A 57,016-nucleotide genomic window follows, 5' to 3' on the forward strand; every position below is an offset into this window, starting at 1 on the left:
AGCTCGCCGAGCTGCTCCATGGAGTACGGCTTGACGAGGATCGCCCAGCGGGTGGGGGAGGCGACGACCGGGCCGAGCCGCATGCCCATCCGGTCGAGCGCCTTGAGCGCGCGGGCGGCCGGCAGGGCCGGCAGGGAGACCGCGCAGGGAGCGTGACCGCCGGTGGCCAGGACGATCGGCGCCGTCGGCCGGTTGCCCCACCACCAGCGCACCATGCGTCCGTCGGTGGTGGCCGCGAGGAGGCCGGGGTCGAAGGGGTGCGCGCCGGGCACCGTGCACTCGGGGTCGGGGCAGCTGCAGCGGGAGTGCCCCTGCGGGTCCGCCGCCACGCCCGGGAGTACGGGCCACTGCCATTCCGTCGCGTAGGTCAGGGCCGCGCCGATCAGCTCAGGCTGCCCGTCGCTGCGCTGGGACAGGAGCCTGCGTCGCCTTCCGAGGATCTCGCGCATGAGCGCTCGTTCCTTTCCGTTGCACGCCTGGCAACACCGTGGTCCACATCACATCATGTGTCGATCACTTCACTGTGCGTACCTGTTGGCGCATCACACCCCTGCTTGAAGCAAGGGGAACCCCTATGGGTCGAGCTTTGGGCTGCCTCCGCGGCCGTCCCGCCCATACTGCGTCTGTCGAGTGCACGGGCGTGGCGTAGGGGTGGCGAAGTATGGCGTTTGCCGTCGCGCGTATTTCTCTCCGCCTCCGCCACGGGAGGATGGGGCACGGTCGTCGGTGGATAGGACGCCCGGTTCCGTCACCAGGTTCCGGGTGGTTCCCAACCACCCCTGGCCTTCACCGAGTACGTACCCATCACGACCGTTGTGACGCTCCGTCGAGCAAGCCCAGTCGACCGCAATAAGCCGTCCCCTGAGGCAGTTTTAAGCCAACTTTGCATTTCCGCAAGAGGAAGGGGAGTTGTTCTCTCCGACCTCACGGACACCAGGAATCCCAGCAGGACAATGCTGGACATCTCCTCACGAGTGCGTGTACATGTGGAGACACTGCTAGCGGCGCAGAATGACATGGGGGTTTGCGATGCTTTTGAGCAGTACGTACCGGCTGGAAGGCCGGACGCCATGAACGCTCCGCACCCTCCGAAAGTGGCTGGAATCGATTCAACGGTTCCGGCGCCCGCACACACTGTCGCGCCCGTCGCGGCGGGTTCACCCCCGGCCGCCCCCGCACAGCCCCCGGCTCCTGCCGGCGCGGTGCTCCAGGACCGTCTCGCCGGCTGGGTCTCCGACCTCACCACCCTGCACGAACTCACCGAACGTCTGGCCCGCACGGCCACGCTCGACGAGGCGCTCCTGGAACTGCTCGGGGCCGGTGCCGCCCTGGTGGGCGCCCGGCGCGGCCTCGTCGTCCTGGAACCCGGTGACGGACTCGGCCCGGACACCACCATCGGCCTGGGCCTCGCCCGCGCCGACCTCGGCCACATCGAGACCGTCCCGCGCAGCGCCCTGTCCTACGGCCGGATCCTCGACGGGCTGCCGGGTGGCGAGGGCGGCATCGCCGAACCCGACCTGTTCGCCGAGGAGGGGCTCGATCCGCGCCACCGCGCGGTCGCGGCCCGCCTCGGCTACGCCGCCAGCTACACCCTCCCCCTGACCACCGACCCGGCCGGCCGTCTCGGCGCCGCCGTGTGGCTCTACGACGAGCCCGCCGAACCGGGCGAGCGGCAGCGCCACCTCGCCGGCCTCTACGCGCGGTACGCCGCCGAGCACCTGGCCCGGCTCCTCGAACTGGAGCGCACCCGCGCGTCCATGGCCACGATGTCGGACGAGCTGCTGCCCGCACGGCTGCCCCGGGTCGCCGGTGTCCAGCTCGCCGCCCGGCACCGCACCGGCCCGCGGGGCGGCGGCGACTGGTACGACGCGCTGCCGCTGCCGGACGCCGCCCTCGGTCTCGCCGTCGGATCCGTCACCGGGTCGGGCCCCAGCGCGGTCGCCGCGATGGGGCGGTTGCGGGCGTCGCTGCGCGCGTACGCCGTGATGGAGGGGGAGGACCCGGTCGCCGTCCTGTCCGACCTGGAGCTGCTGCTGCGGCTGACCGAACCGGCCCGCTCGGCCACCGCCCTGTTCGGCTACTGCGAACCGGCCGCGCGCAAGATCACGCTGGCCGGCGCCGGGCACAGCCCGCCCCTGCTGATCGGACAGCGCCGCACGGAGTTCGTCGAGACCTCCGTCTCCGCCCCGCTGGGCATGCTCGCCTGCTGGGAGGCACCGAGCGTGGAGATCCTCGCCGAGCCGGGAGAGACGGTTCTGCTCTACACCGACGGGCTGCTGCACCGCACCGGCGAGGCCACGGACCGCGCCTTCGCCCGGCTGCACGCGGCAGCGGCCGGCGTGCCGCGGGCCCTGCGCGGGGACCCCGGCACGATCGCCGACCACGTCCTGCGCAGCGTGCTGCCGGACGGGCTGGACGCGGCGGACGGTGCGGAGGACGTCGTCCTGCTGGCGGTCCGGTTCGAGTAACGCTCCTCGTCATCGCCCTGGGGCCCCTTCCGCGCCGCCGTACAGTGGACGGTGGTCCAGTGGCGTATCGAGGAGGATGACCGTGGCCGAGGAGCTCACACCGGCGACCCCGGACGAGAGCGAAGAGCCGATCAAGCAGCGGAAGAACGGACTGTACCCGGGCGTGTCCGACGAGCTGGCCGAGAACATGAAGAGCGGCTGGGCCGACACCGAGCTGCGTGACCTCGAGCCCATCCCCCAGGCCGCGGAGACCGCCGCCCGCCGGGCCGCGCTCTCCGCGCGCTTCCCTGGTGAGCGTCTGGTGATCCCCGCGGGCAACCTGAAGACCCGCTCGAACGACACCGAGTACGCCTTCCGGGCCTCCGTCGAGTACGCCTACCTCACCGGCAACCAGACCGAGGACGGCGTCCTCGTCCTGGAGCCCAAGGACGAGGGCCACGAGGCGACCATCTACCTCCTGCCGCGTTCCGACCGGGAGAACGGCGAGTTCTGGCTGGACGGCCAGGGCGAGCTGTGGGTCGGCCGCCGGCACTCCCTCACCGAGGCCGGGCAGCTGTACGGCATCCCCGCCTCCGACGTGCGCGAGCTGGCCGGCGCCCTGCGCGAGGCCACCGGTCCGGTGCGGGTCGTGCGCGGTTACGACGCCGGCATCGAGGCGGCCCTGACCGACAAGGTCACCGCCGAGCGCGACGAGGAGCTGCGTGTCTTCCTCTCCGAGGCGCGCCTGGTCAAGGACGAGTTCGAGATCGGCGAGCTGCAGAAGGCGGTCGACTCGACCGTGCGCGGCTTCGAGGACGTCGTGAAGGTCCTCGACAAGGCCGAGGCGACCTCCGAGCGGTACATCGAGGGCACCTTCTTCCTCCGCGCGCGCGTCGAGGGCAACGACGTCGGCTACGGCACGATCGCCGCGGCCGGGCCGCACGCCTGCACGCTGCACTGGGTGCGCAACGACGGCGCTGTGCGCTCGGGCGAGCTGCTGCTGCTCGACGCGGGTGTGGAGACGCACACGTACTACACGGCCGACGTGACGCGCACGCTGCCGATCAACGGCCGGTTCAGTGAGATCCAGCGCAAGATCTACGACGCCGTGTACGAGGCCCAGGAGGCCGGGATCGCGGCGGTGAAGCCCGGGGCGAAGTACCGCGACTTCCACGACGCCGCGCAGCGGGTCCTGGCCGAGCGGCTCGTCGAGTGGGGCCTGGTCGAGGGGCCCGTGGAGCGGGTGCTGGAACTCGGGCTTCAGCGGCGCTGGACGCTGCACGGGACCGGGCACATGCTGGGCATGGACGTGCACGACTGTGCGGCGGCGCGGGTCGAGACGTACGTCGACGGCACGCTGGAGCCGGGGATGTGCCTCACCGTCGAGCCCGGTCTGTATTTCCAGGCCGACGACCTGACCGTGCCGGAGGAGTACCGGGGCATCGGCGTGCGCATCGAGGACGACATTCTCGTCACCGAGGACGGCAACCGGAATCTCAGTGCGGCGCTGCCTCGGCGTTCTGACGAGGTCGAGGCGTGGATGGCCGCCCTCAAGGGCTGAGTTCCGGATGCGGGTGGGTGGGGGCTGGTCGCGCCCTCGCGGCGGAGCCGCACAGTGACTCAGCCCCGCGCCCCTGAGCGGGCGTCCAGCACCCCGCGCCCGCCCGCCTGGACGTGGCGCAGCCCCGTGTGTTCGGTGGACCGGCCGATCGCGCCGAGTTCCCTACGGAGCCGGGCGGTGGGTTCGCCGGTGCGGCGAGCCGTGGCGGCCATCGCCGTGAGGCCGGGCAGCTGGGCCCGGGCCGACCAGCTGGCCGACCAGGGCGTCGACGGCGGCCCGGGCGAGCGCCTCGTCCTCGGGGTCGTTGCCGTGCTGCGTTCCCGTCATGGCACCGGGACTGTAGGGACGCCCCCCGTCAGGGACATGAGGCCCGGCTGTGTGCCCGCTGTGAAGGAGCCGGGAGCGTCCGACCGGTCGGTCAAGAAACAGCAGGTCAGCGGTAGTTGACGTATGAGATCATGGCCGACCTTGCCGGGCCGACTCGGGGAACGGGCGCGATCACCATGAAGAACGTTCAGACGGCGCTGACCATGCAGGACGCCATCCTCACCCTGCAGAAGTACTGGAGCGACAACGGCTGCATGATCACGCAGCCACTGAACACCGAGGTCGGAGCCGGTACGGCCAACCCGGCCACGGCACTGCGGGTGCTCGGTCCCGAGCCGTGGAGCGTCGCCTACGTGGAGCCGAGCGTGCGGCCGGACGACTCGCGCTACGGCGAGAACCCCAACCGGCTCCAGACCCACACGCAGTTCCAGGTGATCCTCAAGCCCGACCCGGGCAACCCGCAGGAGCTGTACCTGGGCAGCCTGCGCGCCCTGGGTGTCGACCTGAACGCGCATGACGTGCGGTTCGTCGAGGACAACTGGGCCTCGCCCGCGCTCGGCGCCTGGGGGCTGGGCTGGGAGGTCTGGCTGGACGGCATGGAGATCACCCAGTTCACCTACTTCCAGCAGGTCGGCGGTGTCGCCCTGGACCCGGTGTCGGTGGAGATCACGTACGGCCTCGAACGCATCCTGATGAACCTCCAGGGCGTGTCCCACTTCAAGGACATCGCCTACGCACCGGGCATCACCTACGGCGAGGTGTTCGGGCAGAACGAGTACGAGATGAGCCGCTACTACCTCGACGACGCCGACATCGACACCAACCACCGGCTGTTCGACTCGTATGCGGCCGAGGCCCGGCGCCTGCTGGACCTGGAGCTGCCGGTCCCGGCGTACACGTACGTGCTGAAGTGCAGCCACACCTTCAACGTGCTCGACGCCCGCGGTGCGATCAGCACCACCGAGCGGGCCAAGGCGTTCTCACTGATGCGCGGGCTGACGCACGAGACGGCCAAGCTGTGGGAGCGGCGGCGCGCCGCGCTGGAGCACCCGCTCGGGCTGGCACCGGCGCCGGCTCCGGCCGAGCGGGCCATGCTGCCCAAGGTGCCCGGCGTCGAGACGCTGCTCTTCGAGATCGGCGTGGAGGAACTGCCCTACGCCGACGTCCCCGCCACCACCGAGGCGGTGCGCGAGTCGGTCACCGCCAAGCTCGCCGCGACCCGGCTGGGGCACGGCGCGATCAACGTCATGGCCACGCCGCGCCGCATCGTGATCACGGTCGACGGTGTGCAGCCCCGCGAACGGGACACCATGCGGACCGTGCGCGGACCCAAGGTCGCCGCCGCCTACAAGGACGGCGCCCCCACTCCCGCGCTGCTCGGCTTCGCCCGCAGTCAGGGGGCAGAGGCGTCGGACGTACGGGTCGTCGAGGCCAACGGGGTCGAGTACGTGGCGCTCACCCGCCACGAGGAGGGGCGCCCTGCCGTCGAGGTGCTCTGCGAGCTGCTGGCCGAGGTCGTCTCAGGGCTGCGGGCCGGGCGCAACATGCGCTGGAGCGACCCGGGGTTGTCGTTCTCACGTCCTGTGCGCTGGTTGCTCGCGCTGCTGGGCCGTACTCCCCTGCCCGTGGTGGTCTCCTCGCTCTCCGCGGGCGACACCACGCGGGTGCAGCGGCAGGCTCCCTACCCGGAGGTCCGGGTGACCTCGGCCGAGGGCTACCCGCACTTCCTGCACATGCACGGCATCCTGCTCGACCGCGAGGCCCGGCGGGGAGCCGTCGTGCGTGGCGCCCTGGAGGCGGCGGCCGAGGTGGGCGGGCGCGTCGACGTGGAGGGCCAGGCCGGGCTGATCGACGAGATCACCGACATCCTGGAGTTCCCGTACGCCGTGCGGGGATCGTTCGACGAGCGCTACCTCGAACTGCCCGCGAGCGTGCTGACCACCGTGATGCGCAAGCACCAGCGCTATCTGCCGGTGCTGGACGGCGAGCGGCTCATGCCGCACTTCGTGACCTTCGCCAACGCCCTGTGTGACGACGACGTGGTGCGGGCGGGCAACGAGGCGGTCCTGCGGGCCCGTTACGAGGACGCCGCCTTCTTCTGGCGGGCGGACCTGAAGGTGGCGCCGGAGGAGTTCCGGCGGCGGCTGGACAAGCTGACCTTCGAGGACCGGCTCGGCACGGTCGCCGACCGCGCCGTCCGGCTCGCCTCCCTCGCCCAGGACCTGGCCGGACGCGCCGGGCTCCCGGAGGAGTCGGTGGAGGTCGTACGGCGGGCCGGTGCGCTGGCCAAGTTCGACCTGGCGTCGCAGATGGTGATCGAGTTCTCCGGGCTGGCCGGGGTCATGGCGGAGGAGTACGCCCGCCGGGCCGGCGAGTCGCCGGAGGTCGCCCGGGCGCTGGCCGAGATGGAGCTGCCGCGCTCCGCCGGTGGCGCCCTGCCGACCGGGGACGCGGGTGCCGTGCTGTCGCTGGCCGACCGGTTCGACCTGGTCACGGGCATGTTCCTGATCGGTGCGGCACCGACCGGGAGTTCCGACCCGTACGGGGTGCGCCGGGCCGCGATCGGGCTGCTCAACGTGCTGCGGAACCTGCCCGCCGTGGCCGGGGTCCGGGTGAGCGAGGGGCTGCGCGCGGCGGCCGTGCGGTACGCCGCGCAGGGCGTCGAGGTGCCGGCCGAGCGGGTCGCCGAGGCTGCCGAGCTCATCACCCGGCGCTATGAGCAGCAGCTCACGGACGCCGGGCACGAGCACCGGCTCGTACAGGCGGTACTGGTGTGGGCCGACCGTCCCGCCCATGGCGATCGGACGCTGGCCACACTGGAGCGGCATGTGGGCAGCGAGGCGTTCGAGGCGCTCGCCGCCGCGTTCCAGCGGGTGGTGCGCATCCTGCCCGAGGGCGGTGTCGAGGCAGCGGATGTGTCCCTGCTGACCGCGCCCGCCGAACTCCGTCTCGCCGAGAGCGCGCAGGCCGTACGCGAGGCCCTGCGGGGGCGGGAGGACGATCTCGGCGCTCTGATCGAGGTATCCGCCCCACTGGTCGAGGCGATCGGCACCTTCTTCGACGAGGTGCTGGTGATGGACCCCGACCCGGCGATCCGGGCGGCGCGGCTGGCACTGCTGACGGACGTGGCGGGGCTGCGGCTGGCACTGCTGACGGACGTGGCGGGGCTGGCCCGTACGACGGTGGACTGGGGCGCGCTGTAGGGGATCGGACGACGGGTCACGGGCGGTGTTTCACGTGAAACACCGCCCCGCCGGGGTGGTCAGTGTCAGACCGCCATCAGCGGGGCGCCGGAACGCCACTTCAGGACCTTGTCGAAGCTCACCACGGCTCCGCCCCGGCCCGGCTTGTTGCCGATGTGGACGTGGTCGGCGAGTTCCTCGATGAGGCACAGCCCCCTGCCGTTCTCCGCGTCGGAGTGCGCGGGACGGATCGCCGGACGGGACCGGCCGGCGGAGGCAGCGGGGAATCCCGGGCCCGCGTCGGCGACCTCGATCCGGCACTTCTCGCCGTCGAGGTACGCGGTGACCCGGTACGCCTCCGAGCCGGGACCGCGCCCGGTGTCCCCACCGTGCTCCACGGCGTTCGCGCACGCCTCGCTGAGGGCGACGGAGAGGTCGTAGGAGATGTCCGGGTCGACGCCCGCGGTCTCCATCGTGCCGAGCAGCAGGCGGCGGGCGAGCGGCACGCTCGCAGCTTCGCGCCGCAGATGGAGTGACCACCAAATGCTCATGCTCCAGCCTCCTGGCTGCGGCTCGACATACCGTTACGTATTGCCCTCAGTGGCCGTGTGTAAGCGTGAAGTCGACGTGAGGCCGCCCATACGGCGGATGCGCGCTGGTCCTGATCGGTGTATGCGGGGGCAGCATCGGCGCATCCGGGGGCGCGCGGGGCAGAGCGTGACGTTCCGGTCGTACGGCATCTTGTGGACCTGCCGCACGCGGCCTTCGGAGCCAGTGCGATGATGAGCCCGCCATGACTGCCCCCCACGTGCGCGCGACGCGCTCCGGACACACGCTCCGGATTCTGCGGGCCGCGGTGTTCGCCGCGGTCTGCGTCGTGCTGGCCGGGGCAGGTCACGCGCTCGCCTCCTGCGACGGCATTCCGCTGTGGACGCTGGGCGCCGGGTTCCTCGGGGTGGTCGCGGTGGCGGCTCCGCTCGCGGGGCGTGTGCGCTCGCTGGCGGGGATCACGGCGCTGCTGGCGGTCGGCCAGACGGTGTTGCACACGCTGTTCGGCCTCGGCCAGCACGGTCCGGCCGCCGTCGCGGCCTCGGCACCGGCGGGCGGAAGCGACGCCGCGCTGGTCCAGCAGGCCGCACGGTTCGTGTGCGGCACGACGGCGGCGGCGATCAGCCCGGCGCAGGCTCACAGGATCCTCACCGAAGCCCGGATCCAGCCGTCCACGGGGACGCACACGCATCTGGCCGCGGACGCCATGTCCGGCTCATCGGCCTCGCTGTGGCCGTCCCTGCCCATGCTGCTCGGTCACGTCCTCGCGGCGCTCGCCGCCGGCTGGCTGCTGCGGCACGGCGACCTGGCCCTGCTGCGGCTCACCGAACTGTCGGCGCAGGGTGTCACCGAGGGGGCGCTCGTGCGTTCCCTGCGAGCCGCCCTCGCGCTGGTACGCGCCTTGCGCGCCGGGCTCCCGGGAGCCCCGGAGGCACGTCCGCGCCCGGCGCGCGCCGCACGGCCCGCGCCCCCGATGCCTCGCACCACGGCACTCCAGCACACGGTGATCCGGCGCGGCCCGCCGGCCACCACGGCTTCCGCAGCCGCACTCGCCCTCGCCGCCTGACGCGACGCGACCACCACCACTCCGCTCCCGCGGAGGAGGGGCCGCCGTCGTGCGGTACGCGCGTGTGCGCGCATCCCTCCTTCCCCATTCAGACCGACTCACAGCGGAGTGCTCCTTCCATGAAGGCTTCCCGTATCGTCGCGGCCGGTGCCGCCGCCGGTGTCACCGTTCTCGCCCTGTCCGCCCCCGCCTTCGCGCACGTGACCGTGCAGCCCGAGGGCACGGCCGCCAAGGGCGGCTACGCGGTCGTGGACTTCAAGGTCCCCAACGAGCGTGACGACGCCTCGACCACCAAGCTCGAGGTCAACTTCCCGACCGACCACCCGCTGGCCTCCGTCATGCCGGAGCCCATGCCCGGCTGGAAGATCGAGGTCACCAAGTCCAAGCTGGACAAGCCGCTGGAGCTGCACGGCGAGAAGATCACCGAGGCCGTCACCAAGGTCACCTGGACCGCGGACGGCAAGGGGATCGAGCCCGGCTACTTCGAGAAGTTCCCGCTCTCCGTCGGCCAGCTGCCCGAGGACACCGACCAGCTGGTCTTCAAGGCCCTGCAGACGTACTCCAACAAGGAGGTCGTCCGCTGGATCGAGGTGCCGCAGGAAGGCCAGGAGGAGCCCGACAACCCGGCCCCGGTGCTGGAGCTGTCCGCCGCCTCCGAGGACGGGCACCACGACTCGGCGGCCGGTGAGGACTCCGGCTCCAAGTCGGCCGAGAAGGCCTCCGCCGACACCGCCGCCTCCGACTCCTCCGACGACACCGACACCACCGCCCGCGTTCTGGGCATCGTCGGCATCGTGGTCGGCGCGGCGGGTGTGGCCTACGGCGTGCTCGCCGGGCGTCGGCGCACCAGCGCCTGAGCTTGCTTCCGTTGCCGGTGCGCACCGGATCCCCGCCCCGTGCGGGGGCACCCGGTGCGCGCCGGGTCACCGACATCTGGGACATTTTTCTATGCGCACCAAGACCTTCGCCGCGGCCGTTCTGCTCGCCGCCGCCTCTCTGACCCTGACCGCCTGCGGCAGCGGCGACGACAGCGACAAGCCCGTCTCCGTGGTGTCGGAGGAGGCCGGTACCGACAAGGCCGCCACCGTTCTCGACAAGCCGTTCGAGAAGCCGGACCTGGTCCTCACCGACACGCAGGGCAAGAAGTACGACCTCCGCAAGGAGACCGCGGGCAAGCCCACGCTGATCTACTTCGGCTACACCCACTGCCCCGACGTCTGCCCGCTGACCATGAACAACATCGCCGTCGCCAAGAAGCAACTGCCCAAGGCCGAGCAGGACGAGCTGCGCGTGGTCTTCGTCACCACTGACCCCAAGCGCGACACCTCGGCCGAGCTCGGCAAGTGGCTCAAGGGCATCGACTCCAGTTTCGTCGGTCTCACCGGCGACTTCGCGACCATCCAGGCCGGCGCCCGCACCCTGGGCATCTCCATCGAGCCGACCAAGAAGGACAAGAACGGCAAGCTTGTCTCCGAGCACGGCACCCAGGTCATCGCGTTCTCCCCGAAGACCGACGGCGGCTACGTGCTCTACGGCGAGGACGCCACCGTCGACGACTACACCAAGGACCTCCCCAAGATCGTCAAGGGGGAGAACCCGTGAGGCGGCGGCTCGGCCCGGCGGCCCTCGTCACAGCCGGGGCACTGGCCCTGGCCGGTTGCGGCGGCTCGGACTCGGGCGGTGGAAGCGACTCGGGCAAGGCGGAACTCTCCGTGGGTTCGGCGTACATGCCGCAGCCGGTGTCCGACGACATGGCGGCCGGTTTCCTCACCGTCACCAACAAGGGCGGTGCCGCCGACGAGCTGACCTCGGTCACCAGCGACATCGCCGGGCAGGTCACCGTGCACGAGACCGTCGACGGGGCGATGCGGGAGGTCAAGAGCCTGAAGATCCCCGCGGGCGGCCGGCTGGAGCTGAAGAGCGGCGGCGACCACCTGATGTTCGAGCAGCTGAAGAGCAAGCCGAAGGAAGGCCAGACGGTCTCCGTCGAGCTGCACTTCGCCCACTCCGACCCCGTGAAGGCCGAGATGCCGGTGAAGCCGGCGACCTACACCCCCAAGACCGGACACTGAGGGAGGGACCCCTGTGACGCAGACCTTCGCCCCCCGCGTCCGGACACTGGTGCTGCTGCTCCTGGCCGCGGCCTGCGTGCTCCTCGCCGGAGCCGGCCCGGCCTCCGCGCACGCCGCGGTGACCGGCAGCGACCCCGGGCAGGGGGCGGTGGTCGACAAGGCCCCGGCCCGGATCTCGCTCACCTTCTCCGAGCAGGTCGCGCTGTCCGACGACTCGCTGCGCGTGCTCGACCCCGAGGGCAAGCGCGTCGACACGGGCAAACCCGCCAACGTCAGCGGCACGACGTACGCCGTGCCGCTGCACTCGGGCCTGCCCGACGGCACGTACACGGTGGCCTACCAGGTCGTCTCGGCGGACAGCCATCCCGTCGCCGGCGCCTACACCTTCTCCATCGGCGCCCCCTCCAAGACGTCCGTGTCGGTCTCCGGGCAGTCGGCCGACGACGGGGTCGTGGGCTGGCTGTACGGCTTCGGGAGGTACGTGTCGTACGCCGGGTTCATCGTGATGACCGGCGGCGCCGCCTTCGTGCTGGCCTGCTGGCGGCGCGGCTCCGGGGTGCGGCCGGTGCAGCGGTTCGTCGTCTCCGGTTGGGTCGCGCTCACCGCGGCGACCCTCGCCCTGCTGCTTCTGCGCGGCTCCTTCACGGGCTCCGGGAAGGTCGCCGACGTCTTCGACCTGTCCCTGCTCGGGCAGGTGCTCCAGACCAAGACCGGCGCGGCCCTGGTCTCCCGGCTGCTGCTGCTCGCCGCGGCGGCCCTGTTCATCGCCGTGCTCTTCGGTGCGTACGACAAGCGTGAGGACGCCCAGGAGAAGCGGGACCTCACCTTCGGTCTCTCGATCGGCGGCGTCGTCGTGGCGGCCGGGCTCGCGGCGAGCTGGGCGATGTCCGAGCACGCCTCGGTCGGTCTCCAGGCGGGCATCGCCATGCCGGTCGACGTACTGCACCTGCTGGCCGTCGCCGCCTGGCTCGGCGGACTGGGCGCGCTCCTGATCGCCCTGTACCGCGCGCCCGCCGACACACCCGTCGACGCCCCCGCCGTCCACCGCTTCTCCCGCCTCGCCTTCAGCAGCGTCCTCGCCCTGATCGCGACCGGGACGTACCAGTCCTGGCGCCAGCTCGGCTCCTGGTCGGCCTTCACCGACACCCGCTACGGCCAGCTCCTCCTGGCCAAGATCGGCCTCGTGGTCGTCCTGGTCGGGGTCGCGTGGATCTCGCGCCGGTGGACGGGACGGCTGGCGGAGACGGTACCGGCAGAAGCAGCGGCGGTACGGGAGAAGGAACGGGTCGGCGCGAGGGCGGATGGCGCCGGTGCCGCGGACGCCTCCGTCGAGAGCGAGGATGACGTCGATCGCGAGGATGACGGCGACCGCGAGGGCGACGGCAACGGCGACAGTGGTCTCGGCACCGGCGCTCACGAGCAGCCCGGCCCCGAGCCCGCCGACGCCGAACGCGCCGCGCAGCTCGCCCGGCAGCAGGCCGCCCGCGACGCCGCGCGGCAGAAGCGGATGAGAGACGCGGACCCCAACCGCTTCGGGCTGCGGCGCTCCGTGCTGGCCGAGGCAGGCATCGCGGTCGTGCTGCTCGCCGTCACCACCGTCCTGACACAGACCGAGCCGGGACGCACCGAGCAGGAGGCCAAGGCAGCCACCTCGGCCTCCGCATCCTCCACCGCCGACACCGGCGCATCCGGGGCGCTGACCCTGAACATGCCGTTCGACACCGGCGGCCAGGACGGCAAGGGCATCGTCACCATCGACGTCGACCCCGCACGCGTGGGCGACAACGAGATGCACGTCTACGTCGAGCGGCCCAACGGCCGGGCCTTCGACATCCCCGAGGTGAAGGTCGAGTTCACCCTGAAAGCCAAGGACATCGGGCCCCTGCCCGTCGTCCCCGACCACATCGCTACCGGACACTGGTCGGCGAACGGAGTGCAGATCCCCATGGCCGGCGACTGGCAGGTCGACGTGACCGTGCGGACCTCCGACATCGACGAGGTGACCGTCTCCAAGAACGCTCAGATCGGCTGAACGACCATGCCTGACCAGTCCCTTCCGAAGGCCCGCACCCCGGAGGCCTCCACCGGGGAGCGCGAAGCGGCCTCCGCCCACGAGGGCATCTCGCGGCGGCGGCTGCTCGGCACCGCCGGTGCCACCGGGCTCGTCCTCGGCACGGCGGGCGCCGCCGGGGGCTACGCCGCCGCTCCCTCCGAAGCCGCCGCTCCGCTCACCTCGCTCGGCACCGACCGGTCGATGTTTCACGGGAAACATCAGCCCGGCATCACCGACGGCCTCCAGGCCCGCGGCCACCTCGTCGCCTTCGACCTGGCGGCGGGCGCCGGCCGCAAGAAGGCCGCCGCTCTGCTCCGCCGCTGGTCGGAGACGGCCCGGCGGCTGATGGCGGGCGAGCCGAGCACCCATGACGACACCGACGTGGCCCGCGACGCCGGACCCTCGTCGCTGACGATCACCTTCGGCTTCGGCCACAGCTTCTTCGCCCGCACGGGTCTGGAGAAGCAACGCCCGACCGCCCTCGACCCGCTGCCCGAGTTCTCCTCCGACCACCTCGACAGGAGCCGCAGCAACGGTGATCTGTGGGTGCAGATCGGCGCCAATGACGCCCTGGTCGCCTTCCACGCCCTGCGCGCGATCCAGAAGGACGCGGGCCGGGCCGCCAAGGTCCGCTGGCAGATGAACGGCTTCAACCGCTCACCGGGCGCCACTTCCCACCCCATGACGGCCCGGAACCTGATGGGCCAGATCGACGGCACCCGCAATCCGAAACCGAGCGAGGCCGACTTCGACCAGCGCATCTTCGTCCCCGATAAGGGCGAACCGGCCTGGATGGCGAACGGCTCCTACGCCGTCGTACGCCGGATCCGCATGCTTCTCGACGACTGGGAGCAGCTCTCCCTCAAGGCGCAGGAGGACGTGATCGGGCGCCGCAAGTCCGACGGGGCTGCGCTGTCCGGGGGCACCGAGACCACCGCGATGGACCTGGAGAAGACGGACGCCAAGGGCAACCTGGTCGTCCCGATCAACTCCCACGCCCGCATCACCCGGCCCGACCAGAACGGCGGCGCGGCGATGCTCCGCCGCCCGTTCTCCTTCCACGACGGCATCGACACCGACGGTGTGCCCGACGCGGGTCTGCTCTTCATCTGCTGGCAGGCCGATCCGCTGCGCGGGTTCGTGCCGGTGCAGCGCAAGCTCGACCGCGGCGACGCCCTGTCGCAGTTCATCCGGCACGAGTCGAGCGGGCTGTTCGCGGTTCCGGGCGGAGCCGCGGAAGGTGAGTACGTGGGGCAGAAGTTGCTGGACGGGTGACAGTTCTCCTCTGCACGGGCTTGTGGGGGATGTCGTTTCCGCGGGCCCATTAGGGTGAGGTCATGCCAGCGAGCTATGCGTATCTCGGCCCCGAGGGCACCTTCACCGAAGTCGCCCTGCGCACGCTTCCCGAGGCCGCCACCCGGGAGCTCATCCCGTACGTGTCCGTCCAGTCCGCGCTCGACGCGGTACGCGCCGGCGAGGCCGAGGCCGCGTTCGTGCCGATCGAGAACTCCGTCGAGGGCGGCATCACCACCACCCTCGACGAGCTGGTCGCCGGCGCCCCGCTGATGATCTACCGCGAGGTGCTGCTGTCGATCACCTTCGCGCTGCTGGTCCGCCCGGGCACGAAGCTGTCGGACATCAAGACCGTCTCCGCCCACCCGGCCGCGCAGCCGCAGGTGCGCAACTGGCTGAAGAAGCATCTCCCGGACGCGCACTGGGAGTCGGCCGCCTCGAACGCGGACGCCGCCCGGCTGGTCCAGGAGGGCCAGTACGACGCCGCCTTCGCGGGTGAGTTCGCGGCCGCCCGCTACGGCCTGGAGGCACTGGAGACCGAAATCCACGACGCGGAGAACGCCCAGACACGGTTCGTGCTGGTCGGCCGGCCCGCCCGGCCCGCGGCGCCGACCGGGGCGGACAAGACCTCGGTCGTGCTGTGGCAGCGCGACGACCACCCCGGCGGTCTGCGCGACCTGCTGGGCGAGTTCGCCACCCGCGGCATCAACCTGATGCTGCTCCAGTCCCGGCCCACCGGCGCGGGCATCGGCAACTACTGCTTCTGCATCGACGCCGAGGGCCACATCTCCGACCGCCGGGTGGCCGAGGCCCTGATGGGCCTGAAGCGGATCTGCCTCCAGGTGCGCTACCTCGGCTCCTACCCGCGCGCGGACATGCAGCCGGGGGATGTCCAGCCACCGCGGCCGGGCACCTCCGACGACGAGTTCGTGGGGGCGGCGGACTGGGTCGCGCGGTGCCAGGACGGACGCTTCTAGGCCGGTCGTACCTGCTGATTGTCGTTATCCACAGGAGTTATCCACAGGTCCGCTTCTCGACCTGGGGACAAGTCGACAACAAAGCAGGAGTCGGTCGACAAATCGCCCCACAGGCCCCCGATGGGCCCATCCTCATGCAGGTCACCCTTCGTCCACCGTTTCCCTTTGTGTAACCCTTCTGGGTGACCACTTTCCACTCCAACGTGAGGATAAAGCGGGTTTGCACCGGGAATTCCAAGGGGCGGCCAGGCCTTCCGGAGTGATCAATTCCGAAGTCCACAGATCTTCCACACAGCCTGTGGATAACTCTTCGGAAGCCTGGACCCCTGTGGACAACCTTGGCCCAAGTCCCGCTCCCCGCAAGGGATTCCCGTCAATGCGACGCCCTGCGGATGCATCGTGGTGGGGACGGGCGGCCGTTTGATTGACACCGCACGTAAGCCGCCCATAACGGGACGTATGCCACGCCGGCAATAGTGAGTCGTGGGCGGTCATCCCGCACCGGTAGCCTTGGGCGCGTGATTGACCTTCGCCTGCTCCGTGAGGACCCCGACCGTGTGCGCGCGTCGCAGCGCGCCCGTGGAGAGGACGTCGCGCTCGTCGACGCCCTCCTGTCTGCCGACGAGCGGCGCAGGTCGTCCGGCGTCCGCTTCGACGAGCTGCGCGCCGAGCAGAAGGCGCTCGGCAAGCTCATCCCCAAGGCGGCAGGCGACGAGAAGGCCGAGCTGCTGAAGAAGGCGGGCCAGCTCGCCGCCGACGTCAAGGCGGCCGACGCGGACCGCGACGCGGCCGCGACCGAGACCCAGGAGCTGCTCCAGAGGCTCGGCAACCTCGTCCACCCGGACGTGCCCGTGGGCGGCGAGGAGGACTTCGTCACGCTGGAGACGCACGGCACGATCCGCGACTTCGCCGCCGAGGGCTTCGAGCCCAAGGACCACCTGGCACTCGGCCAGATCCTCGGCGCGATCGACGTCGAGCGGGGTGCCAAGGTCTCCGGTTCGCGCTTCTACTTCCTGACGGGCGTGGGCGCGCTTCTGGAGCTCGCCCTGGTGAACGCGGCGATGGCGCAGGCCACCGCGGCCGGCTTCACCCCGATGCTGACCCCGGCGCTGGTCCGCCCCCAGTCCATGGCGGGCACGGGCTTCCTCGGCCAGGCCGCCCAGGACGTCTACCACCTCGCCGACGACGACCTCTACCTGGTCGGCACGTCCGAGGTGCCGCTCGCGGCGTACCACATGGACGAGATCCTGGACGCCGACCGCCTGCCCCTGCGCTACGCGGGCTTCTCGCCCTGCTTCCGCCGCGAGGCCGGCTCGCACGGCAAGGACACCCGGGGCATCTTCCGTGTGCACCAGTTCGACAAGGTCGAGATGTTCTCCTACGTCGCTCCCGAGGACTCGCAGGCCGAGCACCAGCGCCTGCTGGAGTGGGAGAAGCAGTGGCTGACCTCGCTGGAGCTGCCGTACCGCGTGATCGACGTGGCGAGCGCCGACCTGGGTGCCTCGGCCTCCCGCAAGTTCGACTGCGAGGCGTGGATCCCGACCCAGGGCAAGTACCGCGAGCTGACTTCGACCTCGGACTGCACCGAGTTCCAGTCCCGCCGCCTGTCGATCCGCGTCCGTGACGGCAAGCAGGTCCGGCCGCTGGCCACGCTCAACGGCACGCTGTGCGCCGTCCCGCGCACGATCGTGGCGATCCTGGAGAACCACCAGCAGGCCGACGGTTCGGTGCGCGTGCCCGAGGTGCTGCGTCCGTACCTGGGCGGCCGGGAGGTCCTGGAGCCGGTGGCCAAGTGAGCGACACGGCCCCCTCGGGCGGCTTCCCGTACAAGCTGGTCGCCACCGATCTCGACGGGACGCTGCTGCGTTCCGACGACTCGGTGTCGCCCCGCACCCGTGACGCGCTCGCCGCCGCCACGGCGGCGGGCGCCGCGCACATCGTCGTCACCGGCCGCGCGGTCCCCTGGACCCGGCACATCCTCGACGACCTCGGCTACCAGGGCCTGGCCGTCTGCGGCCAAGGCGCGCAGGTGTACGACGCCGGCGCCCGCCGCCTGCTGACCTCGGTCACGCTGGACCGGCAGCTGGCCGGGGTGGCGCTGGCCAAGATCGAGGCGGAGGTCGGCCCGCTGCACCTGGCCGCGAGCCGCGACGGCCTCGACGGCGAGGTGCTGGTGGGCCCGGGCTACGCGGTCACGGGTGCCCTGCCCGCCACGCCGTTCACGGACGCGTCGGACCTGTGGACCGCGCCACTGAACAAGCTGTACATCCAGCACCCGACGCTGAGCGACGACGAGCTCTGCGAGGCGGCCACGCGCACCGCCGGCGGTTTCGTCACCGTCACGATGGCGGGCAAGGGCATCGTCGAGCTCCTCCCCCTGGGGCTGTCCAAGGCGACGGGGCTGTCCCTGGCGGCCCGCCGGCTCGGGCTGAAGGCGGCAGACACGATCGCCTTCGGTGACATGCCCAACGACATACCGATGTTCGCCTGGGCCTCCTACGGCGTCGCCATGGCGGACGCCCACGAGGAGCTGAAGGCGGTGGCCGACGAGGTGACGTCCTCCCACGACGAGGACGGCATCGCCGTGGTGCTGGAGCGACTGCTGGGCTGAACCCCGGGCCCGGTGGTCAGGGCCCGGCGATCAGGGTTCGATACTCAAGGCCCGATACTCAGGGCCCGATGGTGCTCGGCGGAGGATGCACGGATCGAACGTGCGCGGGCCTTCCGACCCGACCACGGTTCAGCAAACCGGTGCCTTACCACTCGGCCAATCCTCCGGGTGGGCGGCCCACGCGATGTGCGATTCGCGTGCTCGAAGCGGCCGCCCCGGGCAGCTCCCCGTGTGGGGCGGGTTCGACGGAGGCTAGTGACTACTCCGGATCCCGCCGCGGGCTGCCCTGAAGGGAGCTGGACGTACTGCCGTGCATGGACATCGTCCCGCTCCTCTCCCCGCTCGTGGCGCCGGGCTCCTCACCCGGCGTGACGACAACCACTGTGCCCGCCGGGCGAATTGGACGCCACTGATTAAATCGGCGGCGGATCGGCGGCCTTCCGGCTACTTCCTGCGCCATCTGCGCCGCCGGACCTTGCTGAAGAACCAGCCCGCAGGAGGCTCGTCGGAGCGCCAGGGTTGCGGCTCCGGTTCCTCCCTGCGCCACTTCGCGGCGAGCATCCGGGCACGGGCGGACGGCTCGGAGGTCCCGGCGGAGCGTATGAAGTCCTCGTCCAGTACGACGTCCTCGAAGTCGTCCCTCTCGCTCGCCATCCCCGCCCTCCCAGCCGGTCAACTCCCGTTGCGCTTCCCCTGCATCCCGTTCGCCCAGTGTGCCCTGACAGAGGTGAAGCCTCCGTCAGGGCCGGGGCACGTCACTCCTCGCCGGCGAGCGTCAGGGAGCGCAGCTTCTGTCCGGCGTACCAGGTGGCCAGCACCGTGACGGCCACCAGCAGCACCGTCGCCGTGGTCAGGCCCACGTCGGAGGAGACCAGGTCCCCTCCGGACACCTTCTGGGCCACGGCCAGCGACCATTGCTGGACGCTCAGCGTGCGCGCGCCCGGCACCAGGGAGCCGAACAGGGCCTCCCAGACCAGCGCGTAGACGAGCCCGAACACGACCGCGTGCCGGGAGACCGTGCCGAGCAGCAGGAACAGTGCCGCGTACGCGATGGACGCCACCAGCGCGGCCACCGTATAGGCGACGGCGACCTGCTGGCCGTTGCCGTTCAGGATGAATCCGGCGATGAGCGTCGGCACCGCCGAGAACACCATGGTCACCGCGATCGCGACGATCAGCTTGGTGAAGATGATGGTCGGCCGTTTGATCGGCTTGGACAGCAGGTACACCACCGAGCCGTCGTCGATCTCCGGGCCGATCGCGCCGGTGCCGGCGATCACGCCGATGATCGGCACCATCGTGGCTAGGGCGAGCCCGCCCAGCAGGTCGGACGCCGTCTGGTCGTCCGCCCCGGCCAGGCCGCGCACCGCCACCGCGATCACGATCAGCAGCATGGGCAGGGCGCCGAGGATGAGGGCACGGCGCCGGCCGAGCAGAGCCCGGTAAGTGAGCCGGGCGACTGTGGGGTCGTACATCAGGGCCTCCTACGCCGCGACGAGGTACGAGAAGACGGACTCGAGGGACTCGTCGGACGGCGAGACCGTGAGCAGCCGGATGCCGTGGTCCCTGGCCACCCGCGGCAGCAGGGCCGTGAAGCGGCCGAAGTCGACGGCCTGGATGCGCAGCGCGCCCTCGGCGAGGTCGACCTCGATGCCGGCCGTCGACGGGTCGGCGATCAGCGCGGCCGCGAGGGCGCGGTCGTCGCTGGAACGCACCAGGTAGCGGTGCGGCCGGTCGGTCATCAGGCGGCGGATCTTACGGAAGTCACCGCTGGCCGCGTGCCGGCCGGCGACGACGACCTCGATGTGCCAGGCGAGTTGCTCGACCTCTTCGAGGATGTGGGACGAGAACAGCACCGTGCGGCCCTCGTCGCCCATGCGGCGCAGCAGGTCCATCAGCTGCATGCGCTGGCGCGGGTCCATGCCGTTGAACGGCTCGTCCAGCAGGAGCAGGGAGGGATCGTGGACCAGGGCGGAGGCCATCTTCACGCGCTGGCGCATGCCCTTGGAGTACGTCTGGATCTTGCGGTCCTGGGCGTACTCCATCTCGACCGTGGCGAGCGCCTTCTGGGCCGCCTTGGCGCCCAGACCGTGCAACTCCGCGTTGGCCAGGACGAACTCCTTCCCCGTGAGGAAGTCGTACATCGCCTCCCGCTCGGGCACGACGCCGATGTGCTTGTAGATCTGCTCGTTGCGCCACACGGCCTGGCCGTCGAGGGTGACCGTGCCGGTGGAGGGGGCCAGGAAGCCGCCCATCATGTTGATGAGGGTGGACTTGCCGGCGCCGTTCGGGCCGAGCAGGCCCGTGACGCCGGGGCCGATGGTCATGGTGATGTCGTTGACGGCGACCACGTTGCCGAACCAGCGGGAGACGTGGTCGATGGAGAGCGTGGTCACAGTCCCACCTTCTTGTAGCGGCGCATCAGGAGGCCGTAGCTCGCCGCGATCAGGCCCAGGGCGACGACGACGTAGACGACGCCCTCGGCGGTGCTCGGGCCCACCCCGCTGGGGGAGGCGGAGGTCGCGCCCAGGAACGCGGACTGCACACCGTCGACGATCGTGATCGGCGAGAACAGCCCGATCCACGGCACGGCGTCGCCGCTGCCCTGGGCGTCGGCGATGGCCTGGAGGGTGGAGACCGCGCCGTAGGTGATGGTCAGCACGGCGATCACGGCCGCGATGCCGAAGCCGCGGCGCGGGGTGAAGGACGCGATGACCAGGCCGATTCCGGCGAACAGCAGTGAGAGCAGTGCCACGGAGACCAGTCCCTGTGCGAATCCCTTGGTCTGGTCGGCGAAGTCCAGCTCGGCCAGCAGTGCGCCCACATAGAGCACGAGCAGGGGAGCGGCCGTGAGGACGAACAGCGCCGAGGCCAGCGCCGCGAACTTGGCGCGGACGTAGTCGGCGGTCTCGATGGGCCGCGAGAAGTACAGCGGAACGGTCTTGAAGCGCAGGTCGCGCGAGACCGACTGGGGTGCCTGCGAGGCGACGTACAGGCTGATGACCGCCTGCATGATGATCGCGTAGCGCGTGTAGTCCACGGGCAGGGCGTTGGCCTTGGTGGCCACCGCGACGGCGACCATGATGGCCGCGGGCACGCACATCACCACGAAGAGCAGCATCGGCAGCACCTTGGACTTCACCGAGCGGCCGAGGCCGTAGGAGCCGCGCAGGGACTGCGAGTACAGCGAGCGACGGGCGTAGGCGCGGCCGAGGCGGGGGCCGTCGTAGCCGCGGTAGCCGATGTTGTGGATGCGGGTCTGGTCACCCGGTGCCGGGGCGGGTGCCCCCGTGGAGTGCTCAACCGCCATGGCCGACCGCCTCCTTCCGCTGCTCGTTCTGGTCACTGGTCGTGAAGACCTCGGAGATGTGGTGCCGGCGCTGCTCCATGCGCACCAGGCCGAGTCCGAGGTCCGCGATCACGTCCCGGACCAGGTCGTACGTCTCCTCGCCCTGCGCGGTGAGCAGCAGGACGTGGCCGGCGCCCGGCAGGCCGCTGCCGTCCTCGACGCTCACCCCGCGCGCGTGCAGCGCCTCACGGACCGCGCGGGTACCGTCCGGGTGCTCATCGGTGTCGGTGACCTCGATCGCGAGGGTCGTGGTGGTCTGCGTGAAGTCCGTGGTGGAGCTGGAGCGCAGGAGCTTGCCGCCGTCGACGACCACGACGTGGTCGCAGGTGCGCTCCAGTTCGCCCAGCAGGTGAGAGGTGACCAGGACCGAGATGCCGAAGTCGGTGTGGATCCGGCGGATCAGGCCGAGCATCTCGTCGCGGCCGACCGGGTCGAGGCCGTTGGTCGGCTCGTCCAGGAAGACCAGCTGCGGGTCGTGGACGAGGGCCTGCGCGAGCTTGACGCGCTGCTTCATGCCGGTCGAGTAGCCGCCGATGGGACGGTAGCGCTCCTCGTACAGGCCGACGTGGCGCAGGGTGTCGGCCGTGCGCTCACGTGCGGCGGTGGGCGGCAGGCCGGACATGCGCGCCATGTGGACGACGAACTCGGTGGCCGAGACGTCCGGCGGCAGACAGTCGTGCTCGGGCATGTAGCCGACCCGCTCACGGATGTCGGCGCCCTGGGTGGCGACGTCGAGGCCGAGCACTTCGGCACGGCCCTCGGTGGCGGGGGACAGACCCAGCAGGATCTTGATCAGTGTGGACTTGCCGGCCCCGTTGGCTCCGACGAGTCCGGTCACACCGGGCCCGACGTCCACGGAGAGCCGGTCAAGCGCGGTCACCCGGGGGAACCGCTTGCTCAGGCTTTCGGTCGCGATCACAGTCACCCTTCGAAGGTAGGGGCCGTGCGCGTGGCGGTCGTCACTCCGCAGAGCTGTCTTCGGATCAGCCCTGAGTATTACGGGCCCCTAGGGGAGCTGGTTCTTGAGAGTTACCACGGCCGGGAGGCCCCTATTGACGAACTCTCTAACAACTGCCAGATTCGCCGGATGACGTTGCTGACGGGCGCGCGGGAGCGCAGGGTGCGGACCGGCGAGGTCGAGCTGTGCGTGGCCGAGCTGGGTGATGCGGGGCGGCCGACGGTCGTCCTGGTGCACGGCTACCCCGACAGCAAAGAGGTGTGGTCCGAGGTCGCCGAGCGGCTCGCCGGGCGCTTCCACGTCGTGGCCTACGACGTCCGCGGCCACGGCCGGTCGACGGCGCCGCGGCCGCTGCGGGGCGGGTTCACGCTGGAGAAGCTGACGGACGACTTCCTGGCCGTCGCGGACGCGGTGAGTCCGGACGAGCCGGTGCACCTGGTGGGGCACGACTGGGGTTCGGTGCAGGCCTGGGAGTTCACCACCGTCCCGCGCACCGAGGGCCGCATCGCCTCCTTCACGTCGATCTCCGGGCCGTCGCTGGACCACTTCGGCCACTGGATCGACAAGCGCGTGAAGCGGCCCACCCCGCGCCGGGTCGGCCAGCTCCTCGGGCAGGGCGCCCGGTCGTGGTACGTGTACCTGCTGCAGACGCCCGGGCTGCCCGAGCTGGCCTGGCGCGGCCCGCTCGGCAGGCGCTGGCCCCGGGTCCTGGAGCGCGTGGAGAAGGTGCCCCGGGGCGGCTACCCCACCTCGTCCCTGCCGTCGGACGCGGCACACGGGGCCTGGCTGTACCGGGACAACGTACGACCCCGGCTGCGCAGGCCCCGTCCGGACGCGTACGCCCACGCGCCCGTGCAGATCATCACGCCACTGCAGGACCGGTTCCTCTCGGAGCGGCTCCACGATGAACTGGATCACTGGGTTCCGCAGTTGACCCGCAGGACGATCCAGGCGGGGCACTGGATCCCGCGCACCCGCCCGGACCAGCTGGCCTCCTGGATCGACGAGTTCGTGACGTCCGTCGAGAGCGGCCGGTCCCCGGTGACGGCGAGCGGCGAGCACGCCGAGCGGTTCGGCGGACAGCTCGTGCTGGTCACCGGGGCGGGCAGCGGCATCGGACGGGCGACGGCGCTCGCGTTCGCCGAGGCCGGCGCGCGTGTGGTGGCCGTCGACCGGAACGCGGAGGCCGCGGCCCGCACCGCCGAGTCGTCCCGCCGGCTCGGCGCCCCCGACGCCTGGGCGGAGACGGTCGACGTCTCCGACGAGCAGGCCATGGAGAAGCTCGCCGAGAAGGTCACCGCCGAGTACGGAGTGGTGGACGTTCTCGTGAACAACGCCGGGATCGGGTTGTCCGGTTCCTTCTTCGACACCACGCCGGAGGACTGGAAGAAGGTCCTCGACGTGAACCTGTGGGGCGTCATCCACGGCTGCCGGCTCTTCGGCCGCCGGATGGCCGAGCGCGGGCAGGGCGGTCACATCGTCAATGTGGCGTCGGCCGCGGCGTACCAGCCGTCCCGGGCCCTGCCCGCTTACAGCACCTCCAAGGCGGCCGTGCTGATGCTCAGCGAGTGCCTGCGGGCGGAGCTCGCCAAGCAGAGGATCGGTGTGACGGCGGTCTGCCCCGGTTTCGTCAACACGGCCATCACGTCGACAGCGCACTTCGCCGGGGTCGACGCTCGTGAGGAGAAGCGGTTGCAGAAGCGCACCGCCCGTCTGTACGGGCTGCGCAACTACTCGCCGGAGAAGGTCGCCCGCGCCATCCTGCGTGCGGTGACGCGCAATGAGGCGGTCGTGCCGGTGACCCCGGAGGCGCGGATTGCGCGTTGGCTCTCGCGGTGGGCACCGGGGGCACTGCGGAGGATCGCGCGGGTGAAGCCTCCGGTATGAAACCGGGGACCCAAACCCCTGAGCCGAGGGCCAGTTGTCCACAGAACCACCAATTCCCCTGTGGATAACCATACTTGGCTGTGGATCAAACCTCTGCGGTGAAACCCGATCGCATGATTCACGTCTCTGTCGCACTCTGATGGGATGGACGAAAGACGCACCGTGAAGGTGTCGAAGTATCTGTCGAAGCATCTGCGCCACCAACCGGAACGCATCGGGCTGACGCTCGACGAAGGGGGCTGGGTGGAGATCGACACGTTGATCGCGGCGGCCGCCGCCCACGGCTTCCGGTTCACCCGCGACGAACTGGACCATGTCGTCGTCACCAACGACAAGCGGCGTTTCGCCGTCGAGGGGACCCGGATCCGCGCCAGCCAGGGCCACAGCGTGGAGGTCGACCTGGGACTGGCGCCGGCCACTCCGCCCGCGCACCTCTACCACGGCACCGTCGCCCCCTACCTGGATGCGATCCGGTCCGAGGGGCTCCGGCCCATGAACCGGCACGCTGTGCATCTCTCACCCGACCGCGAGACGGCGACCCGTGTCGGATCCCGCCGGGGTCGGCCGGTCGTCCTCGACGTGGACGCGGCGGCCATGCACGCCGACGGCCACGTCTTCCACGTCAGTGCGAACGGGGTGTGGCTCACCGACGCCGTACCGCCGCGCTATCTGCGCTTTCCCGGACATCACTGATCTCGCGGTGTGACCGGACACTCAGGGTGACTGGTTTCACGTGAAACACGGGCGGCCCGCAGGACTCCCTTAGGCTCGGTGCCATGAGTCTGCGTCTGAGCACTGTGATCCTCCCGTACCGCCGCTGGCACGAAGGCGGCCGCGCGGCATGGACGCGCGCCGAGCAGCTCGGCTTCCACACCGCGTACACCTACGACCACCTGTCCTGGCGCACCTTCCGGGACGGCCCGTGGTTCGGTGCCGTGCCGACCCTCACGGCCGCCGCGAGCGCCACCGACCGGTTGCGGCTGGGCACCTTGGTGACCTCGCCGAACTTCCGGCACCCGGTGACCCTCGCCAAGGAGCTGATCTCTCTCGACGACATCTCCGGCGGGCGGGTCACGCTGGGCATCGGTGCGGGGGGCTCCGGCTTCGACGCCACCGCGCTCGGCCAGGAGCCCTGGACCCCGCGCGAGCGCGCCGACCGCCTCGCCGAGTTCGTCCCACTGCTCGACCGTCTGCTCAGCGAAGACGCCGTGTCGTACGAGGGCGACTACTACTCGGCCCACGAGGCGCGGAACATCCCGGGCTGTGTGCAGCGCCCCAGGCTGCCGTTCGCGGTGGCCGCGACCGGGCCGCGCGGGATGCGGCTCGCCGCCCGGTTCGGCCAGGCGTGGGTGACCACCGGCGACCCGAAGCTGTTCGAGAACGGCACGCCTGAACAGTCGATTCAGGCCATTCGGGGGCAGGCGGAGAGGCTCGACGACATCTGCGCCGAGGCCGGCCGGGACATGACGGATCTCGACCGGGTCCTGCTCACCGGATTCACACCGGACCGCAGCGGCCCGCTCCAGTCCCTGAACGCGTTCGTGGACTTCGCCGGACGGCATGCGGAGCTGGGCTTCACGGAGATCGTGATCCACTGGCCGATTCCGGACTCGCCGTTCGCGGCGGACGAGAAGGTCTTCGAGCAGATCGCGATGGAGGCGGCCGCGCAGTTGCGCTGAGCGTGGAGCGTGGCCGGGCGGGCCGAGGAGTCCCTGGTGAGGACGGTATCCACTCACCTGTGCGGAGCTCCGCACGCCCGTGCAGGCATGTGCGGGACAATGGCCGGGTGACCTCAGCGACCCGACAGCCCGAGACCGCGGCCGAGACCCTCCCGCCGCGGCTGATCGCCACCGACCTCGACGGCACCCTGCTGCGCGACGACAAGTCGGTGTCCCCGCGTACGGTCGCCGCGCTGGCCGCCGCCGAGAAGGCGGGCATCGAGGTCTTCTTCGTCACAGGCCGCCCGGCCCGCTGGATGGACGTCGTCAGTGACCACGTGCACGGCCACGGCCTTGCGATCTGCGGCAACGGTGCCGCCGTGGTCGACCTGCACGGCGGCCCCGGCGCCCACCGGTTCGTGAAGGTGCGGGAGCTGGCACGGGACAACGCCCTGGACGCCGTGCGGCTGCTGCGCGACGCGGCGCCGGGCACGGTGTACGCGGTGGAGCAGACGTACGGCTTCTACCAGGAGCCGGCGTACCCGAAGCTGCACATGGAGATACCGGACAGCCTCGCCCCGGCCGAGGAGCTGCTGGGCCCGGACCACCGGGCCGCCGGCGAGCCGGTGCTGAAGATCCTCGCCTACCACCCCGAGATCGACCCCGACGCCTTCCTGACCCTGGCCCGCCTCGCCATCGGCGAGCGTGCCAACGTCACCCGCTCCAGCCCCAGCGCCCTGCTCGAGATCAGCGGCCCGGGGGTGTCGAAGGCCAGCACCCTCGCCCTGTGCTGCGCCGAGCGCGGCATCTCGCACGAGCAGGTCGTCGCCTTCGGTGACATGCCCAACGACGTGGAGATGCTGACCTGGGCGGGCCGGTCCTACGCGATGGGCAACGCCCACCCGGACGTGATCGCCGCAGCCTCGGGCCGGACGGTCGCCAACAACGAGGACGGGGTCGCGGTCGTGATCGAGCAGTTGCTGGCCGAACTGCCGTAGCCGCCGGGGCCGGGGTGTCTCAGAGGGACACCCCGCGGCTCGCCAGCCACGACACCGGGTTCACTGCCGATCCCGACTCCGGTGTGACCCGGGCCTCGAAGTGCAGGTGCGGCCCGGTGGAGTTGCCCGTGGTGCCCGACTGGCCGATCCACTGGCCGGGGCCCACGTGCTCCCCCTGGTCGACCGCGACGGAAGCGAGATGGGCGTACTGCGTGTAGTAGCCGCCCGCGTGCTCCAGCACGATCTCGATGCCGAAGGGACCGCCGCAGGACACCCTCACCACCCGCCCGGTACCCACGGCCCGCACCGGCGTGCCGATCGGCACCGCGAAGTCCTGCCCGGTGTGCCGGTTCGACCAGCGCTGACCACCACTGCCGTAGGACGCGGACAGCTCGTACGTCTCGACCGGCGCGACCCACTCACCCGCCGTGAACCCCGTCTCCGGCTGATCGAGCCGGACCGCCCCGCGGCACGCCCCGGCGGCGACCGCGGCGTCCGCCTGTCCCTGGAGCCGCGAGCGGGCCGTCTCCAGCTTCTGCTCGATGGCCGCCTTCAGACCGGCGAGTTGGGTGTTGCGCCTCTCCAGCGCCTGCCACCGGTCCGCGGCCCTGGCCTCGTCCGCCGCGAGCCGTGCCTCGGCGCGCTGGTTCTTGGAGATCGCGTTGTTCACGGCGAGATCCGCCTGGGAGAAGGCGTGCTGACCTCGCATCAGGCTGTCGGGGCTGTCGGCGAGGATCATCTGCGCCGCCACCGGCAGGCCGCCGCTGCTGCGGTACTGGGCCCGGGCGATGCGGCCCAGGTCCTCGTGCAGGGCGGCGATGTGCCGCCGCTGCGCGTCCAGGAGTGCTTCCGCCCGCTCGGCTTCGGCCCGCTGCGCCTCGGCCTCCCTGCGGCCGTCCTCGTACTGCTGCGTCGCCACCGCGGCCTCCTCGTACAGCCGCGCCACCTCGGCACTGAGACCCGTGTCCGCGCCGGTCCCGGTGCCGCTCCCGGGTTCCTTGTGCGCCGTCGTCGGCCGGGCCGCGAGCACGGCCAGCGCGCACAGCAGGACCATGACGAGCAGCCGACAGCGGCGATATGAACGCATGTCAGCGATCGTCGCCCAGTCCTGCCGACTCGGTCCTGTTCACCTCGTACGGCTGGGGGACCGGCTGGGCCGAACGGCCCAGTGCACGCCGTTCCCGGCCGCTACCGCGCTTCCACCAGCGACTCGGACGCCGCCTCCCGCTCCGCCATCCCCCGCAACGGCCCGTCCACGGCCACCAGCTCCGCGTACGGCCCGCGCTGCACCACCCGCCCCCGGTCCAGCACGATCACCTCGTCGACCGCTTCGAGGCCCGCCAGCCGGTGCGTGATGAGCAGCGTCGTACGGCCCTCGGTGGCCGCCAGGAGATCGGCGGTGAGTGCGTCGGCGGTCGGCAGGTCGAGGTGCTCGGCGGGCTCGTCGAGCACCAGGACGGGGAAGTCGGCGAGGAGTGCCCGGGCCAGCGCCAGCCGCTGCCGCTGGCCTCCGGACAGCCGTGCTCCGTGCTCGCCGACGAGCGTGTCGAGACCGTCGGGCAGGCTGTCGGCCCAGTCCAGCAGCCGGGCCCGGCCCAGAACGGCGCGCAGCCGGTCCTCGGTGGCGTCCTTCCTGGCCAGGAGCAGGTTCTCGCGCAGCGAGCTGTCGAAGAGGTGCGCGTCCTGCGCACACAGCCCGACGAGCCCCCGTACGTCGTCACTGTGGAGCGCGTACGCGTCGACGCCCGCCAGCGTGTACGTGCCCGCGTCCGTGTCGAGGAACCGCAGCAGCACCTGCGCCAGCGTCGTCTTGCCGGAGCCGGAGGGTCCGACCACGGCGATCCGGCGGCCCCGCTCGAGGGTCAGGTCGAACCCGGCGAGGGCGTCCCGGTCCTGCCCGGCGTGCCGGGCGGTCAGCCCTGCGACCACGAGGGGGAACGGCGACGCGGGCGCCTGCCGGGGCCGCTCCGGCTCCCGCACCGGCTCCGGGGCGTCCAGCACCTCGTACACCCGCTCCGCGCTCCGCCGCACCCGCTGCCGGTACTGCACGGCGAGCGGCAGCCCGAGCACGGCCTCGAAGGCGGCGAGCGGGGTGAGGACGACGACAGCCATGGTCACACCGTCGAGGCGCCCGGCGGCGACCGCCTGCGCGCCGGCCAGGGCGGCGGCCGTGACGGTCAGGCCGGAGATCAGCGCGGTGAGACCGTCGCCGAGGGCCGTGGCGGTGGCGGCACGCGAGGCGATCCGGGTGAGCACCCCGTCGGCTTCGCGGGCCTGGGCGGTCCGCGCGGGCAGGGCACCGGCGACGGTCAGCTCCGCGGTGCCGGTGAGCAGATCGGCCACGCGCGTCGCGAGCGCCCCGCGGGCGGGCGCCAGCCTGTGTTCGGCCCGCCGTGCCACCGCGCCGGTGATCAGCGGCACGCCGACCCCGGCCGCCAGGAGGCCGGCCGCGAGCACCGCCCCGGCCTCGGGCAGCAGCCATGCCGTGAAGCCGACCGACGCGGCCGACACGACGACGGCCGCCCCCGCCGGCAGCAGCCACCGCAGCCAGTAGTCCTGGAGCGCGTCCACGTCCGCGACCAGCCGGGAGAGCAGATCGCCCCGGCGTGCCCGGTGCAGCCCGGCCGGCGCCAGCCGCTCCAGCCTGCGGAACACCGCGACCCGGGTGTCCGCCAGCATCCGCAGCACCGCGTCGTGCGACACCAGCCGCTCGGCGTAGCGGAAGACGGCCCGCCCGATCCCGAACGCGCGCGTCGCCGTGACGGCCATCATCAGATACAACACGGGCGGCTGCTGCGAGGCACGCGAGATCAGCCAGCCGGAGGTGGCCATGAGTCCCACGGCACTTCCCAGTGCGGCACTCCCGAGCAGCAGCGCCAGTACCAGGCGTCCGCGCCGGGCCCCGGACATGGCGCGCACGCGCGCGAGGACCCCGCCGTGAGCCGACTTCTCGACGGACTCGGCCGGGGTGAGCGGCTCGACCTCGACGGACCGCGGTTCGGTCCCCCGGGCCAGGGCGGACGCCACAGGCAAGGCAGCGGTGGTCCGGGGCTCCGCCAGCCGCACCACCCGGTCGGCAACCTCCAGCAGCGCCGGCCGGTGCACCACCAGCAGCACCGTCCGGCCGGCCGCGAGGCGCCGCACCGCCGCCACGACCTCCGCTTCGGTGGCGCCGTCCAGCGCCGCCGTCGGCTCATCGAGCAGCAGCACGGGCCGGTCCGCGAGGAACGCCCGGGCCAGCGCGAGCCGTTGCCGCTGCCCGGCGGACAGACCGGCGCCGTCCTCGCCGAGCACGGTGTCCACGCCCCCGGGCAGCGCGTCGACGAACTCCAGCGCACCGGCGTCCCGCAGGGCCCGCCGTACGGCGTCGCCGTCGGCGTCGGGCCGCGCCAGCCGTACGTTCTCGGCGATCGTCCCGGCGTACAGATGCGGCCGCTGGGGCACCCATGCGATCCGGGATCGCCACTGCTCCAGGTCGGCGTCGGCGAGGTCGGCTCCCCCGACCCGCACCCGCCCCTCGGCCGGTCGCACGAACCCCAGCAGGACGCTCAGCAGCGTCGACTTGCCGGCGCCGCTCGGCCCGACCAGTGCGACCGTCTCCCCGGGCTCGACGATGAAGGACACGTCCGAGACGGCGTCCGCCGACCGCCCCGGGTACCGCACGGTCACGCCCTCGAAGGACAGCGCACCCTCCGGCACGGTCCCGGAGCCGGACGCCGGGACGGGCGTCTCCAGGACGTCGAAGATCTCCTCGGCCGCGGCGAGTCCCTCCGCCGCCGCGTGGTACTGCGCCCCGACCTGCCGCAACGGCAGATACGCCTCGGGCGCGAGGATCAGAATGACCAGGCCGATGTACAGGTCCATCTCCCCGTGCACCAGCCGCATGCCGATCGTCACGGCGACCAGAGCCACCGAGATCGTGGCGAGCAGCTCCAGCGCGAACGAGGAGATGAAGGCGATCCGCAGCGTCCGCATGGTCGCCCGCCGGTACTCGTCGGTGATCCGACGGATCGACTCGGCCTGCGCCTTGGCCCGCCCGAACACCTTCAGGGTCGGCAGTCCCGCGACCACGTCCAGAAAGTGCCCGGACAGCCGCGACAGCAGCCGCCACTGACGGTCCATCCGGGATTGGGTGGCCCAGCCGATCAGCACCATGAAGACCGGGATGAGCGGCAGGGTGCCCACGATGATGGCCGCGGAGACCCAGTCCTCGGTGACGATCCTCGCCAGTACCGCCACCGGCACGACCACCGCGAGACCCAACTGCGGCAGGTATCGCGAGAAGTAGTCGTCGAGGGCGTCCACGCCCCGGGTGGCGAGGGCGACCAGCGAACCGGTCCGCTGCCCGCTCAGCCAGCCCGGCCCGAGCTCAGCGGAACGCTCCAGCAGCCGCCCCCGCAGCTCGGACTTCACCGCCGCGCTCGCCCGGTGCGCGGCAAGCTCGGTGAACCAGCCGATCAGTGCCCGGCCGGCCGCGACGGCGGCCAGCAGCAACAGGGGAGTCCCGAGTTCGGACACCGCCATGCGGTGCTGGAAGGCGCCGACCACCACCTCGGCGATGAGCATCGCCTGCGCGATGACCAGCCCCGCGCCCACCGCCCCCAGCGCGACGACCGCCACCAGGAAGACCCGGGTGGCACGGGCGTACCGGAGCAGTCGCGGATCGATTGGTTTCACGTGAAACACACCTCAGTGCACGGTCTCGGCGATGTGCTGCGTACCGATCCGCTTGCGGAACACCCAGTACGTCCAGCCCTGGTAGAGCAGGACGACCGGGGTGGCGATCCCGGCACACCACGTCATGATCTTCAGCGTGTACGGGCTGGACGAGGCGTTGGTGACCGTCAGGCTCCAGTCCGGGTTCAGCGTCGACGGCATGACGTTCGGGAACAGCGTCAGGAAGAGCATCGCCACCGTGGCCACGATGGTGAGCCCCGACAGGGCGAACGCCCAGCCCTCACGCCCGGCCCGTGCCGCGCCCAGGGCCACGAGCAGCGACGCCACGGCCACGACCAACGCGACGAGCGACGGACCGTCACCTCGGTCGGCCTGCGTCCACAGCAGGAAGGCGAGCGCCAGCAGGGCGGTCACCAGTCCGACCCGCAGCGCCAGCTTCCGCGCCCGCTCCCGGATCTCCCCGACGGTCTTGAGCCCGACGAACACCGTCCCGTGGAAGGTGAACAGCGCCAGCGTGACCAGACCGCCCAGCAGCGCGTACGGGTTCAGCAGGTCCAGGACGCCGCCGGCGTAGTTGAAGTCCTGGTCGATCTTCACGCCCCGCACGATGTTGCCGAAGGCCACACCCCACAGGAACGCGGGCAGCAGCGAGGCCCAGAAGATGGCCGTCTCCCAGTTGCGCTGCCAGTTCTCCTCGGGCCGCTTCACGCGGTATTCGAAGGCCACTCCCCGGACGATCAGGCAGACCAGGATGAGCAGCAGGGGCAGGTAGAAGCCGGAGAAGAGCGTGGCGTACCACTCGGGGAAGGCGGCGAAGGTCGCGCCGGCCGCCGAGAGCAGCCACACCTCGTTGCCGTCCCAGACGGGGCCGATGGTGTTGATCAGCACCCGCTTCTCGGGCCGGTTGCGGGCCAGCAGCTTCGTGAGCACGCCGACCCCGAAGTCGAAGCCCTCCAGGAAGAAGTAGCCGGTCCACAGGACGGCGATCAGGACGAACCAGACGTCGTGCAGTTCCATGACTGTGCAGCTCCCTCGGCCTAGTACGAGAAGGCCATCGGCTTGTCGGCGTCACGGGAGTCGCCGCCGATCTTCGTGGGCGGGTTGAGGTCGGCCTCGGTGAGCTCCGGCGGGCCCGCCTTGACGTACTTGACCAGCAGTTTGACCTCGACGACGGCGAGGATCGCGTACAGCGTGGTGAAGACGACCATCGAGGTGATGACCTCGGCCTGGGAGACACCGGGGGAGACCGCGTCACGCGTCTGGAACAGGCCGTAGACGACCCAGGGCTGGCGGCCCATCTCGGTGAAGATCCAGCCCCAGGAGCTGGCGATCAGCGGGAAGCCCAGGGTGAGGATCGCCATGCGCCAGTACCACTTGGTGAGGGTCGGGCCGAGCGCCTTCTTCGGCAGCAGCACGAGATGCGGCACCTCGTCGTCGCCCACCCTCAGGTGCTGCGGCAGCATGAACTTCTTGCGGGTCAGCCACAGCCCGGCCAGGCCGATGGCGAACGACGTCATGCCGAAGCCGATCATCCACCGGAAGCCCCAGTAGGCGACGGGGATGTTGGGCCGGTAGTCGCCGGGCCCGTACTTCGCCTGTTCGGCCTTGTTGACGTCGTTGATGCCGGGCACGTACGAGGTGAAGTCGTCCTTCGCGAGGAAGGACAGCAGACCGGGGATCTCGATGGCGACCTTGTTGTGGCCCTTGTCGACGTCACCGATGGCGAAGACCGAGAAGGGGGCCGGCTTCTCGCCGTCCCACAGCGCCTCGGCCGCGGCCATCTTCATCGGCTGCTGCTGGTACATGATCTTGCCGAGCACGTCGCCGCTGATCGCGGTGAGGAGACCGCCGATGACGACGGTGACGAGGCCCAGGCGCAGCGAGGTCTTCATCACCGGAACGTGCTTCTTGCGGACCAGGTGGAAGGCGGCGATGCCGACCATGAAGGCGCCGCCGGTCAGGAAGGCCGCGGTGAGCGTGTGGAAGACCTGGGCGAGCGCGGTGTTCTGGGTGAGCACCAGCCAGAAGTCGGTGAGCTCGGCGCGGCCCTTGGCCTCGTTGATCCGGTAGCCGACCGGGTGCTGCATCCAGGAGTTGGCCGCGAGGATGAAGTACGCCGAGAGGATCGTGCCGATCGAGACCATCCATATGCAGGCCAGGTGGATCTTCTTGGGCAGCTTGTCCCAGCCGAAGATCCACAGGCCGATGAAGGTCGACTCGAAGAAGAAGGCGATCAGGGCCTCGAAGGCCAGCGGCGCCCCGAAGACGTCACCGACGAAGCGTGAGTAGTCCGACCAGTTCATGCCGAACTGGAACTCCTGCACGATGCCGGTGACCACACCCATCGCGATGTTGATCAGGAAGAGCTTGCCCCAGAACTTCGTGGCCCGGAGGTACTTTTCCTTCTCCGTCCGCACCCAGGCGGTCTGCAGACCGGCCGTGAGCGCGGCCAGCGAGATCGTCAGGGGGACGAACAGAAAGTGGTAGACGGTGGTGATGCCGAACTGCCATCGCGCCAGGGTCTCCGGCGCCAAAGCCAGGTCCACGTCGCCGCTCCTTACCTACGCTTGTGAAAGCGTTCACATTCACAAGCCATTATGCAGCACGGACTTTCGAGCCCTGGAGGGGGTCCCCTGTCTGCCCCGTCACACTCGACCCCTTGGCCGGAACTTCAACATATTGTTGAATCGACGGCATGCAGACACCGACATCGCGACAGATACGGATCTCATGGCCGGCGGGGCACCTCACCGCCACTCTCGACGACACCCCGACCAGCCAAGCCCTCGCCAAGGCACTGCCTCTCGTCTCCACCGCCCGCACCTGGGGCGAGGAGGTGTACTTCGACACCGGAGTGGCGGTTTCACGTGAAACAGGCGCCCGGGAGGTCGTCGAGCCGGGCACCGTCGCCTTCTGGACCGACGGCGACGCCCTCGCCCTCCCCTACGGGCCCACGCCGATCTCACAGGGCGACGAGTGCCGCCTCGCAAGCCCGTGCAATGTCCTGGGCCGCCTCGACGGCGACCCCGGACTGCTCGCGACGGTGCGGGACGGCGACCCCGTGCGCGTGGAACTCCTGGACGCCTGACCAGGCTCGCGGAGTCCTACAGCTCCTTGTGGAACCCTTCCGCCACCTTCAGGAAGATGTCGTTCGCCTCGGCCTCTCCGACCGTCACCCGCACACCCTCGCCCGGGAACGGCCGGATCACCACACCCGCCTGCTCACACGCCTCTGCGAACGGGACCGTACGCTCCCCCAGCCGCAACCACACGAAGTTGGCCTGGGTCTCGGGCACCGTCCAGCCCTGCGAGCGCAGCCCGTCGACCACCCGGGTGCGCTCACACACCAGCGAACCGACCCGGCCGAACAGTGCGTCCTCGGCCCGCAGTGAGGCGATCGCCGCCTCCTGTGCGAGCTGGCTCACGCCGAACGGCACCGCCGTCTTGCGCAGGGCCGCGGCCACCGGCTCGTGCGCCACGGCGAACCCGACGCGCAGGCCGGCGAGGCCGTACGCCTTGGAGAAGGTCCGCAGGACGCAGACGTTGGGCCTGTCCCGGTAGAGCTCGACGCCGTCCGGCACCTCGGGATCACGGATGAACTCGCGGTAGGCCTCGTCGAGGACCACCAGCACGTCACTCGGGACACGGTCGAGGAAGCGCTCCAGCTCCGCCCGCCGCACCACCGTGCCGGTCGGGTTGTTGGGGTTGCAGACGAAGATCAGCCGCGTCCGGTCGGTGATCGCGTCGGCCATCGCGTCGAGGTCGTGCACATCCCCGGGTGTCAGCGGCACCTGGACCGACGTCGCGCCGCTGATCTGCGTGATGATCGGATACGCCTCGAAGGACCGCCAGGCGTAGATCACCTCGTCGCCCGGGCCGGAGGTGGCCTGGATCAGCTGCTGGGCGACGCCGACCGAACCGGTGCCGGTGGCCAGGTGGGTGAGCGGCACGCCGAACCGCTCGGACAGCTCGTTCATCAGCGCCGTACAGGCCATGTCCGGGTAGCGGTTGAAGTTGCAGGCCGCCGCCGTCACGGTCTCCATCACACCCGGCAGCGGCGGATACGGGTTCTCGTTGGAGGACAGCTTGTAGGCCACCGGACCACCTGCCGCGGCGGGCTTGCCCGGCTTGTAGGTGGGGATCCCCTCCAGCTCGGCGCGCAGCTTGGGGCTCGTCTCGCTCACCGCAGTCCTCCTCGTGAAGACCGGCGGCCCATGACCGCCGCCGACATCCAATACTCCTCACCTTATGAGGATTCGGCGCCGCTGCGTATAGCCACGACCGAGCGGCCGGCCACGGCCTCCCCCGTCCCACCGGCATCAGGGGCATCGCCGCACCAAGGCGTACGAATCCGGGGGAGCGCCTCACATATATCTACGCGCCGGTGGTGCACGCCGTGGCGCGCATCCCCCGTGCAGGTGAGTTGAGACCTCTTCGCAACATCGGCCACTTGGCAGGCCCGTGTGCGCCACCACGTCACGTACTGCCATGGGAGGGCTCAACACCCTTTCTTTCGCAAGCAATTGGGGTTGAATGATCATGCAGAAACGTGCCTGTCAACGCGTGCATATGCGTCCGCACTACCCCACCGCATGAGCCCTACTATCGGCTCGCCATGACAGCAGCAGGGAAGCACCAGGTGAGCCGCGCGGAAACCTCACGGCGAGGCAGTCGGCCGGGTCGGGCCGGTATCAGAGACGTGGCCGCCGCCGCCGGGGTCTCGATCACGACCGTCTCCGACGCCCTCAACGGCAAGGGTCGGCTCCCGGACGCCACCCGGCGCCACGTCCGGGAAGTCGCCGACCGGCTGGGCTACCGGCCCTCGGCCGCCGCCCGGACCCTCCGTACCGGCAAGTCGGGCCTCATCGGCCTGACCGTGACCACATACGGGGATGAACCTTTCACCTTCACCGAGTTCGCGTACTTCGCCGAGATGGCGCGGGCCGCCACCTCCGCCGCGCTCGCCCGCGGCTACGCCCTCGTCATCCTGCCCGCGACCTCCCGCCACGACGTGTGGTCGAACGTCGCCCTGGACGGCACGGTCGTCATCGACCCCTCCGACCAGGACCCGGTCGTCAGCGAGCTCGTCCGGCAGGGCCTGCCGGTCGTCTCCGACGGCCGCCCGGCCGGCTCGCTGCCGGTCACGGCCTGGGTGGACAACGACCACGAGGCCGCCGTCCTCGGCATCCTCGACCACCTGGCCGCCGCCGGCGCCCGCCGCATCGGCCTGCTGACCGGCACGACGACGGACACGTACACCCACCTGTCGACCACCGCGTACCTGCGCTGGTGCGAGCGCGTCGGCCAGGATCCGGTGTACGAGGCCTACCCGGCGCACGATCCGTGCGCGGGCGCCGTCGCCGCCGACCGGCTCCTCGCCCGGCCCGACCGGCCCGACGCGGTCTACGGGCTGTTCGACCCCAACGGCACCGACCTGCTCGCCGCCGCCCGCCGCTACGGCCTGCGGGTCCCCGACGACCTGCTGCTGGTCTGCTGCAGCGAGTCGACGGTGTACGCCAACACCGAGCCGCCCATCACCACGCTCTCCCTGAAGCCGCGCCGCATCGGCACGGCGGTGGTACAGCTCCTCATCGACGCCATCGAGGGAGTGGAATCCGACCGTCCGGTGAAGCAGGTGATACCGACGGAGCTGATCGTGCGCACCTCGTCACAGCGACGCCCGCCGCGCACGACGGTCAGCCCGCCGCGGTCACCCGAGCAGACGTAGATTTCGTAGCGGACGTCTCGCAGCGGGGTGCGGGGAGGTCGTGCTCCTGGGGAGAAACAGGGCCGGTCCCCCGGAGAGAAGGGATCGTTCTCGCGAAGAGAAGAAGAGCGAGGACGGTCACACGGTGGTCAAAGCCCGGCTCAATCGGGGCGAAAGCCGCGGTGAACTGGACCCTTGCTCTGATTCACCACCCCTGGGTCATCACATGGCGCGATCCGCATTCCTATGATGGGCCCACGACATCCGCGGGCCGCTACGACCAGGCAGTCCGATGCGGTGCAATGCGGCGCGATGGTGGAGGGGTCGATGACTCAGGGGGCCGGTCAGGGACCCGAGGTGGAGCGGACGGCGACGTTGCGCGACTTCCGGGTGCCCGCGTACGTCCACGAGACCGGTCCGTACGTCCACAGCGTTCACCCCGGCGAGGTCGCCCCGCCGCCCGAGGAGACCTACCCCGAGGGGTACACGCCGACCCAGCGCGACCTTCCCGTCGTCAATCGGGGTGACACTGTCCAGGTGACCGTGGACCCCGAGACCGCCGCCGTCCCGCAGACCAGCACCGGGCAGGGCCCGCTGTACGTCGTGGGTGACGTGCACGGCTACCTCGACCAGCTGGTGTCGGCCCTCCAGGAGAAGGGCCTGCTCGACGCCGCCGGCAACTGGTGCGCGGGCACCGCCCGGCTGTGGTTCCTCGGCGACTTCACCGACCGCGGCCCGGACGGCATCGGCGTCATCGACCTGGTGATGCGACTGTCCGCCGAGGCCGCCGCGGCCGGCGGCTACTGCAAGGCGCTCATGGGCAATCACGAGCTGCTGCTGCTGGGCGCGAAGCGGTTCGGCGACACCCCCGTCAACTCCGGTGCGGGCACCGCCACCTTCCAGGCGGCCTGGCTGCTCAACGGCGGCCAGAAGACCGACATGGACCGCCTCCAGGACCACCACCTGCAGTGGATGTCCCGCCTGGACGCCGTCGAGGAGGTCGACGGCCACCTGCTCGTCCACTCCGACACCACCGCCTACCTCGACTACGGCCGCTCCATCGAAGAGGTCAACGACACCGTCCGGGAGACGATCACCCGCAATGACGCGGACGAGGTCTGGGACCTGTTCCGCAAGTTCACCAAGCGGTTCTCCTTCCGCGACGAGGGCGGCGCGGACGCCGTGCGCTCCCTGCTCGATACGTACGGTGGCACCCGCATCGTTCACGGACACAGCCCGATTCCCTATCTGCTGGGCGAGGTCGGTGCCGAGGAGGACGAGGACAACAGCGACCCGGTCATCGAGGGACCGCACGTCTACGCCGACGGACTCGCCATCGCGATGGACGGCGGCGTGACCATGGCCGGAAAGCTGCTGGTCCAGCAACTGCCGCTGGATGCGTGAACGTTTACCGGGCAGGCGTTCCCGGTCGGAGGACCGGCCCGGTGACGGGTCAATTTCGGTAAACCCCCTGTCACCGCATACCGTCACCGCTCTACCATCGGCTTATCCGTAGCAGGCTCCCCTCCGTTTCTGCCCGACGGCTCGTCAGCATGCCGAGCCCCAAGCCCTACGGAGCATCGGGGGATGCACATGAACAGCGTTCCGCAGCACCTGCTGAGCGAGGACCGCCAGGAATACGAGCGGATCCTCGATGAGGCGCTGCGCTCCGCACCACACCGTCCCGAACTGGCCGCTGTCGGACAGCGGCTCAACCCCGAACAGCTGCGCACCATGGCGCTGAACGCCACCGCGCTCATCACGGCCGCCGCGTCGACCGAGTACCAGTACTACGTCAAGGTCCGCGACGAACTGCGTCAGCCGGCGTCGTCCGCCTCGACGGCCGTGCGCGAGTCCGGTTCCTCCGAGCCGGGTGCGGGCGCGTCGGGGCTCGCCGCCACCATGGGCGTCGCCGAGGCCACCGGCGCGGGCGCCGTCGCCGTCGTCGCCGTCCTCGCACCCGTCCTGGCCGGAACCGCGGCGGCGATCTTCCTGCTCGTCGGCTACATCCTGCAGATGCTCGACCCCGAGCAGGGATTCGCCCGGACCATGCTCACCACGGGCTGGGTGTTCGGCGCCGTGACCGCGGTGGCGATCCTTGTCGCCGCGGTGGGACTGCTGCTCACGGCCCTGCGGAACAAGCCCACGGCCGAAGGCGGGCCGTACGGCGAGCTGCTGGAGGAAGTGGCCCGGGCCAAGGAGGCCTGGCACGATGCGCTGCTGGAACGCGGCGTCCTGCCCTTCCTGCGGGAAGCACTCGTCGACCCCGGCGCGGCCGCCGCGCTGCACCCCACGCCCTCGTCCACGCCGGTCAGCCGCATGCCGCACCTCGGCTACGACCGCCCGGGGTTCACCAGCCCGGACGACGGCGACCGCGGCTCGCGCCCCAGCTTCAGCAGTCCGGACTACACCAGCCCGGACTTCGGAGGACCGGAGCATCAGCCGGAGTAGCCGTCGGATCCCGTCCGAGCAGGCACCTCCCACAGGCCGGGGGACCATCGGCCCCCGGGCCTGTGCGCGGCCGGGTCAGTCCGCGATGGGCAGGTACACACGGTTCCCGCTGGCCGCGAACTCCTTCGACTTCAGGGCCATGCCCTCCTCGATCTCGGTCCGGGTGCCGCCGTGTTCACGGCGGATGTCCTGTGAGATCTTCATGCTGCAGAACTTGGGACCGCACATCGAGCAGAAGTGAGCCGTCTTGGCCGGCTCGGCGGGCAGGGTCTCGTCGTGGAACTCCCGTGCCGTGTCCGGGTCGAGGGCCAGGTTGAACTGGTCCTCCCACCGGAACTCGAAACGGGCGTCGGAGAGGGCGTCGTCCCACTCCTGCGCACCCGGGTGTCCCTTGGCGAGGTCGGCTGCGTGGGCGGCGATCTTGTAGGTGATGACGCCGGTCTTGACGTCGTCACGGTTCGGCAGGCCCAGGTGCTCCTTGGGCGTCACGTAACACAGCATCGCCGTGCCCCACCAGGCGATCATCGCGGCGCCGATGCCGGAGGTGATGTGGTCGTACGCCGGGGCGACGTCCGTGGTCAGCGGGCCGAGCGTATAGAACGGAGCTTCATCGCAGATCTCCTGCTGAAGGTCGATGTTCTCCTTGATCTTGTGCATCGGGACGTGGCCCGGGCCCTCGATCATGGTCTGAACGTTGAAACGCTTCGCGATCCGGTTGAGTTCCCCGAGTGTGCGCAGCTCCGCGAACTGCGCCTCGTCGTTGGCGTCCGCGATCGAGCCGGGCCTGAGGCCGTCGCCGAGCGAGTACGTGACGTCGTACGCGGCGAGGATTTCGCAGAGCTCCTCGAAGTTCTCGTACAGGAACGACTCCTTGTGGTGCGCGAGGCACCAGGCGGCCATGATCGAACCGCCGCGGGAGACGATGCCGGTCTTGCGGTTCGCCGTCAGGGGCACGTACGCCAGACGCACGCCCGCGTGGACCGTCATGTAATCCACGCCCTGCTCGGCCTGTTCGATGACCGTGTCCTTGTAGATCTCCCAGGTCAGCTCTTCGGCCCGGCCGTCGACCTTCTCCAGGGCCTGGTAGAGCGGCACGGTGCCGATGGGGACGGGAGAGTTGCGCAGCACCCACTCGCGGGTGGTGTGGATGTTGCGGCCGGTGGACAGGTCCATGACCGTGTCGGCGCCCCAGCGGGTCGCCCAGGTCATCTTCTCCACCTCCTCCTCGATGGAGGACGTCACCGCCGAGTTGCCGATGTTGGCGTTGACCTTCACCAGGAACCGCTTGCCGATGATCATCGGCTCGATCTCCGGGTGGTTGACGTTGGCCGGCAGCACAGCCCGGCCGGCGGCGATCTCGTCGCGCACGACCTCGGGCGACACGTTCTCCCGGATGGCGACGTACTCCATCTCGGGCGTGATCTCGCCGCGGCGGGCGTACGCGAGTTGCGTGACCGCCTGTCCCTCCCTGCCGCGGCGCGGCTGGCGCGGCCGGCCGGGGAAGACCGCGTCCAGGTTGCGGAGACCGCCGCGGGGCGAGGTGTGCTTGATGCCGTCGTCCTCGGGGCGGACGGGGCGGCCCGCGTACTCCTCGGTGTCACCGCGGGCGATGATCCAGTTCTCGCGCAGCGGCGCCAGGCCCCTGCGGACGTCGGTGTCGACGAGTGGATCGGTGTACGGACCCGACGTGTCGTACAGCGTGATCGACTGGCCGTTGGTGAGGTGCACCTGACGGACCGGCACGCGCAGGTCGGGGCGGGTGCCCTCGACGTACGCCTTGTGCCAGCCGATGGACTTTCCGGCCTCCTCGGACTTCTCGTCCTGAACGGAGGCAGGCGTGCGTGCGTCCTTGCTGGTCATCAGACCTACTCCCTACGCCGGCATTACCCGGTAACAGGTTCGGCGGTCGACGCAGCGGTTTCCGTCCGGCGACGTTTCGTGTGAAACATCACTCGACTCCGGCGATGTTTCATGTGAAACATCGCTGGGACGGAGGTCAGCGCCCTCTCAGCCCGGTGCTCCGAGCTCCCGCGTGTACAAAAGGTGCCCCCACGCTAGCGGCAATTCTGGCGCGGTGAACAGAGGGCCCCCCTCGTTCTTGCGATGATCGGTCGGTGACCACGACGCAGCGTCCCCCCTACCCACCACCCGAGCCGCCCCGCGGATCCGGCGCCGGAAACGGCGACGGCCGTGGCAACGGCCATGGTTTCGCCACCGGGGCCGGGAGAGAGCCGACCAGGGGGCAGAGCCCTGCGCCCGGGTACGGGCGTGGCTCGGATTTCGCCCCCGGGGGCGGCGGCGAACGTGGTCCCGGCTCCGACAGCGAGTACGGCTCGGGTACCGGCGGAGAGTACCGCTCGGGCTCCGGCGGTGAGCGTGGTCCCGGCTCCGGCGGTGAGTACCGCTCGGGTACCGGCGGTGCATACGGTTCCCGTCCCAGCGGTGAGTACGGGCCGGGCTCCGGTGGCGGCCAGGGTGGCGGCTATTCCGGTGGCGGCCACGGCGGTCCCGTCGGGGGGCAGGGCCCCGGCCCCCGTGGCGGGCACGATTCAGGGTCGGGCGGAGGTGATGGGCACGGCCACGGTGGAGGCGACGGGCACGGTGGAGGCGACGGGCACGGTGGAGGCGACGGGCACGGAGGGCACGGCCCCGGCTCCGCACCGGGTGGCGGGCATGGACACTCGCACAACCACGGTCCGGCCACGCCCGTCTCCATGCACCTGCGCAAGGTCATCGCGGCGGTCCTGATCCCGTTCGCCGTGGCGGTGCTGGTCGGTCTCGCCGTGCTGTGGCCGGGCGGCGCCCCGGCGCACGAGCGCACCGGCGTCGGCTTCGACCGGCAGACGCAGGATGCCACGGTCACCAAGGTGGTCGAGGTGAGCTGCAGGGAGGCCGGCGCCTCGGGCGTTCCGCCGACCGGCGACACCTCCACCGCGGAGGGTTCCTCGGCGGTGCAGCAGGAGAAGGGCACCTGCAAGCGGGCGACGATCCGGGTCGACAGCGGCGACGACAAGGGCCGTACGTTCACTGAGATCGTCCAGCCGGACCAGTCCCGCCAGTTGCACGAGGGCCAGGAGGTCGTGGTCGCCTACGAGCCCTCGGCACCGAAGGACCTGCAGTACTCGGTCACCGACATCAACCGCCGTCTGCCCATGGCGCTGCTCGCCGGCATCTTCGCGCTCGCCGTCGTGGTCGTCGGGCGGCTGCGGGGGGTCATGGCCCTGGTGGCGCTGGCCATGAGCTTCCTGGTGCTGAACTTCTTCATCCTGCCCGCGATCCTGCAGGGCTCGAACCCCTTGGTCGTGGCGGTGGTGGGCGCGAGCGCCATCATGCTCATCGCCCTGTACCTGTGTCACGGCCTGTCGGCCCGGACTTCCGTGGCGGTGCTCGGCACCCTCATCTCCCTGCTGCTGATCGGCATCCTGGGCTCGGTGTTCATCGACTGGGCCGCGCTCACCGGCAACACCGACGACAACACCGGCCTGATCCACGGCCTCTACCCGACGATCGACATGAGCGGTCTGCTGCTGGCCGGCGTCATCATCGGCTCGCTGGGCGTACTCGACGACGTGACGGTCACGCAGACATCGGCGGTCTGGGAGCTGCACGAGGCCAATCCGTCGATGGGCTGGCGCGGGCTCTACCGCGCGGGCATCCGGATCGGCCGCGATCACATCGCCTCGGTCGTCAACACGCTCGTCCTCGCCTACGCGGGTGCGGCGCTGCCGCTGCTGCTGCTGTTCTCGATCGCGCAGAGCAGTGTGGGGACGGTCGCCAACAGCGAGCTGGTCGCGGAGGAGATCGTGCGCACACTGGTCGGTTCGATCGGCCTGGTCGCTTCGGTGCCGGTCACCACGGCCCTGGCGGCGCTGGTCGTCTCGGCCGACCGCCCCGGAGCGGAGCCCGCCCCGGAGGCCTCCGTGGCGGCACGCGGGGGGAGGGGGAGGCGCCGCAAGCGCTGACGCGTCCGCGTGGCGGAGGCCTGTGCACAGCATCGGGCGCAGCGGATGAAGCGGCCCCGCGCTCAGGCCGCTCCGCTGTGCGACGCCCGGCCCCGGGGAGCGGCGCCGACTCCGAGCGACTCGGCCTCAGGCCCCCTCCCGGACGTCGGGGCCTCGCGGCGTCCCGCACATCAGTGAACTCGGCAGCGCCTCGCACACCCGTCGTCTCGGCAGCGTCCGGCATGTCCGTCGTCTCGGCCGCGTGCAGCACATCCACCGCCCCGCGGGCGTCCCGCACACCCGCCGCCTCGGCCGCGCCGCACATTCGCCGGCCGGTTCGCGCCGCGCCTCCCGGCGCATCAACCGCAGCGGCCGGGCCTCCTCCGGCGGAAAGAGCCCCTGCCCCACCGCGAGAAGATCGCCCGGTCATACGAAGATCGCAGGAAGAAGCGTTCCTGCACAGCTCGGCGGCATCCGGTGAAGCGTTACTCCACCGTGCCGCCGGATCCATGTGTCAGCCGGCGCCCTGCTCGGCGAGGATGCGGTCCAAGGCCTCGTCCAAGTGGGCGTCGAAGTCGGCGAGTGAGCCCTCCTGGCCCAGCGGCACCAGCTTGTCCGTACGGTCGAGGAAAGCGACGAGCGGTGCCGTCGACGACCGGAACAACGCCTGGTCGCTGCCCACCTGAAGCCGGATCAACACCTCGCCCAACGCGTCGGGGTCGACGGGCGTGACCCGCACATCGCCCTCCCCGCACGGCCGGCCGACCCCGTCGATCAGCAACTCCCGCCCAAAAGCCCACGTCACCGGGGCATCACCGGGCAAGTGGAAAGTCAGCCGGACGGCATAGGGATCACTGGACTCATAGCGCAGCTCCACCGGAATGCGGAAGGAGAGCTCCTCGGACACGAGAAAGCTCATCATGACCTCTGCTTGTACGGACTCGCGCATCGATAACCCCGTCATTCGCCGTGACTGGCCGGGAACGAACCTCTGACACTTGGTGGAATCTTGCTGAACGTACACAGCAGATCACAAGGAGTGAGTTTTCACATACTGATAGAGAGCGCGAGCGAGCCGAGCACGCGCCCCATCTCGGCCTGCAACTGCCGGGCCGCGGGCAGCAACCGGTCGGCCTGGTGTGCGGGGAGTGAGATGGCCATCGTCGCGGCCGTGGTGCCGAGGGTGAGCGGAATCGCGGCGCAGACCGTGCCCAGGGCGTACTCCTGACGCTCGATCACCGGTTCCATGCGCCGGATCCGCTCCAAACGCCGGAGCAGGCTGTGGTTGTCGCGCACCGTGTACGGCGTGAGGGGCTGCACCGGGTAGCGGTCGAGGTGGTCACGGCGCGCGTCCTCGTCCAGCTGGGACAGCAGGCACTGCCCGACGGCGTGCGCGTGCCCGGTCTCCCGGAAGTCGGCCCACTCCTCGACCGCCGGGTTGCCCGGGGTGTCGGAGACGCACATGACCTCGACCTCGCCCTCGCGGTACACCGCGTAGTACACGGGGACGCCCAGGACGTCCCGCCAGTGCGCGAGCGCGTCGACGACCGTGCTGCGACGTTTCTGCCGCGCTCCGCTGCTGCTCAGCCGCTCCGCCGCCGCGCCGAGGAAGAACAGGCCCTTGTCCCGGCGCAGATAGCCCTCGTGCACGAGCGTGCGCAGCAGGTGATAGGTCGTGGGCAGCGCCAGCCCGGTCTCACGGGCCAGTTGCTTGGCGGGGGCGCCGTACTCGTGCACGGCGACGGTCTCCAGCAGGCGCATCGCGCGCTGCACGGATCCGATGAGGGTCGGCGGAGGTGCCGGTGTGGAGGGGGCCGGTGGCCCGGAGGATGCCGCCGACCGGGGTTGCGCGGGGACGGCGCGGAGGTGGACGGGTGCGGTGTCAGCCGGGACCAAGGGTCTCTCCCGAAGCGCGAGGGGGCAGCCCGTGCGGAGGAACACGGGTGGGGATGTATGCCGCTCGCGGGGAAGTCCCCGCGTCGAGTTCCGGACTCTATTCGCCTGCCACCGCGCGCAGACCGCCCCGCCCGGAAACTTCCCTCGCCCGAGGGAACCGGCGATCCCAGGCGTTTCCCGCTACCCCCACCGGTTTCCCACCGGTCTCACCAGTCGCTGCGCGACGAGGAGCTCGACGTGAACTTCCGTACGACGTAGATCAGTCCGCCGACCAGTGCCACGAAGACCAGCACCTTGAAGAGCAGTCCGATGACGAAGCCGACCACGCTGGCGATCAGCCCGCCGAACACGACCAGGGCGATGACCGGCACCGCGATCCACTTCACCCACCACGGCAGTCCCGTGAAGATCTCTCGCATCGCCCTCGTCCTTACCTCTCCGCCCGTTCGAGTGCCGGGTCCTGTCGGTCCTTCTGGATCTCTGATGTCCTGCACTCGATGCTAGGTCCGGGGAGGGGTCGAACGGGGGCCTCGCGTCCCTTGTCCTCCCCTGACCGATCCCCTAGGGAACCCTGAGGCGGTCCGTCACCTCTCCGGCGGAGAGAAGACCACCAGGACCCTCAGGTCCTCGGTGATGTGGTGGAACTTGTGGGCGACGCCCGCCGGCACGTAGATCACGCTGCCGCGTGCCACCTGGGTCGTCTCCAGGCCGACGGTGATCGCGGCACGGCCGCTCACGATGAAGTAGACCTCGTCCTGATTGTGCGGCTTCTGTGGATCCTGCTCGCCCGCATCGAGGGCGTACAGGCCGACCGACATGTTCTGCTCCCGCAGAAACTGCAGGTAGGCACCCTCGTTGGCGGCGCGCTCCGCCTCCAGTTCATCCAGCCGAAATGCCTTCATCGCCTTGCCCGCCCCTGCCTCTTGTGCCCATGTCCGATCAGGTCTGCCACGATCAGACACATGATGAATTTCGTAGTCAAGACGATCGCCAACGCGGGTGCCCTGGCGGTCGCCGTATGGCTGCTCGACAAGATCACCCTGACCGGTGACAGCACGGGCAAGGAGATCGGCACCCTGATCATCGTGGCGCTGATCTTCGGCCTGGTGAACTTCCTGGTCAAGCCGGTCGTCAAGCTCCTCAGCCTGCCGCTGCTGATATTGACGCTCGGCTTGTTCACCCTGGTCGTCAACGCGCTGATGCTGCTTCTCACCTCGTGGCTGGCGGACAGACTCGACCTGAGCTTCCACGTGGAGGGCTTCTGGACGGCCGTCCTGGGCGGCCTGATCATCTCGGTCGTCTCCTGGGCGCTGCACGTCGTCCTGCCCGACGGGGACTGAGCAGACATGACGTACCGGGTCTGCTTCGTCTGTACGGGCAACATCTGCCGTTCCCCGATGGCTGAGATCGTCTTCCGCGCGCGGGTGGCGGAGGCTGGTCTCGACGAGCTGGTGGAGGTCGACAGCGCCGGCACGGGCGGCTGGCACGAGGGCGACGGAGCCGACCCGCGTACGGTGACCGTCCTGGAGGCCAACGGCTACGCCGGCGGCCACACGGCCCGTCAGTTCCGGTCGTCCTGGTTCTCCCGCCTCGACCTGGTGATCGCCCTCGACTCCGGCCACCTCGGAGCCCTGCGCCGCCTCGCGCCCACGGAACAGGACGCACAGAAGGTTCGGCTGCTGCGCTCGTACGACCCCGCCGCCGGCGACGACCTCGACGTACCGGACCCCTACTACGGGGGCCTGGACGGCTTCGAGGAGTGTCTTGAGATGGTGGAGGCGGCGAGCACCGGTCTGCTCGCCGCAGTGCGCGAGGACGTGGAGGGACGGGCGGCATGAGCGATTCCGCGACGGGTGACGCCGACCGGGTGACGGGTGACGGGGCCCGGCCGACGGTCGACGCGGACCAGGTGAAGGATGCCGCAGGCCAGGTGAGGGGTGCGGCGGGCCAGGTGACGGCTGCCGTGGACGGAGTGACGGACGCCGTGGACAGGGCGACGGGCGCCGCAGAGGTGGTGACGGGCGCCGCGGGCCGGGCGACCACGGGTGCCGGTGACGGCACGCGCGCGGTGCGGGCCGGGCTGCCCGAGCCGGTCAGGCACGAGCCCACGCTGCCCGGTCCCGTGTTCGCCGCCCACTTCCACCTGCCGGGCGACCCGACCGGCCCCTACACCTACGGCCGTGACGAGAACCCGACCTGGACGCTGCTCGAGCGCGCCGTCGGCGAGCTGGAGGCGCCCGGCCAGGACGATGCCGAGACGCTCGTCTTCGCCTCCGGCATGGCCGCGATCTCGGCGGTGCTCTTCTCTCAGCTGGGCACCGGCGACGTGTGCGTCCTGCCCGACGACGGCTATCAGGCGCTGCCGCTGGTCCGCGCCCAGCTGGAGGCGTACGGCATCGAGGTGCGCACCGCCCCGACCGGCGGTGACGCCCAGCTCGACGTCCTCGACGGCGCGAGGCTGCTGTGGATCGAGACCCCGTCGAACCCCGGGCTCGATGTGTGTGACATCAGGCGGCTCGCCGAGGCGGCACACGCGCGTGGTGCCCTGGTGGCCGTCGACAACACCCTCGCGACACCGCTCGGCCAGCGTCCGCTGGAGCTCGGCGCCGACTTCGCGGTGGCCAGCGGCACCAAGCAGCTCACCGGCCACGGTGACGTCCTCCTGGGTTATGTCGTCGGCCGGGACGCCGTGGCCATGGCCGCCGTGCGCCGCTGGCGCAAGATCGTCGGTGCGATCCCCGGGCCCATGGAGGCCTGGCTCGCGCACCGTTCCATCGCGACGCTCCAGATGCGGGTCGACCGGCAGAGCGCGACGGCCCTTGCGGTCGCCGAGGCGCTGCGCGAACGGCCCGAGGTGACGGGGTTGCGCTACCCGGGGCTTCCCGGCGACCCCTCGCACAAGATCGCCGCGCGGCAGATGCGGCGCTTCGGGTGCGTGGTGTCGTTCACGCTGCCCACGCGCGCGCGTGCCGACCGTTTCCTCGACGCGCTGCGGCTCGTGGACGACGCGACGAGCTTCGGCGGTGTGCGGTCCACGGCCGAACGGCGTGGACGGTGGGGCGGGGACGCGGTACCGGAGGGCTTCATCCGCCTGTCGGTCGGTGCCGAGGACCCCGAGGACCTGGTGGCGGATGTGCTGCGTGCGCTGGACGCGGCCGCCTGACATCCCCACGGACGGTCCGAGCCTCCCCCCTCATGGCTCGGACCGTCCCCCGGTTCCGCGCGCAAGAACCGCGCGACCAAGGCTAGTTGACTCTCTGTCAGTGTCCAATCACCGTAGCGACAGAGACCTATCGACTTATTTATAGTTGAACGCGGCCCGGGGGCCGGGAGCGGGGCCGGAGAGGGGAGTGCGTGCGGTGGATCTGGCCTTGCTGCGGACTTTTGTCACCGTGCACCGTGCCGGCTCCTTCACCCGCGCCGCCGCCCTGCTCGGGCTCTCTCAGCCGGCCGTCACCTCGCAGATACGGACACTGGAACGGCAGCTGGGCCGCCCCCTGTTCCTGCGGCAGGCCCGCGGTGTGACCCCGACGAGCATCGGCGACGAACTCGCCCACAAGGCCGCACCGCATCTCGACGCGCTGGTGGAGATCACCGAGACCGGCCTCGACGACGACTCCTCCTTACGGACGCTGCACCTGGCAGGTCCTCCGGAGTTCACCGCCGAACGAGCCCTTCCCGCCCTCACGGAGCTGACCGGCGAGGACGGGCAGGGCTTCGCCTTGCGCGCCTCGTTCGGGAACGCCGAGGAAGTGCTGGAAGGGCTTTCCGCCGGGCATCACGATCTGGCCATCAGCACGGCTCAGCCGCGTGGCGCCCTGCTCACGGCGACCGCGCTCTGCGACGAGGAGCACGTCCTGGTCGCCGCCCCGCGCTGGGCCGAGCAGCTCGGCGCCGGGCAGCCGGACCGCAAGCCGGAACCGGCCCTGGAGGAGATGCCCGTGGTAGAGGTGCACGAGTCACTGCCCTTCGTCTCCCGCTACTGGGCCTCCGTCTTCGACTCGCCCCCGGCCGCCCCGGGCACCGTGATCGTCCCCGACCTGCGTGCGGTCCTGGCCTGCGCGGTCGCGGGGGCGGGCCTGGCGGTGCTGCCCCGCTACCTGTGCGCGGCAGCGCTGCAGCGGGGCGATGTCGTCGCCCTGCACGAGCCCGCGGTGCCGCCGCTGCGGACCTACTTCCTCGTCGTCCGCACCGGGACGCTCGCGATGCCCCATGTCGCGCGGGCTCACGACTGGTTGCTGCGGTCCTCGGCCGACTGGTGCTGAGACGCTCGGAGCCGCGTCCCGGGCTGCGACGATGTGGATCCAGGGGCGCCCCCGGCGTAGGTGCCGGGCGCTCGGTACAGCGATTCACTCTGGGAGCTCGACCGGTCACGTCTCGCGATGTTTCACGTGGAACCAGCCGGGCCACATTTCACACATGACCGTCCGACCCGTGGTCAAGCGCACCGCCCGCGCCGTTCTGCTGGACGGTGACGACCTGATCCTGATCAAGCGCACCAAGCCGGGTATGGATCCCTACTGGCTCACTCCCGGCGGCGGGGTCGAGCCCAGCGACTCGACCGTCGTCGACGCCCTGCACCGTGAGGTGTACGAGGAACTCGGCGCGAAGGTCACCGATGTGGTGCCCTGCTTCGTGGACACCATGGAGCACATCGGCGAGGACGGCGGCGCGACCGGTGTGAAGGTGCAGCACTTCTTCGTCTGCCGCCTGGAGTCCATGGACCCCTCCCTGCGCCACGGCCCCGAGGTGGACGAGCCCGTCGGTGAGTACGAGATCGTGCGTGTGCCCTTCACCCGGGTCGGGATCGCGTCCGTCCATCTCGTGCCGCTGTCGCTGCGGCACTACCTGGACGGCAACATCGAGGGCGTTCTCGCCATGCACGCGCCCGACCTGGGCTGAGACGGCTGATCAGTTTCCGGCCGCGACCAGTTCCTCGACGGAGTCGTGCCGTATGCGGTCCGACGGGATGCCGATGTCCCTCAGGGCGTCCACACCCCTGCGGATCATCCCGGGCGGGCCCGAGAGGTACGCGTCGAACTCGTTCCACGGCCCGTAGGCGCGTATCGCGTCCGGCAGCTGCTGGTGTGCCTGCTGGTCGATGATCGCGCGGACCGAGAGCCAGGGATGGGTCTGCTGGAGGCGGAGCATGGTGTCGATGTCGTACAGGTCGTGGTCGGTGCGGGCACCGTAGAAGACCTCGACCGGCCGGCGGTCTCCGTGCTCGGCGACGTCCTCGACCAAGGCCTTGATGGGCGCTATGCCCGTGCCGCCGCCCAGGCAGAGCAGGCCGCTGTCGGTGGTGTGGTCGACGGTCATGGAACCCGTGGGCGGGCCCAGCCGGATGATGTCGCCGGGGCGGGCGCGGTGCACCAGGGCGTTGGACACCCAGCCGGCTGGGACAGCCTTCACGTGGAAGGACAGCAGGCCGTCGGAGCGGGGCGCCGAGGCGAAGGAGTAGTGCCGCCAGATCCGGGGCCACCACGGCGTCTCCAGGCTTGTGTACTGCCCGGCGAGGAAGGGGTACGGCTGGTCGGGTCGGACGGTGACGACGGCGACGTCCGGGGTTCTCAGCTCGTGCGTGACGATCTCGGCGTACCACCAGGCCGGGGCGCGCAGTTCGTCCGCGGCCGCCGCGTCGATCATGACCTGGGAGATCGTGGTGTAGGCCCGGACCCAGGCCGCCTCCATCTCCGCGTTCCAGACCCCGGCGGCGTACTTGCTCAGCGCGCCGATGAGGCACTCGCCGACGGCCGGGTAGTGCTCGGCCCGCGTCCCGTACTTGCGGTGACCGCGGCCCAGGTTCTGCAGGTAGTCGACGAGGACGTCCTTGTTGTCGATGTGCTCGGCGGCTGTGAGCAGCGCCCTGAGCAGCCGGTCCCGCTGGGTGTCCATCGCGGCCGGGAACAGCGACCGCAGGTCGGGGTGGCGGACGAAGAGCAGGGCGTAGAAGTACGACGTGACCTTGTCGGAGACCGGGGCGACCTCGGCCATGGCGCGGCGGATGAGGAGGGCGTCCGGGGAGGCCGCTTCGGCCGGGGCTGAGGCGGCCGCCTCCGAGGGCGACGCCGGTGCGTGCCGCTGGGAGGGCACACCAGGCTCGGCGGCGGCAGTCGGAGGCGGAGGCGCGGCGGAGGCGAAGGGCGCCGGGGTGAGCGCGGTGGGTGCGGGACCCGGCGACGAGGCGGTGGCCGGGCTCGAGACCGCGGGAGACGGGGTGTGCTGTGCGGCTGAAGGGGCTGGCGTGGGCATCGCGTGCGCGGATTCACGCCCGAGGTCCGGTCCACCGGTACTCACGCCCCCGGGCACTGCGGTGCGTGATGCGGCTGTGGCGTCTTCCGGCGCTTGCGGTGCGGTCGTGGGCCTGCCCACCGGACGAATCACGGCCGGTCGGCGCCCTTCTGCCGTCCCGGGGTCGCTGTCCGACGCCGTCGTCGGGTTCTTGCGGGGTGTGAACCAGCCGCCCCCGCCGCCAGAAGTGCCGTTGTCGGCCGACGTGGTGGTCGGAGCGTCCATGGTGTGCCTCGCCTCGAGCATCTTTCGGTCGGTCTGCGCACTTCCTCGGTCGGAAGGTGCCTGCTTTCCCCCGTGGACGGTCTGCGTTCCCATCCTTGTCGCGGCCAATGCGGCCACATTCAACCCGTATTCCAGCTCCGTACGGACAAGTAAGGCGAGAGTGTGACATTGGCCGCAGTACTCTCATCGAGCTTCCCACTCGCCTGGACGGTTCCGTCGCATCACCGGAAACGCGGGTCTTCGATCTCTCCGTCCCGTTAGGCTGCATTGCCCTGCGCTCGGCTCACACGGGTCAGCTCGTCCCGGACGCGAACCGGAGTCGACCCTACCGGCCACCACCGTGCACACAAGTCCCCCCTTCCCTCGTCACGAATGCGGGCACGACGCGAATCATCAGGTCCGCCAACCACGAAAGAGGAAAACCCGGTTCACGTCGTTGACCGGGCACGCAATGTTCTTACGTGTTTCACGTGAAACATCCAGCCCCGGTCCTCGCGCCGGCCGAGCGGCGACAACTGGCCAAAAGGTCGTATGTCTCCGCTGAAAGAGGTGGACGGCGGGGTCCCTTGTCGGACAGCCTGACCTGCGTGCCGACTCCTTCTCTTGCCTCATTGCCCATCCGCCGTCTGACGCTCCGCGATCAAGCCGCCTGCGCCGACTTGTCCGAGGATCGGGGGTGGCCACGGGAGGAGCACAAGTGGGGCTTCCTCCTCACGGCCGGGAAGGGCTACGGCATCGACGACCCCGACGGCGGCCTCGTCAGCGCCTGTGTCGTCACCGCATACGGACCGCAGGAACCCGCCCTCGCCGCGATCGGCATGGTGCTGGTCGCCGGGCGGCACGCTCGCCAGGGCGTGGGGCGCCGACTGATGCGCCACGTCGTCTCCGCCATGGGCACCACGCCTCTCACCCTGCACGCGACGCCGTACGGCCGCCCCCTCTACGAGGAACTCGGCTTCAAGGTCACCGGGCGGGCCGAGATGGTCCTCGGGCGTTTCACTCCCGGCGGGCCGGAGCCGACGGTGGCCACCCGTGCCGCGACCGCCGAGGACCTCACCGCGATTCTCCGGCTCGACGAGCAGGTGTTCGGTGCCGACCGCACGCACATCGTCACCCGACTGCCCGCGTTCGCGGACCAGTTGCGCGTGGCCGAGGAGGACGGGCGGATCATCGGGTACGCGGCCGCCTGGCCCAACATGGACACCCACGTGGTCGGCCCGCTCATCGCACGCGACTCGTCCGTGGCCCAGGCGCTCGTCGCCTCCCTGGCCGCCCACACCGACCGCCCCTTGCGCACCGACATCGACGTGCGGCACGAAGAGCTCCTCGCATGGGTGAAGGAGCGCGGTCTGGAGTCCATTGCCTTCAACTCGGTGATGTCGTACGGGATCACCGCGTTGCCGGGAGACTGGAGCCGGCGGTTCGCGCCGGTCACTGTCGCGGCGGGCTGAAGAGCCTCGATACGACGACGCCGGCTCCCAGGGATCGGGGAACCGGCGTCGTCGCGCTGACAAGGGCTTGGTCAGGCAAGGGTTTCCAGGGCGGCCGTGGCGAAGCCATGGTCCTGCTCGGGGGCACCCCCGCCGACACCGATCGCGCCGATCAGGCGGCCGTCGCGATGCACCGGCACGCCACCGGCGATGAACAGCAGCGGCCGGTCGAGCGCGGTCGGCAGCGTGTGGAAGAGACCTCCGGGCTGCACCGCGTCGACGAGGTCGGCGGTGGGCGCGTTCAACTGGAGAGCCGTGTAGGCCTTCCGGGTGCTGGTCTCGCCGGAGATCAGCACGGCACGGTCGTCCCGCCGAAAGGCGAGCAGATGCCCGCCCGCGTCCAGGACGGTGACACTGACAGCGACACCCGCGGTCTCAGCGGCACGGTGGGCCGCGGCGACGAGGACGTCGGCGTCCTCGGTGGTCAGCGGGGCGACAGCGGTGGTGGTGCTCATGAGGGGTTCTCCTGGAACTCTTGCTGGTGGTGCTGGGCGGTGGGGTTGGTCGGGGTACTCCGGTGGCTCAGTGGTGGACAGCGGCCCGCTGTTCCGCCGGCGCTGATCCTGTGACGACGGTGCTGGGACCGCCGGCACGGCGCTCCAGAGCGGCCGAGAGAACGGCCAGGACCAGGGCCCCGGCGGCCAGGGCGGCACCGACCCAGTTGGGAGCGGTGTAGCCGAGGCCCGCCGCGATCACGAGGCCGCCGAGCCAGGCGGACAGGGCGTTGCCGAGGTTGAAGGCGCCGATGTTCACGGCGGAGGCCAGGGTCGGGGCGCCGTGCGCCTGGTCGAGGACCCGCTTCTGGAGCGGCGGCACGGTGGCGAAGCCCAGGGCACCGATCAGCGTGATGGTGATCGCCGACAGCAGCTTGTCGTGGGCGGTGAGGGTGAACAGCGCCAGGACGATGGCCAGAGCGCCCAGGGCGACGTACAGCATGGGCATCAGGGCGCGGTCGGCGAACTTGCCGCCGACGAGGTTGCCGCCGACCATGCCGAGGCCGAAGAGGACCAGCAGCCAGGTGACGGAGCCGTCGGCGAAGCCTGCGACGTGGGTCATCATCGGCGCGATGTAGGTGATGGCTGCGAAGACGCCGCCGAAGCCGAGGACGGTCATGGCCATCGCGAGCAGCACCTGCACGTTCTTGAAGGCGGCCAGCTCGTGCCGCAGGCGCACGCCCTCCACCTTGGGCATGTCGGGGACGAGCCGGGCGATGCCGACCAGGCCGATGACGCCGAGGGCCGCGACGATGCCGAAGGTCACCCGCCAGCCGACGGACTGGCCGACGAGCGTGCCCAGGGGGACGCCGACGACGTTGGCAACGGTCAGACCGGTGAACATCATCGCGATGGCGCCGGCCTTCTTGTCCGGGGCCACGAGGTCGGCCGCGACGACCGAGCCGATCCCGAAGAAGGCGCCGTGGGCCAGTGAGGCGACGATCCGGCCGATCAGCATGACGGAGAAGGCCGGGGCGAGCGCCGAGAGCAGGTTGCCGACGACGAACAGGCCCATGAGCAGCATCAGCATCCGCTTGCGGGAGATCTTGGTGCCGAGCACGGTCATCAGCGGGGCGCCGAACATGACGCCAAGGGCGTAGCCGGTCACCAGGTACCCGGCAGTGGGGATGGAGACCCCGTAGTCGCCCGCGACCTCGGGCAGCAAGCCCATGATCACGAACTCTGTCGTTCCGATCCCGAAGGCCCCGATCGCGAGGGCCAGAAGCGCGAGAGGCATGGAGGGGTTACCTTCCCAGACGATTGCAGGAGCGCCTTACGTGCGTCCACAATAGTTGCAGACGCGGGCTAAATGCAACCGCCGTCTATTGCACATCTGCTCTATCCTGGGAGGCAGCAGCTCCGGGACGGAGGAAACGCCCATGACAGCCACGGACCCCGCGCTCACCGCTCTCGCCCAGAGCTGGTGCGCCCTTTCCCTGCTCCACGGGAGGATCGAGGCCCACATCGAGCGCGCCCTGCAGGCGGAGCACGACCTCAGCGCACGCGAGTACTCCCTGCTGGACGTGCTCAGCCGGCAGCACGACGGAGACGGAGGCCATCTGCAGATGAAGCAGGTCGCCGACGCGGTCGTCCTCAGCCAGAGCGCCACCACACGCCTGGTCACCCGGCTGGAAGACCGCGGGCTTCTGGAGCGCTACCTGTGCCCCACGGACCGCAGAGGCATCTACACGAACGTCACCGAGGCCGGCCTCGAGCTGCTGGAAGCGGCGAGGCCCACCAATGACGCAGCCCTGCGCGAGGCCCTCGACGAAGCGGCGAAGAACCCCGAGCTGGCCCCGCTGGTCCGGGTCGTGGAGACACTGAAGGCCCCGCTGCCCGCCTAGGGCGCCCAGGACGCCTCCGCACAGGTTGTCACCGCGTGCGGCATCTCCCCTACCAGCCGTCCCTGCGTAGGGTGCGCTTATGGGAGATCTTGAAATGCGTGCCGCCGTCGCCGACGACGTCCCGGCGATCGTCGCCATGCTCGCCGACGATCCGCTGGGCGCACAGCGCGAGTCACCGGACGACCTCACCCCGTACCTGACCGCGCTGGAGCGGCTCAGCACCGACCCGAACCAGCGCCTGATCGTGGCGGTCCGGGAGGGCCGGGTCGTCGGCACGCTCCAGCTCACGATCATTCCTGGACTGTCACGACGCGGTGCGACCAGGTCGATCATCGAAGGGGTGCGCATCCACGCGGACGAGCGCGGCAGCGGCCTGGGAACCCGGCTCATCGAGTGGGCGATCGAGGAATCCCGGGGCCAGGGCTGCCAGTTGGTCCAGCTGACCTCCGACAAGACGCGTACCGACGCCCACCGCTTCTACGAGCGGCTCGGCTTCACGGCCTCCCACACAGGCTTCAAGCTCCAGCTGTGACAGCTGCGCCTGATGTGCGCGGGGCGCCATGTTTCACGTGAAACAGGGCGCCCCACATCGCCGCCTAACCGATGCCACGCCATCCCTCGCGATCGATACCGCCCGGCACAGGAGCCCCCTCGTCGTAGGGCTGACGCGTGAACACGAACGAACCGAGGTCCAGGTGGCTCACGGACCCGTCGGGCCGCCGTACGGCCTTCAGAAGCTCGCCGGCGTAGTAGCCCTCCAGCCCTGTCCATGTGCCGTCGCCGTTCGAGCGGAACCGTGACCGACGGCCGCCGCCGGACAACGGTCCCAGTGAGACCAGCCCGTCGGCCGTCAGCCGCAGAGCGAAGGTGTGCGTCCCCCAGTACCACTGCCCCGTCAGTTCCAGCAGCGAGGGGTCGACCTCGCTCAGCGGCTTCCACGGCGCGGGGATACGCGGCTCCGCCTCGGCGACGATACGGACCAGATCAGCGGCGACCGGGAACAGCAGCGGCC

Annotated in this window: 50 protein-coding genes, 1 tRNA gene, 1 pseudogene and 1 riboswitch (2 of these 53 only partly in view); of the genes and pseudogenes, 29 read left to right on the forward strand and 23 right to left on the reverse strand. The window is 70.6% G+C overall.

Annotated features, from left to right (window positions below):
- On the reverse strand, positions 1-449 hold the 5' portion of the coding sequence (locus ACIRDU_RS12465; RefSeq protein ID WP_403577716.1) for a bifunctional DNA primase/polymerase. The gene continues 217 nt to the left of window position 1, outside the view; 449 of the gene's 666 nt are visible here — the first part of the coding sequence; it begins with the start codon at positions 447-449; its stop codon lies beyond the left edge, outside the window.
- Positions 450-953: 504 nt separating this feature from the next.
- Between ACIRDU_RS12465 and ACIRDU_RS12470 the strand changes: the two genes are divergently transcribed.
- Complete coding sequence (locus ACIRDU_RS12470; protein ID WP_403577718.1) at positions 954-2,468, forward strand: PP2C family protein-serine/threonine phosphatase; 1,515 nt, start codon at positions 954-956, stop codon at positions 2,466-2,468.
- Between the two features lie 82 nt (positions 2,469-2,550).
- Positions 2,551-4,008: an aminopeptidase P family protein gene (locus tag ACIRDU_RS12475; RefSeq protein WP_403577720.1), complete on the forward strand. Its 1,458-nt coding sequence runs from the start codon at positions 2,551-2,553 to the stop codon at positions 4,006-4,008.
- An 86-nt stretch (positions 4,009-4,094) separates the two neighbouring features.
- Here ACIRDU_RS12475 and ACIRDU_RS12480 read toward each other — a convergent pair.
- Positions 4,095-4,335, reverse strand: a pseudogene (locus tag ACIRDU_RS12480) (2-(5'-triphosphoribosyl)-3'-dephospho CoA synthase); the annotation flags it as partial.
- A 176-nt stretch (positions 4,336-4,511) separates the two neighbouring features.
- Between ACIRDU_RS12480 and ACIRDU_RS12485 the strand changes: the two are divergent.
- Complete coding sequence (locus tag ACIRDU_RS12485) at positions 4,512-7,538, forward strand: glycine--tRNA ligase (RefSeq protein WP_403577723.1); 3,027 nt, start codon at positions 4,512-4,514, stop codon at positions 7,536-7,538.
- A gap of 65 nt (positions 7,539-7,603) precedes the next feature.
- Here ACIRDU_RS12485 and ACIRDU_RS12490 read toward each other — a convergent pair whose 3' ends face one another.
- Positions 7,604-8,068 (reverse strand): ATP-binding protein, encoded by a 465-nt coding sequence (locus ACIRDU_RS12490; protein ID WP_403577725.1) that lies wholly within the window; start codon positions 8,066-8,068, stop codon positions 7,604-7,606.
- Positions 8,069-8,310: 242 nt separating this feature from the next.
- On the opposite strand from ACIRDU_RS12490, the gene ACIRDU_RS12495 reads away from it, so the two are divergent.
- The 9 genes from ACIRDU_RS12495 to ACIRDU_RS12535 all read left to right on the forward strand — a co-directional run bounded on the left by ACIRDU_RS12495 (position 8,311) and on the right by ACIRDU_RS12535 (position 18,138).
- Positions 8,311-9,132 carry a hypothetical protein gene (locus ACIRDU_RS12495; protein WP_403577727.1) on the forward strand — a complete coding sequence of 274 codons (822 nt, stop codon included), beginning with the start codon at positions 8,311-8,313 and terminating at the stop codon, positions 9,130-9,132.
- Between the two features lie 119 nt (positions 9,133-9,251).
- Positions 9,252-9,989: a YcnI family protein gene (locus tag ACIRDU_RS12500; RefSeq protein ID WP_403577730.1), complete on the forward strand. Its 738-nt coding sequence runs from the start codon at positions 9,252-9,254 to the stop codon at positions 9,987-9,989.
- 91 nt (positions 9,990-10,080) lie between these two features.
- Complete coding sequence (locus ACIRDU_RS12505; RefSeq protein ID WP_403577732.1) at positions 10,081-10,734, forward strand: SCO family protein; 654 nt, start codon at positions 10,081-10,083, stop codon at positions 10,732-10,734.
- Positions 10,731-11,204, forward strand: coding sequence for a copper chaperone PCu(A)C (locus ACIRDU_RS12510; protein WP_403577734.1), 474 nt, complete (start codon positions 10,731-10,733; stop codon positions 11,202-11,204). The genes ACIRDU_RS12505 and ACIRDU_RS12510 overlap by 4 nt, the downstream gene beginning before the upstream one ends.
- 13 nt (positions 11,205-11,217) lie before the next feature.
- Positions 11,218-13,236: a copper resistance protein CopC gene (locus ACIRDU_RS12515; protein ID WP_403577736.1), complete on the forward strand. Its 2,019-nt coding sequence runs from the start codon at positions 11,218-11,220 to the stop codon at positions 13,234-13,236.
- A 6-nt stretch (positions 13,237-13,242) separates the two neighbouring features.
- Complete coding sequence (gene efeB, locus ACIRDU_RS12520) at positions 13,243-14,532, forward strand: iron uptake transporter deferrochelatase/peroxidase subunit (protein ID WP_403577739.1); 1,290 nt, start codon at positions 13,243-13,245, stop codon at positions 14,530-14,532.
- 62 nt (positions 14,533-14,594) lie between these two features.
- Entirely contained in the window at positions 14,595-15,527 is a 933-nt protein-coding gene (gene pheA / locus ACIRDU_RS12525) for a prephenate dehydratase (RefSeq protein WP_403577741.1), read from the forward strand.
- A 518-nt stretch (positions 15,528-16,045) separates the two neighbouring features.
- Complete coding sequence (gene serS / locus ACIRDU_RS12530; protein WP_403577744.1) at positions 16,046-17,323, forward strand: serine--tRNA ligase; 1,278 nt, start codon at positions 16,046-16,048, stop codon at positions 17,321-17,323.
- Complete coding sequence (locus ACIRDU_RS12535; protein ID WP_403577747.1) at positions 17,320-18,138, forward strand: HAD family hydrolase; 819 nt, start codon at positions 17,320-17,322, stop codon at positions 18,136-18,138. Before serS ends, ACIRDU_RS12535 begins: the two co-directional genes overlap by 4 nt.
- Positions 18,139-18,217: 79 nt before the next feature.
- On the opposite strand, the gene ACIRDU_RS12540 is transcribed toward ACIRDU_RS12535, so the two are convergent.
- The 6 genes from ACIRDU_RS12540 to ACIRDU_RS12565 form a co-directional block, all read right to left on the reverse strand.
- Positions 18,218-18,304: transfer RNA gene (locus ACIRDU_RS12540), tRNA-Ser, on the reverse strand.
- Positions 18,305-18,582: 278 nt separating this feature from the next.
- Positions 18,583-18,792, reverse strand: coding sequence for a hypothetical protein (locus tag ACIRDU_RS12545; RefSeq protein WP_403577750.1), 210 nt, complete (start codon positions 18,790-18,792; stop codon positions 18,583-18,585).
- 101 nt (positions 18,793-18,893) lie between these two features.
- The gene (locus ACIRDU_RS12550) at positions 18,894-19,613 is read right to left on the reverse strand and encodes an ABC transporter permease (protein ID WP_234750387.1); all 720 of its coding nucleotides are present in this window, start codon (positions 19,611-19,613) and stop codon (positions 18,894-18,896) included.
- Positions 19,614-19,622: 9 nt separating this feature from the next.
- Entirely contained in the window at positions 19,623-20,534 is a 912-nt protein-coding gene (locus ACIRDU_RS12555) for an ABC transporter ATP-binding protein (protein ID WP_362045795.1), read from the reverse strand.
- The gene (locus ACIRDU_RS12560; protein WP_403577752.1) at positions 20,531-21,448 is read right to left on the reverse strand and encodes an ABC transporter permease; all 918 of its coding nucleotides are present in this window, start codon (positions 21,446-21,448) and stop codon (positions 20,531-20,533) included. The genes ACIRDU_RS12555 and ACIRDU_RS12560 overlap by 4 nt, the downstream gene beginning before the upstream one ends.
- Complete coding sequence (locus ACIRDU_RS12565) at positions 21,438-22,406, reverse strand: ABC transporter ATP-binding protein (RefSeq protein WP_403578977.1); 969 nt, start codon at positions 22,404-22,406, stop codon at positions 21,438-21,440. Before ACIRDU_RS12565 ends, ACIRDU_RS12560 begins: the two co-directional genes overlap by 11 nt.
- A gap of 168 nt (positions 22,407-22,574) precedes the next feature.
- On the opposite strand from ACIRDU_RS12565, the gene ACIRDU_RS12570 reads away from it, so the two are divergent.
- The 4 genes from ACIRDU_RS12570 to ACIRDU_RS12585 all read left to right on the forward strand — a co-directional run bounded on the left by ACIRDU_RS12570 (position 22,575) and on the right by ACIRDU_RS12585 (position 26,988).
- A complete protein-coding gene (locus ACIRDU_RS12570) occupies positions 22,575-24,332 on the forward strand; it encodes an SDR family oxidoreductase (RefSeq protein ID WP_403577755.1) in 1,758 nt (585 codons plus the stop codon).
- A gap of 144 nt (positions 24,333-24,476) precedes the next feature.
- Positions 24,477-25,025, forward strand: a complete 549-nt coding sequence (locus ACIRDU_RS12575; protein WP_403577758.1) for an RNA 2'-phosphotransferase — start codon at positions 24,477-24,479, stop codon at positions 25,023-25,025.
- An 83-nt stretch (positions 25,026-25,108) separates the two neighbouring features.
- Entirely contained in the window at positions 25,109-26,011 is a 903-nt protein-coding gene (locus tag ACIRDU_RS12580) for an LLM class flavin-dependent oxidoreductase (RefSeq protein WP_403577760.1), read from the forward strand.
- An 89-nt stretch (positions 26,012-26,100) separates the two neighbouring features.
- Positions 26,101-26,988, forward strand: coding sequence for a Cof-type HAD-IIB family hydrolase (locus ACIRDU_RS12585; protein ID WP_403578979.1), 888 nt, complete (start codon positions 26,101-26,103; stop codon positions 26,986-26,988).
- 19 nt (positions 26,989-27,007) lie between these two features.
- Here ACIRDU_RS12585 and ACIRDU_RS12590 read toward each other — a convergent pair whose 3' ends face one another.
- The 4 genes from ACIRDU_RS12590 to ACIRDU_RS12605 form a co-directional block, all read right to left on the reverse strand.
- Complete coding sequence (locus ACIRDU_RS12590) at positions 27,008-28,075, reverse strand: M23 family metallopeptidase (RefSeq protein ID WP_403577763.1); 1,068 nt, start codon at positions 28,073-28,075, stop codon at positions 27,008-27,010.
- 101 nt (positions 28,076-28,176) lie between these two features.
- Complete coding sequence (gene cydD / locus ACIRDU_RS12595; protein ID WP_403577764.1) at positions 28,177-31,665, reverse strand: thiol reductant ABC exporter subunit CydD; 3,489 nt, start codon at positions 31,663-31,665, stop codon at positions 28,177-28,179.
- A gap of 12 nt (positions 31,666-31,677) precedes the next feature.
- Positions 31,678-32,682, reverse strand: a complete 1,005-nt coding sequence (gene cydB, locus ACIRDU_RS12600; RefSeq protein WP_403577767.1) for a cytochrome d ubiquinol oxidase subunit II — start codon at positions 32,680-32,682, stop codon at positions 31,678-31,680.
- A gap of 20 nt (positions 32,683-32,702) precedes the next feature.
- Entirely contained in the window at positions 32,703-34,211 is a 1,509-nt protein-coding gene (locus tag ACIRDU_RS12605; protein WP_403577770.1) for a cytochrome ubiquinol oxidase subunit I, read from the reverse strand.
- Between the two features lie 149 nt (positions 34,212-34,360).
- On the opposite strand from ACIRDU_RS12605, the gene ACIRDU_RS12610 reads away from it, so the two are divergent.
- Entirely contained in the window at positions 34,361-34,753 is a 393-nt protein-coding gene (locus ACIRDU_RS12610; RefSeq protein ID WP_403577772.1) for a cyclophilin-like fold protein, read from the forward strand.
- Between the two features lie 16 nt (positions 34,754-34,769).
- Here ACIRDU_RS12610 and hisC read toward each other — a convergent pair whose 3' ends face one another.
- Positions 34,770-35,849, reverse strand: coding sequence for a histidinol-phosphate transaminase (gene hisC, locus ACIRDU_RS12615; RefSeq protein ID WP_403577775.1), 1,080 nt, complete (start codon positions 35,847-35,849; stop codon positions 34,770-34,772).
- A gap of 431 nt (positions 35,850-36,280) precedes the next feature.
- On the opposite strand from hisC, the gene ACIRDU_RS12620 reads away from it, so the two are divergent.
- The 3 genes from ACIRDU_RS12620 to ACIRDU_RS12630 all read left to right on the forward strand — a co-directional run bounded on the left by ACIRDU_RS12620 (position 36,281) and on the right by ACIRDU_RS12630 (position 39,823).
- Positions 36,281-37,393: a LacI family DNA-binding transcriptional regulator gene (locus ACIRDU_RS12620; RefSeq protein ID WP_403577778.1), complete on the forward strand. Its 1,113-nt coding sequence runs from the start codon at positions 36,281-36,283 to the stop codon at positions 37,391-37,393.
- Between the two features lie 291 nt (positions 37,394-37,684).
- Complete coding sequence (locus tag ACIRDU_RS12625; protein ID WP_403577780.1) at positions 37,685-38,776, forward strand: metallophosphoesterase; 1,092 nt, start codon at positions 37,685-37,687, stop codon at positions 38,774-38,776.
- Between the two features lie 183 nt (positions 38,777-38,959).
- The gene (locus ACIRDU_RS12630; RefSeq protein ID WP_403577782.1) at positions 38,960-39,823 is read left to right on the forward strand and encodes a hypothetical protein; all 864 of its coding nucleotides are present in this window, start codon (positions 38,960-38,962) and stop codon (positions 39,821-39,823) included.
- A 75-nt stretch (positions 39,824-39,898) separates the two neighbouring features.
- Here ACIRDU_RS12630 and thiC read toward each other — a convergent pair whose 3' ends face one another.
- Positions 39,899-41,683: a phosphomethylpyrimidine synthase ThiC gene (gene thiC, locus ACIRDU_RS12635; RefSeq protein WP_403577784.1), complete on the reverse strand. Its 1,785-nt coding sequence runs from the start codon at positions 41,681-41,683 to the stop codon at positions 39,899-39,901.
- A riboswitch (TPP riboswitch) is annotated at positions 41,676-41,865 on the reverse strand. Its footprint overlaps the gene before it by 8 nt.
- Before the next feature lie 672 nt (positions 41,866-42,537).
- Between thiC and ACIRDU_RS12640 the strand changes: the two genes are divergently transcribed.
- Positions 42,538-43,785: a YibE/F family protein gene (locus ACIRDU_RS12640; RefSeq protein ID WP_403577787.1), complete on the forward strand. Its 1,248-nt coding sequence runs from the start codon at positions 42,538-42,540 to the stop codon at positions 43,783-43,785.
- A 493-nt stretch (positions 43,786-44,278) separates the two neighbouring features.
- Here ACIRDU_RS12640 and ACIRDU_RS12645 read toward each other — a convergent pair whose 3' ends face one another.
- From ACIRDU_RS12645 to ACIRDU_RS12660, 4 genes are all read right to left on the reverse strand, one after another.
- Entirely contained in the window at positions 44,279-44,713 is a 435-nt protein-coding gene (locus ACIRDU_RS12645; RefSeq protein ID WP_030849994.1) for an SsgA family sporulation/cell division regulator, read from the reverse strand.
- Between the two features lie 98 nt (positions 44,714-44,811).
- A complete protein-coding gene (locus ACIRDU_RS12650) occupies positions 44,812-45,537 on the reverse strand; it encodes an IclR family transcriptional regulator (protein ID WP_403577790.1) in 726 nt (241 codons plus the stop codon).
- Positions 45,538-45,866: 329 nt separating this feature from the next.
- Positions 45,867-46,079, reverse strand: coding sequence for a DUF5326 family protein (locus ACIRDU_RS12655; RefSeq protein WP_020271174.1), 213 nt, complete (start codon positions 46,077-46,079; stop codon positions 45,867-45,869).
- A 165-nt stretch (positions 46,080-46,244) separates the two neighbouring features.
- On the reverse strand, positions 46,245-46,562 hold the full coding sequence (locus ACIRDU_RS12660) for a cupin domain-containing protein (RefSeq protein ID WP_097217849.1): 318 nt from the start codon (positions 46,560-46,562) through the stop codon (positions 46,245-46,247).
- A 60-nt stretch (positions 46,563-46,622) separates the two neighbouring features.
- Here ACIRDU_RS12660 and ACIRDU_RS12665 point away from each other — a divergent pair, with 60 nt between their 5' ends.
- From ACIRDU_RS12665 to ACIRDU_RS12685, 5 genes are all read left to right on the forward strand, one after another.
- Positions 46,623-47,000: a phage holin family protein gene (locus ACIRDU_RS12665; protein ID WP_403577793.1), complete on the forward strand. Its 378-nt coding sequence runs from the start codon at positions 46,623-46,625 to the stop codon at positions 46,998-47,000.
- Between the two features lie 6 nt (positions 47,001-47,006).
- Positions 47,007-47,498 (forward strand): low molecular weight protein-tyrosine-phosphatase, encoded by a 492-nt coding sequence (locus ACIRDU_RS12670; protein WP_403577796.1) that lies wholly within the window; start codon positions 47,007-47,009, stop codon positions 47,496-47,498.
- Entirely contained in the window at positions 47,495-48,823 is a 1,329-nt protein-coding gene (locus tag ACIRDU_RS12675; protein WP_403577799.1) for a cystathionine gamma-lyase, read from the forward strand. The genes ACIRDU_RS12670 and ACIRDU_RS12675 overlap by 4 nt, the downstream gene beginning before the upstream one ends.
- Positions 48,824-49,019: 196 nt before the next feature.
- On the forward strand, positions 49,020-49,925 hold the full coding sequence (locus ACIRDU_RS12680) for a LysR family transcriptional regulator (protein WP_403577801.1): 906 nt from the start codon (positions 49,020-49,022) through the stop codon (positions 49,923-49,925).
- Positions 49,926-50,079: 154 nt separating this feature from the next.
- Positions 50,080-50,562, forward strand: coding sequence for an NUDIX domain-containing protein (locus tag ACIRDU_RS12685; protein ID WP_390982480.1), 483 nt, complete (start codon positions 50,080-50,082; stop codon positions 50,560-50,562).
- A 9-nt stretch (positions 50,563-50,571) separates the two neighbouring features.
- Here the strand turns inward: ACIRDU_RS12685 and ACIRDU_RS12690 are convergent, their stop codons facing one another.
- Positions 50,572-52,197 carry a globin domain-containing protein gene (locus tag ACIRDU_RS12690; protein ID WP_403577803.1) on the reverse strand — a complete coding sequence of 542 codons (1,626 nt, stop codon included), beginning with the start codon at positions 52,195-52,197 and terminating at the stop codon, positions 50,572-50,574.
- Positions 52,198-52,763: 566 nt separating this feature from the next.
- Between ACIRDU_RS12690 and ACIRDU_RS12695 the strand changes: the two genes are divergently transcribed.
- Positions 52,764-53,627, forward strand: coding sequence for a GNAT family N-acetyltransferase (locus tag ACIRDU_RS12695; RefSeq protein ID WP_403577806.1), 864 nt, complete (start codon positions 52,764-52,766; stop codon positions 53,625-53,627).
- A gap of 71 nt (positions 53,628-53,698) precedes the next feature.
- Here ACIRDU_RS12695 and ACIRDU_RS12700 read toward each other — a convergent pair whose 3' ends face one another.
- A complete protein-coding gene (locus ACIRDU_RS12700; protein WP_403577809.1) occupies positions 53,699-54,121 on the reverse strand; it encodes a heme-binding protein in 423 nt (140 codons plus the stop codon).
- 67 nt (positions 54,122-54,188) lie between these two features.
- Complete coding sequence (locus tag ACIRDU_RS12705; RefSeq protein WP_403577811.1) at positions 54,189-55,397, reverse strand: MFS transporter; 1,209 nt, start codon at positions 55,395-55,397, stop codon at positions 54,189-54,191.
- A gap of 142 nt (positions 55,398-55,539) precedes the next feature.
- Here ACIRDU_RS12705 and ACIRDU_RS12710 point away from each other — a divergent pair, with 142 nt between their 5' ends.
- Both ACIRDU_RS12710 and ACIRDU_RS12715 read left to right on the forward strand, forming a co-directional pair.
- Complete coding sequence (locus ACIRDU_RS12710; RefSeq protein WP_403577813.1) at positions 55,540-56,004, forward strand: MarR family winged helix-turn-helix transcriptional regulator; 465 nt, start codon at positions 55,540-55,542, stop codon at positions 56,002-56,004.
- Positions 56,005-56,083: 79 nt separating this feature from the next.
- Positions 56,084-56,536, forward strand: coding sequence for a GNAT family N-acetyltransferase (locus ACIRDU_RS12715; RefSeq protein WP_403577815.1), 453 nt, complete (start codon positions 56,084-56,086; stop codon positions 56,534-56,536).
- 64 nt (positions 56,537-56,600) lie between these two features.
- Here ACIRDU_RS12715 and ACIRDU_RS12720 read toward each other — a convergent pair whose 3' ends face one another.
- A protein-coding gene (locus tag ACIRDU_RS12720) for a serine hydrolase domain-containing protein (RefSeq protein ID WP_403577818.1) crosses the window boundary here: on the reverse strand, positions 56,601-57,016 show its end. The gene runs 970 nt beyond the window's last position; only the last 416 of its 1,386 coding nucleotides appear in the window; its start codon lies beyond the right edge, outside the window; it ends in the stop codon at positions 56,601-56,603.

Source organism: Streptomyces sp. NPDC093598, assembly GCF_044764825.1.
Lineage (GTDB): Bacteria > Actinomycetota > Actinomycetes > Streptomycetales > Streptomycetaceae > Streptomyces.

Coding starts and splice junctions, on each gene's coding strand:
- ACIRDU_RS12470 (WP_403577718.1), top strand. CDS start 954: ATGCTGGACATCTCCTCACGAGTGCGTGTACATGTGGAGACACTGCTA.
- ACIRDU_RS12485 (WP_403577723.1), top strand. CDS start 4,512: ATGAAGAACGTTCAGACGGCGCTGACCATGCAGGACGCCATCCTCACC.
- ACIRDU_RS12490 (WP_403577725.1), bottom strand. CDS start 8,068: ATGAGCATTTGGTGGTCACTCCATCTGCGGCGCGAAGCTGCGAGCGTG.
- ACIRDU_RS12495 (WP_403577727.1), top strand. CDS start 8,311: ATGACTGCCCCCCACGTGCGCGCGACGCGCTCCGGACACACGCTCCGG.
- ACIRDU_RS12500 (WP_403577730.1), top strand. CDS start 9,252: ATGAAGGCTTCCCGTATCGTCGCGGCCGGTGCCGCCGCCGGTGTCACC.
- ACIRDU_RS12505 (WP_403577732.1), top strand. CDS start 10,081: ATGCGCACCAAGACCTTCGCCGCGGCCGTTCTGCTCGCCGCCGCCTCT.
- efeB (WP_403577739.1), top strand. CDS start 13,243: ATGCCTGACCAGTCCCTTCCGAAGGCCCGCACCCCGGAGGCCTCCACC.
- pheA (WP_403577741.1), top strand. CDS start 14,595: ATGCCAGCGAGCTATGCGTATCTCGGCCCCGAGGGCACCTTCACCGAA.
- ACIRDU_RS12545 (WP_403577750.1), bottom strand. CDS start 18,792: ATGGCGAGCGAGAGGGACGACTTCGAGGACGTCGTACTGGACGAGGAC.
- ACIRDU_RS12550 (WP_234750387.1), bottom strand. CDS start 19,613: ATGTACGACCCCACAGTCGCCCGGCTCACTTACCGGGCTCTGCTCGGC.
- ACIRDU_RS12560 (WP_403577752.1), bottom strand. CDS start 21,448: ATGGCGGTTGAGCACTCCACGGGGGCACCCGCCCCGGCACCGGGTGAC.
- ACIRDU_RS12570 (WP_403577755.1), top strand. CDS start 22,575: ATGACGTTGCTGACGGGCGCGCGGGAGCGCAGGGTGCGGACCGGCGAG.
- ACIRDU_RS12575 (WP_403577758.1), top strand. CDS start 24,477: ATGGACGAAAGACGCACCGTGAAGGTGTCGAAGTATCTGTCGAAGCAT.
- ACIRDU_RS12580 (WP_403577760.1), top strand. CDS start 25,109: ATGAGTCTGCGTCTGAGCACTGTGATCCTCCCGTACCGCCGCTGGCAC.
- ACIRDU_RS12590 (WP_403577763.1), bottom strand. CDS start 28,075: ATGCGTTCATATCGCCGCTGTCGGCTGCTCGTCATGGTCCTGCTGTGC.
- cydB (WP_403577767.1), bottom strand. CDS start 32,682: ATGGAACTGCACGACGTCTGGTTCGTCCTGATCGCCGTCCTGTGGACC.
- ACIRDU_RS12610 (WP_403577772.1), top strand. CDS start 34,361: ATGCAGACACCGACATCGCGACAGATACGGATCTCATGGCCGGCGGGG.
- ACIRDU_RS12620 (WP_403577778.1), top strand. CDS start 36,281: ATGACAGCAGCAGGGAAGCACCAGGTGAGCCGCGCGGAAACCTCACGG.
- ACIRDU_RS12625 (WP_403577780.1), top strand. CDS start 37,685: ATGGTGGAGGGGTCGATGACTCAGGGGGCCGGTCAGGGACCCGAGGTG.
- ACIRDU_RS12630 (WP_403577782.1), top strand. CDS start 38,960: ATGCACATGAACAGCGTTCCGCAGCACCTGCTGAGCGAGGACCGCCAG.
- thiC (WP_403577784.1), bottom strand. CDS start 41,683: ATGACCAGCAAGGACGCACGCACGCCTGCCTCCGTTCAGGACGAGAAG.
- ACIRDU_RS12640 (WP_403577787.1), top strand. CDS start 42,538: ATGCACCTGCGCAAGGTCATCGCGGCGGTCCTGATCCCGTTCGCCGTG.
- ACIRDU_RS12645 (WP_030849994.1), bottom strand. CDS start 44,713: ATGCGCGAGTCCGTACAAGCAGAGGTCATGATGAGCTTTCTCGTGTCC.
- ACIRDU_RS12655 (WP_020271174.1), bottom strand. CDS start 46,079: ATGCGAGAGATCTTCACGGGACTGCCGTGGTGGGTGAAGTGGATCGCG.
- ACIRDU_RS12660 (WP_097217849.1), bottom strand. CDS start 46,562: ATGAAGGCATTTCGGCTGGATGAACTGGAGGCGGAGCGCGCCGCCAAC.
- ACIRDU_RS12665 (WP_403577793.1), top strand. CDS start 46,623: ATGATGAATTTCGTAGTCAAGACGATCGCCAACGCGGGTGCCCTGGCG.
- ACIRDU_RS12670 (WP_403577796.1), top strand. CDS start 47,007: ATGACGTACCGGGTCTGCTTCGTCTGTACGGGCAACATCTGCCGTTCC.
- ACIRDU_RS12675 (WP_403577799.1), top strand. CDS start 47,495: ATGAGCGATTCCGCGACGGGTGACGCCGACCGGGTGACGGGTGACGGG.
- ACIRDU_RS12685 (WP_390982480.1), top strand. CDS start 50,080: ATGACCGTCCGACCCGTGGTCAAGCGCACCGCCCGCGCCGTTCTGCTG.
- ACIRDU_RS12690 (WP_403577803.1), bottom strand. CDS start 52,197: ATGCTCGAGGCGAGGCACACCATGGACGCTCCGACCACCACGTCGGCC.
- ACIRDU_RS12700 (WP_403577809.1), bottom strand. CDS start 54,121: ATGAGCACCACCACCGCTGTCGCCCCGCTGACCACCGAGGACGCCGAC.
- ACIRDU_RS12705 (WP_403577811.1), bottom strand. CDS start 55,397: ATGCCTCTCGCGCTTCTGGCCCTCGCGATCGGGGCCTTCGGGATCGGA.
- ACIRDU_RS12710 (WP_403577813.1), top strand. CDS start 55,540: ATGACAGCCACGGACCCCGCGCTCACCGCTCTCGCCCAGAGCTGGTGC.
- ACIRDU_RS12715 (WP_403577815.1), top strand. CDS start 56,084: ATGGGAGATCTTGAAATGCGTGCCGCCGTCGCCGACGACGTCCCGGCG.